Source organism: Agrobacterium sp. MCAB5 (assembly GCF_052114365.1).
Taxonomy (GTDB): Bacteria; Pseudomonadota; Alphaproteobacteria; order Rhizobiales; family Rhizobiaceae; genus Agrobacterium; species Agrobacterium tumefaciens.
In genome coordinates this window covers 1-56,223 of record NZ_JBFREP010000017.1, presented here as the reverse complement: position 1 = coordinate 56,223, position 56,223 = coordinate 1, and the positions used below count along the sequence as shown (strand labels likewise).

58 protein-coding genes, 1 tRNA gene, 1 rRNA gene and 2 pseudogenes (1 of these 62 only partly in view) are annotated in these 56,223 nt (G+C 56.5%); 27 read left to right on the top strand and 35 right to left on the bottom strand.

Going from position 1 to position 56,223, the window contains the following annotated elements; genetic code table 11:
- Together AB4Z23_RS25720 and AB4Z23_RS25715 are read right to left on the bottom strand one after the other, a co-directional pair.
- Positions 1-592 carry the 5' end (the start) of a type II toxin-antitoxin system HipA family toxin gene (locus tag AB4Z23_RS25720; protein WP_111810209.1) on the bottom strand. It extends 650 nt beyond the left edge of the window, so only the first 592 of its 1,242 coding nucleotides appear in the window; the start codon lies at positions 590-592; the stop codon falls past the left edge of the window.
- Positions 589-861, bottom strand: a complete 273-nt coding sequence (locus tag AB4Z23_RS25715; protein WP_035200508.1) for a helix-turn-helix domain-containing protein — start codon at positions 859-861, stop codon at positions 589-591. The genes AB4Z23_RS25720 and AB4Z23_RS25715 overlap by 4 nt, the downstream gene beginning before the upstream one ends.
- A gap of 421 nt (positions 862-1,282) precedes the next feature.
- Here AB4Z23_RS25715 and AB4Z23_RS25710 point away from each other — a divergent pair, with 421 nt between their 5' ends.
- The 6 genes and pseudogenes from AB4Z23_RS25710 (at position 1,283) to AB4Z23_RS25685 (ending at position 4,455) form a co-directional block, all read left to right on the top strand.
- Complete coding sequence (locus AB4Z23_RS25710; RefSeq protein ID WP_013762464.1) at positions 1,283-1,603, top strand: hypothetical protein; 321 nt, start codon at positions 1,283-1,285, stop codon at positions 1,601-1,603.
- 123 nt (positions 1,604-1,726) lie between these two features.
- Positions 1,727-1,855 carry a hypothetical protein gene (locus AB4Z23_RS25705; RefSeq protein WP_003518932.1) on the top strand — a complete coding sequence of 43 codons (129 nt, stop codon included), beginning with the start codon at positions 1,727-1,729 and terminating at the stop codon, positions 1,853-1,855.
- A 106-nt stretch (positions 1,856-1,961) separates the two neighbouring features.
- Positions 1,962-2,537, top strand: a complete 576-nt coding sequence (locus AB4Z23_RS25700) for an AAA family ATPase (RefSeq protein ID WP_035200504.1) — start codon at positions 1,962-1,964, stop codon at positions 2,535-2,537.
- Positions 2,515-3,135, top strand: a pseudogene (locus AB4Z23_RS25695) (histidine phosphatase family protein). The gene AB4Z23_RS25700 and the pseudogene AB4Z23_RS25695 overlap by 23 nt, the downstream one beginning before the upstream one ends.
- Positions 3,136-3,205: 70 nt before the next feature.
- Entirely contained in the window at positions 3,206-3,589 is a 384-nt protein-coding gene (locus AB4Z23_RS25690; RefSeq protein ID WP_060642207.1) for an ester cyclase, read from the top strand.
- Between the two features lie 206 nt (positions 3,590-3,795).
- Complete coding sequence (locus AB4Z23_RS25685) at positions 3,796-4,455, top strand: outer membrane protein (protein WP_013762458.1); 660 nt, start codon at positions 3,796-3,798, stop codon at positions 4,453-4,455.
- A gap of 199 nt (positions 4,456-4,654) precedes the next feature.
- Here the strand turns inward: AB4Z23_RS25685 and AB4Z23_RS25680 are convergent, their stop codons facing one another.
- Positions 4,655-4,840: a hypothetical protein gene (locus tag AB4Z23_RS25680; RefSeq protein WP_441360989.1), complete on the bottom strand. Its 186-nt coding sequence runs from the start codon at positions 4,838-4,840 to the stop codon at positions 4,655-4,657.
- A 277-nt stretch (positions 4,841-5,117) separates the two neighbouring features.
- On the opposite strand from AB4Z23_RS25680, the gene AB4Z23_RS25675 reads away from it, so the two are divergent.
- Positions 5,118-5,333 (top strand): hypothetical protein, encoded by a 216-nt coding sequence (locus AB4Z23_RS25675; RefSeq protein WP_065659437.1) that lies wholly within the window; start codon positions 5,118-5,120, stop codon positions 5,331-5,333.
- 260 nt (positions 5,334-5,593) lie between these two features.
- Complete coding sequence (locus tag AB4Z23_RS25670) at positions 5,594-5,773, top strand: helix-turn-helix domain-containing protein (RefSeq protein WP_421475844.1); 180 nt, start codon at positions 5,594-5,596, stop codon at positions 5,771-5,773.
- Here the strand turns inward: AB4Z23_RS25670 and AB4Z23_RS25665 are convergent.
- Positions 5,742-6,302 (bottom strand): SDR family oxidoreductase, encoded by a 561-nt coding sequence (locus tag AB4Z23_RS25665; protein ID WP_441360998.1) that lies wholly within the window; start codon positions 6,300-6,302, stop codon positions 5,742-5,744. The genes AB4Z23_RS25670 and AB4Z23_RS25665 overlap by 32 nt on opposite strands.
- Positions 6,303-6,434: 132 nt before the next feature.
- Positions 6,435-7,331 (bottom strand): LysR family transcriptional regulator, encoded by an 897-nt coding sequence (locus tag AB4Z23_RS25660; RefSeq protein ID WP_112522113.1) that lies wholly within the window; start codon positions 7,329-7,331, stop codon positions 6,435-6,437.
- 99 nt (positions 7,332-7,430) lie between these two features.
- Here AB4Z23_RS25660 and AB4Z23_RS25655 point away from each other — a divergent pair, with 99 nt between their 5' ends.
- Both AB4Z23_RS25655 and AB4Z23_RS25650 read left to right on the top strand, forming a co-directional pair.
- Entirely contained in the window at positions 7,431-8,630 is a 1,200-nt protein-coding gene (locus AB4Z23_RS25655) for an MFS transporter (protein WP_441360988.1), read from the top strand.
- Positions 8,631-8,646: 16 nt separating this feature from the next.
- Entirely contained in the window at positions 8,647-9,813 is a 1,167-nt protein-coding gene (locus AB4Z23_RS25650; protein ID WP_441360987.1) for a serine hydrolase domain-containing protein, read from the top strand.
- Positions 9,814-10,208: 395 nt separating this feature from the next.
- On the opposite strand, the gene AB4Z23_RS25645 is transcribed toward AB4Z23_RS25650, so the two are convergent.
- Together AB4Z23_RS25645 and AB4Z23_RS25640 are read right to left on the bottom strand one after the other, a co-directional pair.
- Positions 10,209-10,757: a GNAT family N-acetyltransferase gene (locus AB4Z23_RS25645; RefSeq protein WP_441360986.1), complete on the bottom strand. Its 549-nt coding sequence runs from the start codon at positions 10,755-10,757 to the stop codon at positions 10,209-10,211.
- Positions 10,758-11,223: 466 nt separating this feature from the next.
- Positions 11,224-12,036 (bottom strand): nickel-binding protein, encoded by an 813-nt coding sequence (locus AB4Z23_RS25640; RefSeq protein ID WP_441360985.1) that lies wholly within the window; start codon positions 12,034-12,036, stop codon positions 11,224-11,226.
- A gap of 238 nt (positions 12,037-12,274) precedes the next feature.
- Between AB4Z23_RS25640 and AB4Z23_RS25635 the strand changes: the two genes are divergently transcribed.
- Entirely contained in the window at positions 12,275-13,339 is a 1,065-nt protein-coding gene (locus AB4Z23_RS25635; protein ID WP_441360984.1) for a class I SAM-dependent methyltransferase, read from the top strand.
- Positions 13,340-13,500: 161 nt separating this feature from the next.
- On the opposite strand, the pseudogene AB4Z23_RS25630 reads toward AB4Z23_RS25635, so the two are convergent.
- The 3 genes and pseudogenes from AB4Z23_RS25630 to AB4Z23_RS25620 form a co-directional block, all read right to left on the bottom strand.
- Positions 13,501-13,623: pseudogene (locus AB4Z23_RS25630) on the bottom strand (type II toxin-antitoxin system Phd/YefM family antitoxin); the annotation flags it as partial.
- Positions 13,624-14,102: 479 nt separating this feature from the next.
- Positions 14,103-14,345, bottom strand: coding sequence for a hypothetical protein (locus AB4Z23_RS25625; protein WP_223568841.1), 243 nt, complete (start codon positions 14,343-14,345; stop codon positions 14,103-14,105).
- Complete coding sequence (locus tag AB4Z23_RS25620; protein ID WP_441360983.1) at positions 14,342-15,016, bottom strand: HAD family hydrolase; 675 nt, start codon at positions 15,014-15,016, stop codon at positions 14,342-14,344. Before AB4Z23_RS25620 ends, AB4Z23_RS25625 begins: the two co-directional genes overlap by 4 nt.
- Before the next feature lie 289 nt (positions 15,017-15,305).
- On the opposite strand from AB4Z23_RS25620, the gene cls reads away from it, so the two are divergent.
- Entirely contained in the window at positions 15,306-16,706 is a 1,401-nt protein-coding gene (gene cls / locus AB4Z23_RS25615) for a cardiolipin synthase (protein ID WP_441360982.1), read from the top strand.
- Positions 16,707-16,776: 70 nt separating this feature from the next.
- On the top strand, positions 16,777-16,965 hold the full coding sequence (locus AB4Z23_RS25610) for a hypothetical protein (RefSeq protein WP_441360981.1): 189 nt from the start codon (positions 16,777-16,779) through the stop codon (positions 16,963-16,965).
- Positions 16,966-17,210: 245 nt separating this feature from the next.
- On the opposite strand, the gene AB4Z23_RS25605 is transcribed toward AB4Z23_RS25610, so the two are convergent.
- Positions 17,211-17,417: a CsbD family protein gene (locus tag AB4Z23_RS25605; RefSeq protein WP_142781616.1), complete on the bottom strand. Its 207-nt coding sequence runs from the start codon at positions 17,415-17,417 to the stop codon at positions 17,211-17,213.
- A gap of 480 nt (positions 17,418-17,897) precedes the next feature.
- On the opposite strand from AB4Z23_RS25605, the gene AB4Z23_RS25600 reads away from it, so the two are divergent.
- Both AB4Z23_RS25600 and moaA read left to right on the top strand, forming a co-directional pair.
- The gene (locus AB4Z23_RS25600) at positions 17,898-18,188 is read left to right on the top strand and encodes a hypothetical protein (RefSeq protein ID WP_441360980.1); all 291 of its coding nucleotides are present in this window, start codon (positions 17,898-17,900) and stop codon (positions 18,186-18,188) included.
- 66 nt (positions 18,189-18,254) lie between these two features.
- Positions 18,255-19,244 carry a GTP 3',8-cyclase MoaA gene (moaA, locus tag AB4Z23_RS25595; RefSeq protein ID WP_441360997.1) on the top strand — a complete coding sequence of 330 codons (990 nt, stop codon included), beginning with the start codon at positions 18,255-18,257 and terminating at the stop codon, positions 19,242-19,244.
- Between the two features lie 392 nt (positions 19,245-19,636).
- Here the strand turns inward: moaA and AB4Z23_RS25590 are convergent, their stop codons facing one another.
- The 5 genes from AB4Z23_RS25590 to AB4Z23_RS25570 all read right to left on the bottom strand — a co-directional run bounded on the left by AB4Z23_RS25590 (position 19,637) and on the right by AB4Z23_RS25570 (position 25,739).
- Positions 19,637-20,803, bottom strand: coding sequence for a mechanosensitive ion channel family protein (locus tag AB4Z23_RS25590; RefSeq protein WP_441360979.1), 1,167 nt, complete (start codon positions 20,801-20,803; stop codon positions 19,637-19,639).
- Between the two features lie 65 nt (positions 20,804-20,868).
- Positions 20,869-20,988 (bottom strand): DUF2474 family protein, encoded by a 120-nt coding sequence (locus AB4Z23_RS25585; RefSeq protein WP_082710631.1) that lies wholly within the window; start codon positions 20,986-20,988, stop codon positions 20,869-20,871.
- Complete coding sequence (cydB, locus tag AB4Z23_RS25580) at positions 20,988-21,995, bottom strand: cytochrome d ubiquinol oxidase subunit II (RefSeq protein WP_441360978.1); 1,008 nt, start codon at positions 21,993-21,995, stop codon at positions 20,988-20,990. Before cydB ends, AB4Z23_RS25585 begins: the two co-directional genes overlap by 1 nt.
- Positions 21,992-23,410, bottom strand: a complete 1,419-nt coding sequence (locus tag AB4Z23_RS25575) for a cytochrome ubiquinol oxidase subunit I (RefSeq protein WP_441360977.1) — start codon at positions 23,408-23,410, stop codon at positions 21,992-21,994. Before AB4Z23_RS25575 ends, cydB begins: the two co-directional genes overlap by 4 nt.
- 61 nt (positions 23,411-23,471) lie before the next feature.
- Positions 23,472-25,739 (bottom strand): FdhF/YdeP family oxidoreductase, encoded by a 2,268-nt coding sequence (locus AB4Z23_RS25570; protein ID WP_441360976.1) that lies wholly within the window; start codon positions 25,737-25,739, stop codon positions 23,472-23,474.
- A 279-nt stretch (positions 25,740-26,018) separates the two neighbouring features.
- Here AB4Z23_RS25570 and AB4Z23_RS25565 point away from each other — a divergent pair, with 279 nt between their 5' ends.
- Positions 26,019-26,945 (top strand): bestrophin family protein, encoded by a 927-nt coding sequence (locus AB4Z23_RS25565; protein WP_441360975.1) that lies wholly within the window; start codon positions 26,019-26,021, stop codon positions 26,943-26,945.
- 167 nt (positions 26,946-27,112) lie between these two features.
- Here the strand turns inward: AB4Z23_RS25565 and AB4Z23_RS25560 are convergent, their stop codons facing one another.
- The 12 genes from AB4Z23_RS25560 to AB4Z23_RS25505 all read right to left on the bottom strand — a co-directional run bounded on the left by AB4Z23_RS25560 (position 27,113) and on the right by AB4Z23_RS25505 (position 40,261).
- Positions 27,113-27,751: a MarC family protein gene (locus AB4Z23_RS25560; protein ID WP_441360974.1), complete on the bottom strand. Its 639-nt coding sequence runs from the start codon at positions 27,749-27,751 to the stop codon at positions 27,113-27,115.
- Positions 27,752-27,782: 31 nt separating this feature from the next.
- The gene (locus tag AB4Z23_RS25555; RefSeq protein WP_441360973.1) at positions 27,783-29,438 is read right to left on the bottom strand and encodes an OFA family MFS transporter; all 1,656 of its coding nucleotides are present in this window, start codon (positions 29,436-29,438) and stop codon (positions 27,783-27,785) included.
- A gap of 211 nt (positions 29,439-29,649) precedes the next feature.
- Entirely contained in the window at positions 29,650-30,645 is a 996-nt protein-coding gene (locus AB4Z23_RS25550) for a zinc-binding dehydrogenase (protein ID WP_336513134.1), read from the bottom strand.
- Positions 30,620-31,177 carry an NADPH-dependent FMN reductase gene (locus tag AB4Z23_RS25545; RefSeq protein WP_441360972.1) on the bottom strand — a complete coding sequence of 186 codons (558 nt, stop codon included), beginning with the start codon at positions 31,175-31,177 and terminating at the stop codon, positions 30,620-30,622. Before AB4Z23_RS25545 ends, AB4Z23_RS25550 begins: the two co-directional genes overlap by 26 nt.
- Positions 31,174-32,502, bottom strand: a complete 1,329-nt coding sequence (locus AB4Z23_RS25540; RefSeq protein WP_441360996.1) for an NAD(P)/FAD-dependent oxidoreductase — start codon at positions 32,500-32,502, stop codon at positions 31,174-31,176. Before AB4Z23_RS25540 ends, AB4Z23_RS25545 begins: the two co-directional genes overlap by 4 nt.
- Positions 32,503-32,527: 25 nt before the next feature.
- Positions 32,528-33,352 (bottom strand): family 1 encapsulin nanocompartment shell protein, encoded by an 825-nt coding sequence (locus AB4Z23_RS25535; RefSeq protein WP_441360995.1) that lies wholly within the window; start codon positions 33,350-33,352, stop codon positions 32,528-32,530.
- 2 nt (positions 33,353-33,354) lie between these two features.
- Positions 33,355-34,422: a Dyp-type peroxidase gene (locus AB4Z23_RS25530; protein ID WP_441360971.1), complete on the bottom strand. Its 1,068-nt coding sequence runs from the start codon at positions 34,420-34,422 to the stop codon at positions 33,355-33,357.
- A 40-nt stretch (positions 34,423-34,462) separates the two neighbouring features.
- The gene (locus AB4Z23_RS25525) at positions 34,463-35,623 is read right to left on the bottom strand and encodes an NAD-dependent formate dehydrogenase (protein ID WP_441360970.1); all 1,161 of its coding nucleotides are present in this window, start codon (positions 35,621-35,623) and stop codon (positions 34,463-34,465) included.
- Positions 35,624-35,962: 339 nt separating this feature from the next.
- Positions 35,963-38,566: an ATP-dependent chaperone ClpB gene (gene clpB / locus AB4Z23_RS25520; protein ID WP_441360969.1), complete on the bottom strand. Its 2,604-nt coding sequence runs from the start codon at positions 38,564-38,566 to the stop codon at positions 35,963-35,965.
- 49 nt (positions 38,567-38,615) lie between these two features.
- Positions 38,616-39,146, bottom strand: a complete 531-nt coding sequence (locus AB4Z23_RS25515; protein ID WP_441360968.1) for a DUF1269 domain-containing protein — start codon at positions 39,144-39,146, stop codon at positions 38,616-38,618.
- Between the two features lie 167 nt (positions 39,147-39,313).
- On the bottom strand, positions 39,314-39,706 hold the full coding sequence (locus AB4Z23_RS25510; RefSeq protein WP_441360967.1) for a hypothetical protein: 393 nt from the start codon (positions 39,704-39,706) through the stop codon (positions 39,314-39,316).
- A 108-nt stretch (positions 39,707-39,814) separates the two neighbouring features.
- Complete coding sequence (locus tag AB4Z23_RS25505) at positions 39,815-40,261, bottom strand: hypothetical protein (RefSeq protein ID WP_441360966.1); 447 nt, start codon at positions 40,259-40,261, stop codon at positions 39,815-39,817.
- A 907-nt stretch (positions 40,262-41,168) separates the two neighbouring features.
- Here AB4Z23_RS25505 and AB4Z23_RS25500 point away from each other — a divergent pair.
- From AB4Z23_RS25500 to AB4Z23_RS25485, 4 genes are all read left to right on the top strand, one after another.
- Entirely contained in the window at positions 41,169-41,765 is a 597-nt protein-coding gene (locus AB4Z23_RS25500) for a superoxide dismutase (RefSeq protein ID WP_441360965.1), read from the top strand.
- Between the two features lie 162 nt (positions 41,766-41,927).
- The gene (locus tag AB4Z23_RS25495) at positions 41,928-42,182 is read left to right on the top strand and encodes a DUF2171 domain-containing protein (protein ID WP_059757602.1); all 255 of its coding nucleotides are present in this window, start codon (positions 41,928-41,930) and stop codon (positions 42,180-42,182) included.
- 22 nt (positions 42,183-42,204) lie between these two features.
- Positions 42,205-42,597: a DoxX family protein gene (locus AB4Z23_RS25490; protein ID WP_441360964.1), complete on the top strand. Its 393-nt coding sequence runs from the start codon at positions 42,205-42,207 to the stop codon at positions 42,595-42,597.
- A 157-nt stretch (positions 42,598-42,754) separates the two neighbouring features.
- Positions 42,755-43,312: a histidine phosphatase family protein gene (locus AB4Z23_RS25485; protein ID WP_441360963.1), complete on the top strand. Its 558-nt coding sequence runs from the start codon at positions 42,755-42,757 to the stop codon at positions 43,310-43,312.
- Between the two features lie 79 nt (positions 43,313-43,391).
- On the opposite strand, the gene AB4Z23_RS25480 is transcribed toward AB4Z23_RS25485, so the two are convergent.
- From AB4Z23_RS25480 to dnaK, 5 genes are all read right to left on the bottom strand, one after another.
- On the bottom strand, positions 43,392-45,416 hold the full coding sequence (locus AB4Z23_RS25480) for a sensor histidine kinase (RefSeq protein WP_441360962.1): 2,025 nt from the start codon (positions 45,414-45,416) through the stop codon (positions 43,392-43,394).
- Positions 45,409-46,797: a sigma-54-dependent transcriptional regulator gene (locus AB4Z23_RS25475; protein WP_441360961.1), complete on the bottom strand. Its 1,389-nt coding sequence runs from the start codon at positions 46,795-46,797 to the stop codon at positions 45,409-45,411. The genes AB4Z23_RS25480 and AB4Z23_RS25475 overlap by 8 nt, the downstream gene beginning before the upstream one ends.
- 67 nt (positions 46,798-46,864) lie before the next feature.
- Entirely contained in the window at positions 46,865-47,167 is a 303-nt protein-coding gene (locus AB4Z23_RS25470; protein ID WP_441360960.1) for a chaperone modulator CbpM, read from the bottom strand.
- A complete protein-coding gene (locus tag AB4Z23_RS25465; protein ID WP_441360959.1) occupies positions 47,164-48,066 on the bottom strand; it encodes a DnaJ C-terminal domain-containing protein in 903 nt (300 codons plus the stop codon). The genes AB4Z23_RS25470 and AB4Z23_RS25465 overlap by 4 nt, the downstream gene beginning before the upstream one ends.
- Before the next feature lie 164 nt (positions 48,067-48,230).
- On the bottom strand, positions 48,231-50,276 hold the full coding sequence (gene dnaK / locus AB4Z23_RS25460) for a molecular chaperone DnaK (protein ID WP_441360958.1): 2,046 nt from the start codon (positions 50,274-50,276) through the stop codon (positions 48,231-48,233).
- Between the two features lie 498 nt (positions 50,277-50,774).
- On the opposite strand from dnaK, the gene AB4Z23_RS25455 reads away from it, so the two are divergent.
- The 7 genes from AB4Z23_RS25455 (at position 50,775) to AB4Z23_RS25425 (ending at position 55,371) form a co-directional block, all read left to right on the top strand.
- A complete protein-coding gene (locus AB4Z23_RS25455) occupies positions 50,775-50,969 on the top strand; it encodes a hypothetical protein (RefSeq protein ID WP_441360957.1) in 195 nt (64 codons plus the stop codon).
- 231 nt (positions 50,970-51,200) lie between these two features.
- Positions 51,201-51,401 carry an AtpZ/AtpI family protein gene (locus AB4Z23_RS25450; protein WP_441360956.1) on the top strand — a complete coding sequence of 67 codons (201 nt, stop codon included), beginning with the start codon at positions 51,201-51,203 and terminating at the stop codon, positions 51,399-51,401.
- 97 nt (positions 51,402-51,498) lie between these two features.
- Positions 51,499-52,464: a cation diffusion facilitator family transporter gene (locus AB4Z23_RS25445; protein WP_059757691.1), complete on the top strand. Its 966-nt coding sequence runs from the start codon at positions 51,499-51,501 to the stop codon at positions 52,462-52,464.
- A gap of 262 nt (positions 52,465-52,726) precedes the next feature.
- On the top strand, positions 52,727-53,293 hold the full coding sequence (locus AB4Z23_RS25440) for an HdeD family acid-resistance protein (RefSeq protein ID WP_441360955.1): 567 nt from the start codon (positions 52,727-52,729) through the stop codon (positions 53,291-53,293).
- A 72-nt stretch (positions 53,294-53,365) separates the two neighbouring features.
- On the top strand, positions 53,366-53,992 hold the full coding sequence (grpE, locus tag AB4Z23_RS25435) for a nucleotide exchange factor GrpE (RefSeq protein WP_441360954.1): 627 nt from the start codon (positions 53,366-53,368) through the stop codon (positions 53,990-53,992).
- A 66-nt stretch (positions 53,993-54,058) separates the two neighbouring features.
- Positions 54,059-54,691, top strand: coding sequence for a DUF1345 domain-containing protein (locus AB4Z23_RS25430; protein WP_441360953.1), 633 nt, complete (start codon positions 54,059-54,061; stop codon positions 54,689-54,691).
- Positions 54,692-55,008: 317 nt separating this feature from the next.
- Complete coding sequence (locus AB4Z23_RS25425) at positions 55,009-55,371, top strand: hypothetical protein (protein ID WP_441360952.1); 363 nt, start codon at positions 55,009-55,011, stop codon at positions 55,369-55,371.
- Positions 55,372-55,749: 378 nt separating this feature from the next.
- On the opposite strand, the gene AB4Z23_RS25420 is transcribed toward AB4Z23_RS25425, so the two are convergent.
- Positions 55,750-55,826, bottom strand: a tRNA-Met gene (locus AB4Z23_RS25420).
- Between the two features lie 275 nt (positions 55,827-56,101).
- Positions 56,102-56,216, bottom strand: a 5S ribosomal RNA gene (gene rrf, locus AB4Z23_RS25415).
- Positions 56,217-56,223 lie beyond the last annotated feature (7 nt).

Below are 56,223 nucleotides of genomic sequence, written 5' to 3'. Positions count from 1 at the left end.
CGGCATCCAGGCCGCAGGCACGCGCAAGCGACAGGCAAAAAGCTTCGTTCTCCACGCTTCCCGCAAGGCGTTTCGTATCCGGCTTGAGAATATGCGTGGATGGCGTCCCGTCGACCGGAACTGAAATACGGCCACTCCCATCACCAAACACCGGCAGCTTTTCCTGAACGCCCGCCAGGGACATAGAAACACCGCGCTCTCCGACCAGAAAGGGTTTGGCAGGAAGTTCATTGAGAATACGCTCCAGCGCCTGCTCGTCCGGCACGGGCTGCAGGTTGACGCCAGCTTTCCGCGGCTCCCCGATCGACAGTGCCCCCGCCGTGTCACGTCCGATATGAGCAAGTAGACCGACAATATCTTGCGGGGAAACCTTGAGGCGCTGACCGATCTCGGCAAGATGGGTTTCCGGAAGCAGATTGGCAAGCCAGGGAAGCAGCTTCGCTGCACCCACGGATCCGGAACGTAGCGGCATGGTAAGCGACACCGGAAAGGCCGGGCGGCGTGCTTCCCAGCCCGGATCATAGTCCAACCTCCATTCGCCTTCAAAAGTCAGATGGGCGACAGGCAAGGTCTCGTAGTAGATGGTTGTCATTGATCAGCACCAAACATCGGCAGAAAGCCGAGGTCATCGTCCGGCGCGACTTGCGCAGTCTGAACCGTCTTGAGATCGCCAAGATCGATCCCAACTGCGCGTGCGACGATCAGGGCTTTTTCGAGCTGGCAACTCGGCTTGCCCGATTCAAGCTCGACGATGAAGCGTTCCCCCGTTCCGGAACGGGCAGCAAGCCCGGTTTGCGTCCAGCCAAGTGCTTTGCGTCTCTCCTTGATAGCAGCGCCGAAATCACGCGCGGACCTGAACATCGTCAACCTCCATAGTTTGACTTACCGTACAGGAAGTTTTCCAAAGAATCAAGGAATCGCTTCCCGATCGGTAAGTCTTACGCTTGATCGCGCCAAATCATCCTGATCGGGAATCTCTGTGGGATCGCACCTGGCAGGAGCCAGGGTATTTGCCTCATCTCACGGGCCTATTGTTTCATCATCATTGCCCGATAAATTGATACACCGGCCATTACTATCGTATTAATGTTTTACATCCGAATCACTACTTAATTATATGATATATAACCATAAGTATCACGATGATAAACGGCATAATCCATTTCGCCGCGCGTTGGGCCCTGATGCACGGGCATCACGCCAACACCTTAAAACCGCAGCCCGAAGCCCACGCTGCCGGTTCTCTGTTGACGCCGCCTGGTCGACCCGGCAACCTCATAACATGACCCTGACCAACAGTTTCATTGCCGAACTCGTCCGCGACGCCAACAGGCTCGAGAACCTCGACGACTATCAGAAGCGCCGCATGCTTGAACGGGCAGTAACGACAATCCGCGACATGCGTGAAACGATCGGAATCCCCTCCGGTCCCGGTCGCGACAGTGTCGTCGACATCCACACCGTCGCCCTGTCCATCGAACACGGATGGCGCAGCGATGACGACGTGCGAAACGCCCTGCTGCAGGCAGCCGGCATGATCCGGGACCTGCATATCGTCCTCGACAGCAAAACCGGAATCAGCTTTTCCGAACCCGCCGGTTGACGCCATGTGTCATCTTCCCGCCGTCAATGGCACTTCGTACCGGCGAAATTCAGTTTATTGATTTTAGGTTTTCGTTAACCATACGCGACCACCTTCCTCCCACAGCAACGATGGAGGTTGGCTTTGGCTTACGACTGGAATCGCAATGAACGCGAAGGCATGTTTGATGAACTGGCGGCGGCCCTGATATTCTTCACAATCGTCAGCCTGCTTCTGGCGTCCGCATACCTCGTGACAACCTTTGCCAGATAGGGCGGGTTCTTTCACCCGTCTACCGGCGAGGACGAGAAACACCAGCCTGGCAACTTTGGCCAGTGACCGTACAATCAGCCGCCGAATGCCTGCTTAGGGTGAGTGAATGACCATGACAGACGATCTTCGCGGCCATATCCTGCTTCTCTCCGGGCACCCAGGCTCCGGCAAGTCCACAATCGCCGAAACGCTTGCGCACTTGCGCGGCGTGCCAAAGGTTCATTTTCATAGCGATGATCTGTGGGGATACATCAAGCATGGCCGCATCGATCCCTGGCTTCCCGAATCCGATCAACAAAACCGCATGATCATGCAGATCGCCGCCGATGTCGCAGGTCGCTATGCCGAGGCGGGTTATTTCGTCATTGTCGATGGCGTCGTGCGACCGGACTGGCTCCCGGCCTTCCTCGCGCTTGCATGCCCGCTGCACTACATCGTGCTGCGCACGACAGTAACAGAAGCAATCGAACGCTGTCAGGCTCGCGGCGGCGACAGCCTCGGCGATCCGCTGGTCGTGGCCGATCTTCATGCCCAGTTCGCCAATCTCGGGGCTTTCGAGCACAATGTACTATCGTTGTCTGGCAAGGACAGGGATCAGGCCTTGCAGGCGGTCAGCAATGCGCTGCAATCGGCACGTTTCCGTATTGATGCCACGAGCGATGGCAATCGATTACGAACATAAAGGTGAAGCAAGCGTGGCTGTCCCGACAATCTATCTCCTGCGCCACGGCGAAACAGTCTGGAACTGTCTTGGCCGGTTTCAGGGGCAACAGGATTCGCCGCTGACCGCGCGCGGTATCGAACAGGCAGATCAAGTCGCACGCCTGCTCCGTGACGCTCTCTGCGACGATGAGCAGTCTTTCCGGATGCAAATCAGTCCGCTCGGGCGCGTGCGACAGACAGCAGAACGGGTCCTGGCCGAGGTTGCGCTCCCGTATCTCGAAGATGACAGGCTCGTTGAGGTCACCACCGGCTCCTGGGACGGGATGACGCGATTTGAGATTGATGCCGAATTTCCTGGGCGCCTTGAAGGATCCAACGCATTCGACTGATATTTCAGGGCACCGGATGGCGAAAGTTTTGATGACGCCTGCAAGCGCGCGACGTCATGGATCTCGGATCTCCGGCATCCGACGATCGCCATTTCCCATGGCCTGTTCGGGCGGATTCTTCGGGGTGTTTTTCTCGGACTTTCGAAGCTGGAGATGCTCGAACTGCCCGTTCCGCAGGATGGGTTGTACCGACTGGATGATGGCAGGTGCGATCTCATCACAGCTTGACCCGCACCGTCATGATCCAGAAAGCCACGGGCCAAGGACGTCATTCGCCACGTCGACAGGGGAGAAACACATGCATACACTTAACGTCATTTACCTGGCTTATCTCGACTGCCTCAACCGTCAGGCCCTCGATGAGCTCGGCACTTTCGTCGACGATACTGTTGAACACAACGGCCGGGCGTTAGGCCTGTCGGGCTATCGCGACATGCTGGTCAGGGACTTTGCTGATATTCCAGACCTTCGGTTTCAAGCAGAGATCCTTGTCAGCGACGTGCCCCGGATCGGCGCCCGGCTTTCGTTCGATTGCACTCCCAAATCCACCTTCATGGGCCTTCCGGTCAATGGCCGACGCGTTCAGTTCTGCGAGCATGTTTTCTACGACTTCGAACAGACAAAAATCCGCAGGGTCTGGTCGGTCATCGACAAGGCCGCAATTGAGCGCCAGCTCGGCTGACGGCCTTCACCGGACGAAGGTATCTGTGGCCCGCCAGCGCCAGAAAAATGAGCCGAAAGAGTGTGATTGCACGAGACGCTCGCTGAAGCCGGACAGCCTCAATTTATGCAGACAGCTGCTGAGGTCGCGGGCGTTGCACAAAGGTTACATCATATTTCAGGAAAAAAGCATATGAATGATCTCTCATATAAGGGAGTTCAGAGACTATGAAGAAAATCGTATCGACTATCGCATTCGTGCTTGCGGCATCGACTGCAATGGCGGCCGATGCCGTATCAGAAGTTCCTGCAGCCCCGGCAGCAGACGTTGCGCCGCTGTTCAGCTGGACCGGGTTTACCGCCGGTGTCCAGGCCGGCTACGGCTGGAACAACAATGACGCTTCGATCGTCGGCCTTCCCGGACAAACGTCCGCAGACTTCGACGGTGCTCTTGCCGGTGGTTTCGTCGGCTTCAACTACGACCTTGGCAACAGCTGGGTCGTTGGCCTCGAAGCAGACTTCGAAAAGAACTGGGGCGATGATTCAGCCACTATCCTTGGCACGGGCTTTGACTACGGGTTTGACTGGCAGGGTTCCGTTCGTGGCCGGGTCGGCTACGCATTTGACCGTGCCCTGGTCTATGGTACCGCAGGCTGGGCCTATGCTCGCGGCTACGCGGAAGTTCCGGGCATTGCCGACGTGAAGGAAACGTTCAACGGCTACACCGTCGGCGTTGGTCTCGACTACGCGTTTACCGACATGGTGTTCGGACGCGTTGAGTATCGTTACACCGACTTCGGCGACAAGGATTTCGATTTCGGCGGCGCTGCAATCAATGCAGATGTCGACCAGCATGCAATCCGCGTCGGCCTCGGCGTAAAGTTCTGATCCACCCGGACAGCAACAGCAAAAGCCCGGCCATTGTGCCGGGCTTTCTTCTTGTCCCTTTTCCGAAGGCGGGAAACGACAAACCAAGGGTGGCAAGTGCGGGCAACCTGTTGGCCAGGCGCAACGGCACCACAATGACTGAACACGCCGACCAGGACCGGACGCGGCTTGACACGCTCCTTCTCCCGCCTGTAAACGCTCAGCCAGTCTCATCCACGATTTTCCCTTTGAGCCAATCCTCAAGCAGCGCATGATCGGCATCACGCAGCGCCATCTGCGCCAGTTCACATCGCAGCAAGACCCGCAGCGCCTGCGCATCCGTTCCGTCCGCCGGTTTTTGCAGTTGGTTGAGCATCCATGTGCCAAGCAGCACTTTCAGCCGCACCTCAAGCTCTCGTTCCCGCGCGGCAAGGTTCCGCGGATGATGCGGGTGTTTCCTGGGTGGCATTGGATCGGTACACGACTGTTCCCTGCGTTCGACGACGACACTCTTCGTGACCAAGCGCGGTGGCTAGCTGACTGATCCCCTGGATTTGCTTAAGCACGCCAACCGCAGGTCGGAGCAACTTAAAATTTAGATAAAATTTACGCTAAATCTTATCGGTTTGAACCGATCCGCCCATGCTACGTTTCACGCAAGTCAAATCGGGAGGCCGGCTGCGATGATCTGGAATTTGGAGAAACTTGAACAAGAACGTCTCGACCTCATTGAGGTCATCGACAATCTCAAGAGGTGGGAACGTTTCTCTATAGACGACCGGCACATCATCTCATTACAGATCACCGCACATATGATGCGACTTAGCCAACTGGATGAAGACCTGGCGCACTTGCGCAGTCAAGAATTTCGCTCGGTTGAATATCTGGCTGCTGACTGAGGCCCGTCGTTGTGGCGAATTAGGGACCCGTTTGTTCCGTGCTGCCGCTGCGGGAAAGACCTGAGGACATATTGCCCTGTTTCCGCTTCTTCCTACGCCACGCCAGCGCCAATAACTGCGCGCCCTTACCTGAAATGAGCGCCGTCAGCCATGCAAGGCTCACCCATAACTGACCGGGCAACCTACGTGAATTACAGCGTTTTGCCCAGCTGCAACTGCTCGGCCCACAGCAGCTTCCCGCCGCCGGCGAATCCGCCGAGGTGACCGGCCTCGCCACAATGATGACGGCTTACGAGGCCCGCCTCATCGCCGAAACGCTGACGGCGACAGGTAGAAACGCCACACAGGCGATGAAGCACCTGAAGATTTCGAGAAAGACATTCTACGCCAAGGTGAATAAGCACAAGCTTATGGTCGGGAAATCCCGCATGAAGGGCTGAGGCGGGCGGCGGCGTCACAGGCTGCGGATAGCGCCACCATGGACCCGGTAATGTAACTCGCCTGCTGGCTGGCAAGAAAAATGGCGGCGGCGGCGAATTCCTCTGCGCAGCCGTAACGTCCGCCGGGGATGTCCCCGCGCGATGCTTCCTGCACGGCAGCTAGCTCAAGCGCGGTGTTTCTAGCCCTGATGTCATCCAGCACGCGCACGCGGTCGGTGCCACCCCGGCCGAGCAGGATCATGTTGACCGTGACCCCGTGAGGCGCGAGCTCCGTCGACAGCGTTTTCGACCACCCGGCGACCGCGGCGCGAACCGCTTTCGACAGGGCGAAACCGGAAATGGGTCGCTCGATGCCCGATGAACCGATGATGATGATGATGATGATGTGACCCCATTGACGTTCGATCATGCCGTATGCAAGCGCATCGGTGATCGAAAAGAACGAAACCCGCCTCGAATCGACCGCTGAACGCCATGCCTCAGGCGGCTGGCCGAGTGCTGGCGAGCGGCCTTCGGAATGGGCGGAAATGTCGTCGCGCCGCTTTGGCCTTTGCGCTGGCCACGTAGGCGCGGACGATCTCCTGATCCCTTCAAGCGAACGTCCGTTGCCGCCAGTGAGGCCTAAGGCCGCGAGGCGTGGTGCGAACGCGCGAATGACAAATCACCTATGTTGCTCACGCAGAAGGTTTTCAGCCATAAAGGAGACGAAGGCGGACACCTTCGGCGAGGGATGCCGGTTTGCCGGCCAAAGGATGTGGAAGGCACCGACCTCTTGCATATAGTCCTCAAGCACGCTGACCAGCGTACCTCGCCGGAGCTGCTCCCGGATCGCGAATTGCGGCAGGCATGCAAGCCCGAAGCCCCCCTCGGTCAGGCAGATCTGCGGCTCGAGCGTGCTTGCTACCGATGTCACGGGAAGAACAAGTTCAAGGGCCGCGCCGTCCGCCACCATCGGCCAGCGCTCCAGCTTGCCGGTGGACGGATATTTGTGATGATGGCAGGCGTGACCGAGCAGATCGTCGGGCGTCGAAGGCACGCCACGCGCCGCGAGATAATCGGGCGATCCGACGATCCGGTGCGAGAATGCCCCTGCCCGACGCATCATCAATCGCGAGTCCCGGGCTTCGCCGGTGCGGACCACGGCATCGAAACCTTCGTCGATCACATCCACCAGCCGGTCGGTGAAGTCGAGGTCAAGCTCGATCTCGGGATAGGCACGCATGAAGGCCATGACTGCGGGCATCATCAGCATGCCGATTAGTGGCAGGCTGACACGAAGACGTCCGCGCGGCGCCTGACGGATTTGCGACAGCTCCAGTTCAGCGGCCTCGATCTCGCTGAATATCCGGCGGCAGCGATCAAGGAACAGAGCTCCTTCCGCAGTCAGCGTCAACGAGCGCGTCGAGCGATGGAAGAGGCGAACGGCAAGCCGCTCTTCCAGCCGCGCGACCGCCTTGCCGATGGCCGAGCCAGAAACGCCAAGCCTCGCGGCTGCACCCGCAAAACTACCGCAATCTGCCGTTTGAACGAAGGCATTCAATGCGCCGAGATGTTCCATCCACTGGTCCCTATTGCGGACATCTATGTCCGATATGATGAGAACTCTAGCATAATTCTCCAATCGCGGCGACCGGCTTATGGTCAGGGCATGACAAACATGCACTTATTCGCCGCGTCCCCCGTCGACCCGCCCCAACCTCGTCGTCTGCCGCTCTCGGGCCTGCTCGCACTCGCCATGGCCGGCTTCATCACCATTCTGACCGAGGCGTTGCCCGCAGCTTTGCTGCCGCAGATCGGCGCGGGCCTTGCCGTGTCGGACGCACTGGTGGGCCAGATGGTGACGATCTACGCGATTGGATCGCTCATCGCCGCGATCCCGCTGACGGCGGCGACGCAAGGCATACGACGGCGGCGGTTACTCCTCGCTGCCATCGCTGGTTTCGCAATCGCCAATACAGTTACAGCCGTCTCCTCTAGCTATCTGCTGACGATGGTCGCACGATTTTGTGCCGGCGTTTCGGCCGGGTTGCTCTGGGCGTTGCTCGCAGGCTATGCGGCACGCATGGTGCCCGAGGCACTAAAGGGACGGGCTATCGCGGTGGCCATGGTGGGCACGCCGCTCGCGCTGTCGCTTGGCATTCCGGCCGGTACTTTTCTGGGCACCCTCCTCGGGTGGAGGGCGTGTTTTGGCCTCATCAGCGGCATGACTCTGGTACTGGTTGTTTGGGTTATCGCGAAGGTGCCGGACTTCGAAGGCCAGCCTATGGAGCGTCGCCGCGGGCTCGGCACGGTGTTTACTCTGCCCGGCGTGCGCCCGGTCCTGTTCGTCACCATTGCCTTCGTCCTCGCTCACAACATCCTGTACACCTATATCGCCCCGTTCTTGGTCGAGGCCGGCATGGCAGCGCGGACCGATCTTGTGCTTCTGGTCTTCGGCACGACAGCACTGGCAGCCATCTGGATCGTCGGTGTTCTGATTGACCGTCAACTGCGAAGCCTGTCGCTCGCCAGCATCGCTTTGTTCGGGCTTGCAGCGCTGGCGCTTGGGCTATGGGGTGAGAACCCAGCGGTTGTCTACGGTGCAATCGCGGTCTGGGGCCTCGCTTTTGGCGGAACCGCCACGCTGTTTCAGACCGCTCTTTCGAATACCGCAGGCGATGCTGCCGATGTTGCTCAATCCATGTTGGTCACCGCCTGGAACCTGGCCATCGCCGGTGGCGGTATCGTCGGCGGGTTGATCCTGCAGCAGAGTGGCGTTGGCGGCTTCGCCCCAGCCATTCTTATCCTCCTCGTCCCGGCATTCATCACAACACTTCTTGCACGCCATCATGCCTTCCCACCGGCTACCAATCCCTGATCCAAAGGAAATTCTCATGACATCCTCAAATTCTTCGATCGTATCGCGCCTGGACGCTGTGATAGACGGCGCGATTGCAGCCGAACGCATCGTAGGTGCTGTCGTCCTTGTCGCGCTCGACGGCAAAACAATATATTGCCGCGCAGCAGGGCTCGCCGACCGGGATGCCGGCACGGAGATGCGAACTGACGCTATCTTCCGACTGGCCTCCGTCTCGAAACTCTTCTCCGCTGCGGCTGCCCTAGCGCTGGTCAGTCGCGGGATACTGGATCTCGATCGACCAATCACGGAATGGCTACCGGCGTTCACGCCGACCTTCGAGGGACGACCGGCTCTTATCACCTTGCGTCATCTGCTCAGTCACAGCGCAGGGCTCAGCTACGGCTTTTTTGAGCCGGAAGGCGGGCCTCTCGCCCAAGCAGGCGTGTCGGACGGTATGGACCGCGCCGACCTGACGCTTGCCGACAACATCCGGCGCCTTGCCGGCGTCCCCCTCTCCTTCGCTCCGGGATCGGCATTCCGCTATTCGTTGGGGATAGATGTTGTGGGTGCGATGATTGAGGCGGCAACAGGGCTCGCCTTGCCGGAGTCCATCCGCAAGCTCGTCACCGAGCCGCTCGGTCTTAAGGATACCGGTTTCGCGCTTGCCGATCCATCCCGGGTTACGGCTGCATACGCGGACGCCACGCCACGTCCCCGCCGGATGCACGAACCGGACTGCTTGCCATTGCTCCCCGGTATGGCAAGCGTGATGATGGATCCATCACGGGTGTTTGATACCAAGGCTTTTCCTTCAGGCGGCGCCGGTATGGTCGGCACAGCGTTCGATGTGTTGCAGCTGATAGAAGCGTTACGGCAGGGCGGCGGTGATATGATGACTGCCGATCATGCCTCCGTGATGGCGCGCGACCAGATAGCCGGGATCGACATCGAGGGATCGCCGGGCTGGGGCTATGGCCTCGGTTTTTCGGTACTGCGCGACAGCCAGGCCGCAGGCGTGGCCGAGCCGGCAGGCACCTGGCGCTGGGGCGGGGCCTACGGGCATAGCTGGTTCACTGACCCAATTAACGGCCTGACAGTTGTGGCCCTGACCAATACCGCATTTGAAGGCATGTCCGGCGCCGGGCGGTTTTCTACCGATGTCAGTCGGGCCATCTACGCAGCGATGGCGGAGCCGTCATGAGCGAGAAGTGAAATTAGCGATGCTATCCAACAATTCTAATCGAAGACTACGCCTTGAGGCGGGTTCAAACAGTCGCCCTCTTTGCGAACATGCTATAACAACGATTTATCCGCCTCGCGCAGATAATCTCCCTTCACCGAAATATCATTCGTTCACACGATTAGCCAACAGCTTCACGAGATCCATTCATTGATGAAGAATCGCCACGATGAGGGCGGGCGCGTCCTGATGTTGACACCGTCCGGCGACTGAAGGCCGCCGGGAGATTAGAGCTGTATGCGTATCATCCTGAACATGATCCAGGTTTTACCTTGGATTTCGCATAGGAGTCGCTCGTGAGAGACCCAGTTGGTTTATGCGGGAAGCTACAGCCGGATTGGTAACCCGGCACGGTCTCAGCGAACTTTGGAATACAGGAAAGCGTCCCTTGGTTCGTTCGACAAATTTGGATGGAAAAGATACCGCCGAAGCAACGCTTCCTGGGTCATACCAGCCTTTTCCATCACACGTGCTGAGGCCACGTTCATGACATCACAAGCTGCCTCGGTGCGATAGATCATCGGATGCGTAAGGGCATGCTCGATTGCCCATTTTACCACTTCAGTCGCAACGCCCTGTCCCCAGTGATCCTTCCGGACAAGCCAACCGTAGGAAACTCGCGATCCCGCACGTCGCGCGTCAATCCTTCCAACAACTTCGCTCGGCACTTCACGTCGGCAAATGACCGCTGGAAACGTGGAGCCACCTTCCCACTCCAGATAGGAGCGTTCCGCAGCTTCCTGCGTCTGTGAAAGGTCTGTGTGCGGACGCCAAGTGAGATATTTCGTCACTTCACGATCAGTTGCCCAACCAGCAAAGATTGCGTCGCCATCAGATGGTTGAACCCGCCTGACTAGAAACCGCTCTGTGAAGAATTCCTCCGGGAGGCGATACGCCAAGTCCATTCCATCGATCCTTGATCGCGCTCTTGCCAGCGCCATTGCAGCGTACCGCTTGGCGGCGCAACGTACATTATTTGCGGCCGATGCCATGCAACGTTTATAGATTTCCCAAATTAGCCATGGAAATCAGTGCCTGAAATGGAATTCTGTGGTTTTTCTATCTAATGCCGCACTTTTCATCAATATGCTCCCAACCAAGGCGACATTGAATTGCAAAGTGACCGTGACCTGCCACTGAGAATTTCCTCCAGAATAAATTAGAGTCCGGCCCATTTTGAACCGCCCCAGGTTTCTGGACCAGCTGAGGCTAGAGTTTTCCGGCTTCGCAGAGCGGCCGCCCGGCGGTGGGGCAGGTGTCCACACCTCGCCAGACATCAGGGCGGTGTTGCCCGACCGAACAAACCGCACGGTGGCTCCGCGCAGATCACCATTTGATGGTCATTTCTACATCAGATTTCAAATCACGTCGCTAGTGCAGCCACTCGCAACGATAGGCGATGACCGGCTCTGCAAATCCTTTCAGTCTGTATTGATTGCCATGGACGAGGACATCGGCGCTGCCATATTCCTGGAAGGTCTTGTCCGATATCAGGATCTGGTCGCTCTCGGCCGCGGCACAGAGCCTGGCTGCCAGTTGCACTGTCGCACCGAAGAAATCATTTGTGTCCTCGATCGGCTCACCACAATCCAGTCCAATGCGGATGTGAATGGGCTCACCGTTGCCGCTGTTGTAGCGATGGAACTCGCGCTGGATATCAATGGCGCAATCCACGGCAAACGGTACGGACGAGAATACAGCCATTATGCCGTCGCCGGTGTGCTTGACCTCCCGCCCCGACCGTCGCCCGAGACAACCGCGAACCAGGGCATCGTGTGCGCGGACTAGTTCCGCCGCCATACGATCGCCAAGGCGGGCCGTCATCTCGGTTGAACCGACAATATCAGTGAACAGGATCGCACGGTGGCCGGCATCCATATCTTTCGAGATGGTAGCAAGCGACAAGGGATCCTGTATTCGCCCGAGAAACGCTTCCACAGCGGACAGAGCGACTTCCACAACTTCACTGGCGACAAATCCGTGGGCTTCCCGATGTACGCACTGCGCAGTTTCAGCGTCTGGAGCATCGATAAGGCAAAAGGCCGTACCACGCCTTTCATCAAACCAGTAGGTCAGGAACCTGACGCCGTACTGATCCTGAATGTTGAGATCTTTAAGGTGTGCCGCGGCGATATCCGCCGCTGAAACTCCGGCAAGCTCGTGCCTGTCCATGAAGATAGGCATTGCTTCCTCCCGGGAGTACATCGTTGCCTGGTCTTCAAGCCAGTTTACGACTTCCCCGCGCCATCGTCCATCACTCTTACCTGCAACGCTAGTCAGGAGCGGACCACCGATAGAGCGATATTGGTTTGCGTGACAAATTCAGGGTATTCGGCTATCTTACGTCGCCTACGAGCATTCACTGACGCGTAAATTTTCGGTCAGCCTTTGCCCGCCAACTCAATTAATTGGGGGGAATGAAATGACACAGCTCGACGAAACAAAACTGAATTCTTTTATTGGCAAAATGCTGGGCGATCTAGGGGGAGCCTTCAGTGTTCCAACTGTCAGGATTGGCTTGAGATTGGGCCTGTTCGATACGTTGCACCGCGCCGGACCGCTAACATCCACAGGCCTTGCGGCAGCCTCCGGTAACCTGTTGGAACGCTACGTCAGGGAGTGGGCGCTGGCACAGGCGGCAAACGGCTACATCGACTACGACAGCGGTTCGGGGATGTTCAGTCTCTCACCCGAGCAGGCCATGGTGTTCGTCAACAAGGACAGCCCCGTCTATCTCGAAGGAGCTTTCGATCTGGTCGCGGCGATGATCGAGGGAGAGCCCAAGGTTGAGCACAGCTTCCGGACCGGCGGCGGGGTGCGATGGGGTGACACTGCAGGTTGCCTATTCTGCGCAACGGGCGCGTTCTTTCGGCCGGGATATGTGAACAATATTGTCCAATCGTGGCTGCCCGCCCTTCATGGCGTTGAGGACAAACTGGAGAAAGGCGCCCGGGTCGCCGATGTCGGCTGTGGCGTCGGCTTCTCGACAATTCTTATGGCCGAGGCGTACCCCAACGCCAGCTTCACAGGCTATGACTTCCACGAGCCATCCATAGAAGAGGCCAACAAGCATGCCCGAAGCCATGGGGTGGACGACCGGGTGAAATTCGTGGCGGCGACGGCCAAAGACATCAAGGATACGGATTTCGATCTCATCACCAGTTTCGACTGTCTGCATGATATGGGTGATCCGCGTGGGTGTGCGGGGCACATGTCTCGTATCCTTAAAAAGGACGGCACCTGGATGATCGTCGAACCTATCGCGGGCGACCGCCCGGCGGACAATATGAATCCTGTCGGCCGCCTTTACTACAATGCATCAACCATGATTTGCGTGCCAACGTCACTTGACCAGGAGGTTGGTGAAGGATTGGGAGCTCAGGCTGGCGAAGCTAAGCTCTCAGAGGTCATTCGTTCGGGTGGCTTTTCCAGCGTCAGGCGAGCCTTCACCGGGCCTTTCAACATGGTTCTGGAAGCGCGGGTTTAGGAGTGTTTCGGGAGCGTTGCGTGCCAGCATTGTAGACCAGAGCATTTGCCAGTTCATAGTGCGGAACATGGCGACGAGATTTGGTGGCGATCAGCCGTTAGTGCTCTTGCGTCGTCGACGAGGTTGCGGCGCTTTCCGATGAGGCGCTCGAACTCGCGTTACGTCATCAACACATGAGATGGCCTGCCGCGATGGGTGATCGTCACGGATCCCGCTTGGGCGGCTTTCTTTGCCTTGCTAACGTCAAGATCGACTTCACTGCAGGAAAAACGTGTCATGGTCATCGGAAACCTCTATGTAATCCGAAATCCGCAAAGCGGAGGAGCCACCTCCCCTGCGGCATCCCAATCTGGCAAAATTTCATCATGAGGAGATCGCTGCTCTTCACGACCAGCTTTGCAACGAGGAGACGAGGGCACAGGCGGCCGATAAGCTTCTCACGCTGGTAAACCGCATTGATCTCGTGCCAGATGGTGCGGAACTGGTGATCGTACTGCGCGGCAATCTGGCCGCGATCCTGACGTTTGCTTCTGGCAAGAGGAAAACAGAGTTCCTCAACGAGAGGGCGATACTTGACAAACTGTTGAGCCGAGCCAGGACGATCGAAGGGCAAAAACGCAAAAAGCCACGTGATGGGGCTTTATTGGGATCGCAGGGATATTGGTTGCGGGGGCGTGAGTCCACGGAGACTTGTAATTTTAAGACGGATAGGATGCCGCTAAAATGACTTCCGCTTTGCGCGAATAACAAGGGCGGTGGGCCTCTATTCCTGCTGTCGAACTCGTTTCGATGCGATACCTATCCATTCATAAAGGATGCCCTGGTCCAGTTTCGAAAAGCGCGCTCGATGTTTTAACCACTCCAGCGAGTCACCAGGATTACAGCGGGCATAGTCCTCCCGAATAAGTGCCTCATAATCTTCGCGAAGCCCTAGGTCAGACGGTTCGATCTGGAGCATCAGGCCGTTCGCCGACAGATGCAGCGCCGGTTGCTCGGTCCCGCTCATCGCCGACCTCCGACTTCGTCGATATGAAGCAGGAGATCTGCCGGATCGTCATAGACACGTATTGCACCCGCGTCTCTCAGCTCTTCCTTGTCATAGCCGCCGCTTAGCAAGCCAACCCCGAGCGCGCGCGCACGAATCGCTGCAAGCATGTCCCAGATACTATCGCCTACAACCACCGCTTTACCGATATCGACGCCAAGCGCGTCTGCTGCGGCAAGAAATAAATCGGGATCAGGCTTGGCATACTTGACCATATCCCGAGTGATGACGGGAAACGACGACGTGTCCACTCCAAGCGCAGCAATGTTTACTGATGCCGTCTCCATCCGGCCACTGGTCGCAATTGCAAATGGAATTCCGGCGTCAGCCAGCCAGCGCAGAAGTTCGCTGGCGCCAGGAAGGGGATGAATTTTGGAGCCCAGTCGGCGATATGCCTCCGTATGGCGATGTCTCAGTCGCTCGTTTAGCGCGTCCGTAATCTCAATTCCGGTCTCACGAAGCAACTGATTGGTGAACAGTCCTCCGCTCATTCCGATCTTTCGATGGATCCGCCAGACGGAAAGATCGATCCCCTCCTCATCGAGAGCCTCCTTCCAGGCGAGAACGTGCTGATAGACGCTGTCGACCAACGTGCCATCCAAGTCAAAAAGAAAAGCATGATCTATCCGCATCGTAGTTCTCCCTACAGGTTTTCACGCCGTTAGGCCGCAAATTGTATGAAGCAATGCCTATGCCAATGTTCCGGGTCCGAAAAATCAGCTAGTTATAAATCCAGCCATGACGGCAACGGACAAAGTGTCCCAAATTTCGTGGCAAAATGTCCTGCCGGACCGTCCCCCCAATTTTGACGAAATATTTGATTTTACTGTTTTATTGTGCTGAGCTTCATTCATGAAGTCGTCGTTCTATATACTCCATACTTAAAATCGAGCGCCTCGATGCGATTGAAGCGGGGATTGAATGAAGCTCAGCTATGAACTGCTGCTTGCCAGTGCCGAATGGATCGTGCGCCTGGGCGCGCTTATTGTTATCCCGCAACGGCGCTCCCCCTCCTCTGCCCGGGCATGGCTGCTTCTGATTTTCTTTCTGCCGATCCCAGGGCTCATTCTGTTTCTGGCAATCGGAAACGACCGCTTCCCGAAATGGAGACGGGCACGGTTTCAGTCCCTGCGACCATTCTTCGAGGCGACGGCAGATAGCTTGAAGCCCTTTCAGGCATTTCTTGACGCAAGGCAGCCTGTTGCTGAACTCGCAACCGCTCTTGGGCGATTTCCCGCCACAGATGGAAACAGGATTGAGTTGATCGACGACTATGACGGCGTGATCGACAGGCTTGTTGAAGATATCGATACATCGACGTCAACGGTGCATCTACTGGTCTATATCTTTGCCGATGACGTCGTTGGCCAGAAAATCGCCGACGCGCTTGGTCGCGCGAGGGCACGTGGGGTCGATGTAAAGGTTATGTTCGATCCGGTCGGATCGCACCATTGGCGACACGGCACGCTGCGGATGCTTCATGCACAAGGCGTTTCGGTGCGTGAAGCCCTTCCGTTGCACTTCATCAGGTTCCGTTCTCGTGGCGACATGCGCAATCATCGCAAACTATTCGTCATCGATGGTCAAATCGGTTATGCGGGTTCACAGAATCTGGTTGCGAAAGATTTCCGCAAAGGGATTACCAATCATGAGTTGGTCGTACGGGTGCAGGGGCCGGTTGTCGCGGTGATGGATGCGGTCGTCAAAGGCGACTGGAGCATTGAGACAGGAGAGCCTGCAACGGCCGGGAGCGTTCGCCCCCAACAAGCCGGGTCTGCGCAGGCGCAACTCCTGCCGAGTGGAGAGGATTATCGGCTGGAGGGCTTTGAATCCTTGCTGGTCTGGCAAATCCATCAGGCGCGCGAGCGCATCGTTCTGGTGACACCGTACTTCATTCCGGATGAGGATATCCTTGGCGCCTTGCGGACAGCCGTCGTCCGTGGTGTGACTGTCGACATTGTCCTATCGAAGGTGATCGATCAGCGTTTAGTCAGGCTATCACAGTGCTCTTACTATGAGGATCTGCTGGGTGCCGGCGTGAAGATTCATCTTTATCGCGACTATTTATTGCACGCGAAGAACGTCGGTATCGACGACAATCTTGCAATCGTGGGATCGAGCAATGTCGATCTGCGCTCATTCCAGTTGAACGAAGAAGTCAGTCTGTTGCTATACGACGCCGATTCAATCCAGCGTGTCGACGCGATCCAGCGGAAGTATATGGAGAGCGCAGATACTCTCGATCTCAACACATGGAGAAAACGGCCACGATTGCGCAAAGTTCGCGAAAATGCAGCCCGGATGGTCAACTCGCTTTTTTAGTAACGGCCTGCGCCACCGGCCCTTGCCAAGACACGGCGTGCGGCCCCGCTGCGCAGGCTGAAACTTTGTAATGGCGAGCCAACTATCGATCCTGATCACGCGCCTCGGCTATGGTCTTGTCGATCAGGCCTTCATGGTGTCGAATGAAGTCGTCGCGGGTCATCCCGGAAGCCTTCCAGGCTTCCTGAAGGTTGGAATCCCTGTCCAGCCATTGATTACGGACCTGATGATCAAGTTTATGACGCCGGGCGTCCTGTGATCCATGTGATGCTCTGTCATGATCCTTGGACATTCTTTAGTCCTCCAAATTCGTTGAACGATTTTACCCACCGCTTCCGCGATGCCGTGTTCTGTCGAAAATCGTGGCTCGGTCGTGAAAACCGGTGATCGATCCCAAATAAATAAGTCCTAACTTCCGGATCGATCATCGGCCTGCCGATAGACGCCAACCGCCTGATATGGAATTGACACGCGGCCGGGCTCTCGTAGACAGGTCAGGATGCGTTAATCCCAGTTGGCCTCCTTCGCCCACTTGTCGACCTCTTTTCGAACCTCCTCCTTGTCGAGCCCGTAGAGATCCTGGAGCTTGCCTTCCAACCGCTCACGGTCACCATCGATGATATCGATGTCATTGTCGGTAAGCTTGCCCCAGGTTGCCTTGATTGCACCTTTTGCAGCCTTCCAATTTCCCTCAATACGATCCCAATTCATTTTCGACTCCTTGAGTTTCGCTTCGGTATCAAAGCCTCCGATACGGTCGATCCAAAGATCAAAAGCTTTGTAACGACACGGAAGCAACCGACGTGCCATTTCGGAAAATCTCATGAAATCAGACCGTTAATTCCATTTTCCATTCGATGAAGGACAAATTATCGAAGTCAGCCCGGCCAAGTTGTCCTAATGACCCGTTGAGAGGGTGAATGTCGTGAACTTGAGATAGCCGAAAGTCGCTTTCTTCGTCACAGAAACAGCCGTGCATCATCCCTGTTGTATTCGGTGCGTCCGAAAGGGTTGGACAAATAGTCCGAGCCACACGGCACCATTGCAACTTTTTCAGGCTATCTTATTGATTTCAATATTTTTATTTTATTGGCATGTTTTTTGCTTTGTTGTCTCAGTGAAGAATTGAGCGGGCTACGGAAGGCGCTCGCCCACATTCTGTCGAGTCACCAGGAGAAGGCAGGGATCAAAATGAGCGAAACTCTTACTCTCGATGACCATCAGGCAATTCGTGAATGGGCCGCCGCCCGAGCAGGTAACCCGGCCTTCATTTCAACGTCAGACGATAGCGCTCCTGTTCTGCGGATCGCATTCGAACCGGAGTATTTTGCCGATGTCGAACGTCCCCTGGATGCCGGAGGGCTGGAAGTTGTTGAATGGGACGACTGGTTCCGTGTCTTCGAGGAGGAGAAGCTCGTCATGCTGGTCTCAAAGGAGCGCCCGGGGAAACTGGACAATTACCATCAGATTCTCAAAGCCTGATCTTTATTAGTTAAGCGCATGTCAGACCTTGTACCACCACACGCCAGCAAGCGCAGAATGGAATCGATGATCGATCCTTTCGGGCGCACGATCACCTATCTCAGGGTATCGGTTACGGATCGCTGTGACTTTCGCTGCACGTATTGCATGGCGGAGCATATGACTTTCCTCCCCAAGAAGGACCTCTTGACGCTGGAGGAACTGGAGCGCCTATGTTCCGCTTTCGTAGACAAGGGGGTGCGCAAACTTCGACTGACCGGCGGAGAACCTCTGGTCCGGAAGAACATCATGCAACTGATCCAGCGACTATCGCGCCACCTGCAGTCTGGTGCGCTGGATGAATTGACACTGACAACCAACGGTTCGCAACTCGCGCGCTTTGCAGATGAGCTTGCCGATTGTGGCATCCGGCGGATCAATGTATCGCTCGACACCCTCAACCCGGAAAAGTTTCGGGCAATTACCCGTTGGGGCGAGCTCGCCCGAGTTCTCGAGGGACTTGATGCCGCAAGGCGGGCGGGTATCCGCGTCAAAATCAATACAGTTGCGTTGAAAGACTTCAACGAGGCGGAAATTCCCGATCTGGTCCGCTGGGCACATGGTCAGGGCATGGATCTCACCCTCATCGAGACCATGCCGCTAGGGGAAATCGAATTCGACCGTACCGATCAATATCTGTCGCTCTCGCAGGTGCGTGAAGACCTGTCGTCAAGGTTCACACTGACAGACGCGTCGTATCGAACGGGAGGTCCAGCTCGCTATGTAGCTGTCGCCGAAACCGGGGGAAGGCTTGGTTTCATTACACCACTGAGCCACAATTTCTGCGAAAGCTGTAACCGCGTCCGCCTGACCTGCACAGGCATGCTTTATATGTGCCTTGGGCAGAACGATGAGGCAGATTTGCGAAAGGCACTGCGCCAAAGCAATGGCGAACTGGATCTTGGCCGAGCCATCGACGAGGCGATTGCGCGTAAACCCAAAGGGCACGATTTCATCATCGATCGCGACCACAATCGCCCCGCTTTAGCGCGCCATATGAGCCTTACAGGTGGTTGAGAATTCCCGCACGCTTCACCTATCCGCCAGATTGGCGCGTCGTCATGATGACGTATGGGTTCAGAAGAAACGGAACTCAGGAATTCGTGGTCGGGGCCTCCCATCGCACGATTTCTCGGTGAGGAAACTTTCCCTTCATGGACGGAGCGGCCCATCCTTGGATCGCGCCCAACGCCCGTGGAATTACCTATCGCCATAGGTGTCGTGCCATCCCCTGATAGAGAGATATTCCTGTTTGGCCGTGTATCCGGTAACAAAGTGGAAATCCTTCCCACCCAATCCGCATCAGTTCATCTGGCGTTGGGCCAGCGCCGAGCTACTTGTGTCTCCCCAAGGCAAACAGCTCGGAAGAAAACATAATCGGTACGTGCTCGCGTCCTGAGGTGGATCGTTCACTGTGATTGCGCGGGTGGCTTGCTATTTTCGGATGCGCAGCGTCGTGCAGGAAATATCTCGACGCCCGAGGGGACGGTTTCCACATAAAGCGATTGGCTGGGAAAAGCGAAATCGGAGCCGGCCGCAGCGACAAGCCCCTTGATCTCGTAGGCAAGCGCTTCCTTGATTTCCAAATATTCGCCCCAGTTTGTCGTGTTGGTAAAGCAATAGACCATCATATCAATCGAAGAGTCCCCGAAGTTTGCAACTCGGACGAATGTCGGCACTGCGGGAGGGTCGACGAAATCGGGGGTTCGGGAGATATAGCTTTCGATACCATCGCGGATTTGCCTGAGTTGATCGACGCTGGTTTCGTATTCAAGGCCGATGGTCCAGGAAATGCGCCTGTAAGTCATTTTGGAGAAGTTCGTCAGGGCATTATCAGCCAGCTTGGAATTTGGCACATAGAGCGGCGCCATATCGAAGCGGCGAATTTTGGTCGTCCGCAGACCGATCAATTCCACCGTTCCCTCAGCAATGCCGTCGACCATTATCCAGTCGCCACTTTCGAGACGCTGTTCTCCGATGATGAAGACACCGGCGATGAGATTCTTGAAGAGATCCTGAGCTCCAAGCGCGACAGCCGCTCCGAGGAGACCAAAGCCCGCTAGAACCGGCCCTATATGGATTCCCCAGACTTCGAGGGCAATTGCCATTCCCAGAGAAAACACAACAATTTTGACGACGCGGACAGTCCAGCCGATCATGCCATGGCTGAAGGTTGGGAGATGCTCCTCCAGGCTCGTCAGAAGCGGCTTCACGATCTCAAAGACAAACCAGAACATATTGATGACCGCCAGCGTCCGATTGATACGCCCGAATAATTCCGCGATCTCGGAAGGGACGGTCAACATTGCGGCAATACCGAAAAATGCAATGAGGATCGGAACGAACTGCAGGGGTGGTAAAAGCGCCTCAATGATCGCATCATCTGTCTTGTTCGGCGTCCTTTGCGACCAGTAGCGTAGTTGGCGTAATACGACGGAGCCGAACAGGCGTCGCATCGTGGCGGCAATCACCAGTGCCAGAACCGCAAGCAGGAGCTGGCCAGCTGTGACGCCGGCGACATCATAACGCCAGATCTGAATTGCGGTTTCGAGATATGGAACCAGCGCGTCACGCATGTCGATTTCACGGCCTATAACGTGAAGGAGTGATCATTCTTATGGAAACGTCGATCATGAAGGCTTTATCCAACCAGCCAGTATCGGATGGCGACCGTCACCAGGCCGAGCGCCGCAACGCTCACGGCCCAGATCAAAAACATCCATCCGAGGCGTTTCCAGATCGATGAGGTTTCAGCCTGCATCAGTGATATCCATGCAAGCCGGCCTTGCCCCGGAAAACCCAATAGGCCCAGGCGGTGTAGATCAGGATTATCGGAATGATGATCATGGCTCCGACAAGCATGAACCATTGGCTTTCAGGCGGCGCGGCTGCGTCCCAGATGGTGACTGATCGCGGCACGATATAAGGGTAGATGCTGATCCCAAGGCCGGCCGCGCCGAGCAGGAACAGGGCGAGCGCCATGACGAAAGGTACTCGTTCCATTCCGCGTGCCAGGCTCCAGAAAAAGACTGCAGCCGAGATGATCACGAGCAGCGGCACCTGTGCCGTGATGAGCACGCCCGGGAACGCAAACCAGCGCCGCCAGTAGTCGTAGGTCAGAAAAGGCGTGGCAACGCTCACCGAGGCGAGAGCGACAAGTGTTGCGATACCCAGCCAGAACGCCAATCGCCGCGCATGACGCAGGCTGGTGTTTTCCGTCTTCCAGACCAGCCACGATGCTCCCAGCAGAGCGTATCCTATCACAAGGGCAATACCGGTAAGAAGGCTGAAGGGACTGAGCCAATCGAGCCAGCCTCCTGCATAGGCATTGTTCTCGACGTGAATACCCTGCAGGATCGCACCCAGCATGACCCCCTGAGAAAGAGCGGCGACCAACGAGCCAAGGGAAAAGGCCGCATCCCAGAACGCCCGGTGACGCGGGTGACGCCAACGGAATTCGAATGCCACTCCTCGGAACACCAAGCCAAGAAGCATTGCGATGATCAATGGATAGGTCGCCGGAAGGATGATTGCGTAAGCAAGTGGAAAGGCTGCAAACAATGCGCCACCACCAAGCACGAGCCATGTCTCGTTGCCATCCCAGACGGGCGCGATCGAATTCATGGCCTGGTCGCGTTCATCGCCGACGCCGAAGGTGGGAAACAAAATGCCGATACCAAGGTCGAAACCGTCCATCACCACATAGGCGAAGACCGCAAAGCCGATGATCACGGCCCAGACAACGGTGAGATCCAGCGAGGCAATCATGTTCGGTCCTCCAGTGGAAGCGATGCACCGAGGCCCGGAGCGGGCGTCAGACCGGCGGCGCGTTGTGGCACGTTGGCCGGCTCACTTTCATGCGGCTCAGGCGGTTTGGACATGAGCCTGAGCAGATAAAATATGCCGGATCCAAATGCGAAAAAGTACACGATCACAAAAGCCAGGAGCGAGACCGCGATGGCCGGGGCCGCAAGCGGTGAATGCGATTCCGCCGTCCGGAGCAATCCATAGACGGTGAAGGGCTGGCGCCCCACTTCCGTCGTGATCCATCCCGCGATAACAGCGACAAATCCTGCAGGCCCCATGCACACGGTGGCCCGATGCAACCACACCCACTCATAGAGCTTTCGCCTGTAGCGGGCGAGAAGGCTCCACAATCCGATGCCGAGCATCGCAAAGCCGAGTGCGACCATAATCCGGAACGACCAGAAGATGATCGGCGCGGGCGGCCACTGGTCTCGAGGAAAGTCCTTCAACCCCTGCATCGGCGCAAAGGGATCATGTTTGAGGATCAATGAACCGAGATGTGGTATGGCGACCTCGTACCGCACCCTTGCCTCTTCATTGCTCGGCAGACCGAAGAGGATCAGCGGCGCGCCCTCGGCATGCGCCTCATAATGCCCTTCCATCGCGAGAACCTTGGCAGGCTGGTGTTCCAAGGTGTTGAGCCCGTGAGCGTCGCCGGCGAAGATCTGGATCGGTGTGACAATCGCCGCCATCCACATCGCCATTGAGAACATCTTCCGCGCCCCGCGATTGGAACAATCCTTGAGCAGATGCCATGCTCCGACACCACCAACGACAAACGCAGTCGTGAGGTAGGCTGCGAGTACTGTATGAACGAGACGATAGGGGAAACTCGGATTGAAGATGATCGCCATCCACGAGCCCGCCGGTACGAATTGCCCATCGGCATTGATCGCAAATCCGGTCGGTGTATGCATCCAGCTGTTAACCGAGAGAATCCAAGTCGCCGAAATGAGCGTTCCAAGCGCCACCATGCAGGTGGCGAAAAAATGTAACCCTTTCCCGACCTTGCTGATGCCGAACAGCATCACCCCAAGAAATCCGGCTTCGAGGAAGAAGGCGGTAAGCACCTCATAGGCCATCAGCGGGCCGATGACAGGTCCCGCCTTGTGAGAAAACACCGACCAGTTGGTGCCAAACTGGTAGGACATGACGACGCCCGAAACAACACCCATGCCAAACACGACGGCGAAGATTTTCAGCCAGTACCGATAGAGGTTCGCATAGACGCCGTCACCTGTCCGCAACCACAATGCCTCGAGCACCATCAGAAAGCTGGCCAGACCGATCGAAAAGGCGGGAAAAATGAAATGAAATGAAACGGTGAAAGCGAACTGTGCTCTCGCCAGAATTACCGGATCCAGGTTCTCAAGCACCGTTCCGTCTCCTTTGCTGAGATCGGTTGAACTGACCTAATCTGATGTCTGCGATGTTGCCCTATGCCGCCAGAACCCTGACGGGGATCGATTTCGCTGCCGGCGTGCCGCTGATCTTGTCGTAATATTCAAGCGGAAGGAGCGGGTTCAGTTCGGGATAATATCCGGCGACGGAGCCGCGAGGCATCGGGTAGTCAAGTACCGTTAGGCCATCGACGCGGCGCTGCACGCCATCATCCGTGATCGTTTCGATGGATATGCGCCCGCCGGCTTCCAACTTGCGTTCCTTGCGGTCGTCCTCGTTCATGAAGAGCACCATGCGGTCATTGTAAACGCCGCGGTAGCGGTCGTTGTAGCTGTAGATCGTCGTGTTGAACTGATCGTGCGAGCGCACCGTAGCAAGCCTCAGCATCGCAGGATCGGCGACAGGCGCATTGACCTCCAGGCCGGGCAATAACAGGAAGTTTGCCTTGCCATTCGGTGTCAGCCAAACAAGTCGCCTTGGCGCAACATCGAGATGAAAACCCTTGGGATTTTTGATGCGCTCCGAAAAATCGGAGTAAAGTTCTGGATAGACGGCTGCGATCTTGTCACGGATCAAGTTATAGTCGTGGATATAGGTCTCCCAAGGCACCTTACTATCGGGGAGCGTCGCCATCGCCATGCGGCAAACAATCTCGGTCTCCGGCTTCAGATGTTCGCTGGCTGGCCTTAGTACGCCACGTGAGGCGCTCACGTTCGACATGGAGTCCTCGATGGTTACGAACTGCTCGCCGGCCGACGTGTGTATCCATTCCGATCTGGCAACCACGGGGAGGATTAGCGCTTCCTTGCCATGCACGAGGTGGCCACGGTTGAGCTTGGTGGTAATGCCGACAGTGAGTGCAAGCTTGCTCATTGCTGCATAGGATCGCTCCGTGTCCGGGATCGCACGGACGAAGTTACCACCCATGCCGATAAAGACTTTGGCGGTGCCGTTCTCCATCGCCTCGACGGATTCGACCGCATGATGCCCGTGCTCGCGGGGTGGCTCAAATCCGAACACATCCCGGACCTTATCGAGATAGCGCTGCGTTGGCTTTTCATCGATCCCCACGGTACGGTCGCCCTGAACGTTGGAGTGTCCTCTTATCGGCGAGATGCCGGCTCCAGGCTTGCCAAAGTTTCCCTTCAGCAAAAGCAGGTTTGAGACCTGCTGCACCAGGCGTGACCCATCCTGGTGTTGAGTGATACCCATTCCGTAGCAGATCATCGTCGCGTTCGAGCGAATGTAGATCTCGGCACAGCGGCGGATCTGGTCCTCCTCCAGGCCCGACGCCTTAACGAGTTCGGGCCAATCATGGGTCATGACCTCATCGCGAATATCATCGAGACCAACAGTATGTTTCGCAATGAAATCATGGTCGAGGATCGTTTCCCCCTTCGCCTCACGCTCGAACATCACCCGCATGATGCCTTTCAAGAAAGCGAGATCACCGCCGATCTTCATATGGACGAATTCGCTGGCGATCGGCGTGGAGCCGAATGTCGCCATCTGGATCATGTCCTGGGGTTCAGTGAAGCGTATCAGCGCGCGTTCGGGCATGGGATTGACGGCCACGATCGGAACACCGCGCTTGCGCGCCTCAACCAGGTTCGTCATCATGCGCGGTGAGTTGGTGCCGGTGTTCTGCCCGATCACGAAGATCGCCTCGGCATGCTCGAAGTCTTCGAGGACCACCGTACCCTTGCCGACACCGATTGCAGGCGGCAGACCGCGGCTCGTCGGTTCATGGCACATGTTGGAACAGTCCGGGAAATTGTTGGTGCCGAATTCCCGGATAAAAATGGCGTAGAGGAAGGCCGCCTCGTTCGGCGTCCGGCCAGACGTGTAGAATTCCGCCTGATGGGGGCTTTCCAACGCCCTCAAATGTTTGCCGATCAGCGCAAAGGCGCTGTCCCAGTCGCAGGGCACGTATTTGTCCGTGGCCGCATCGTAACGCATCGGCTCGGTCAAACGCCCCTGCATCTCCAGCCAATAGTCGGACTGCTCCATAAGTTCGGAGACGGTGTGCTTGGCGAAGAATTCCCGCGTGACCCTGAATTTGGTTGCTTCATGCGCCAGCGCCTTTGCGCCGTTTTCGCAAAATTCGAGCGTCTTCTTGCAGTCAGCGTCTGGGAACGCACAGCTTGGACACTTGAAGCCACCAGGCTGGTTCATCGCCAGCAACGCTCGCGATCCCTTCGTCACGACACTTTGCTCCAGCAGGACCTTGGCGGTTGCAGCAGCAGCGCCCCATCCTCCGGCCGGATGATTGTATGTTTTGTATTCCGCTCTTTTGTCAGCCATGGCCCACACTCCACAAGTGCTATTCCCGTAGTAATAAAGCACGTTATGTTATTGTTTTCCATGGACAATATGTCCATAATGAGCAGACAGTTTGTCTGTTTTTCAGAGTGCAAGTGCCGCTAACTCATTGACAACCATCAATATCCAAAGTGGTACGGCATTTGCAGAGAATATCTGGACCAGGTGGGAGAACCGCAGTCGTATCCGACAGCCCATCTGCTTCGCGTGAATTTCATTCCGCTGAGCGTTAATCCAGATTGAAGTTTGCCAGGAAAAAACATGATCGTCCGTGAAACACCGAACCTGTTGCGTCTCTTCCTCGAGGTTCGAGGATCGGTCATACGGCGGATTTATCCGCGTGTGCTGGTCGTGATGTTCATGTCAGCCGTCGTGGTCTGGGCCCACACTCGCCATCCAAATCTCATTCCGCTCGTGGATGGGGCACCATTCTATCTGATCGGCCTTACCCTCTCCATTTTTCTCGGGTTTCGCAACAACGCCTGCTATGACCGCTGGTGGGAAGGGCGAAAGCTATGGGGCCATCTTTTCGCCTATAGTCGTGATCTTGCGCGCCAGACTAAATTATTGCTGCAGAATGGCGATCAAGCTGTCAAAGACCGTGAGCGTCTGATCAAGTTGAATATCGTTCTCGTCGAAGATCTGGTACGCCACCTTCGCTATGGCGACAGGCTGGGAGACAACGTCGAGACTCTGCTGTCCAGGGATGAACGTCTGGCGCTTCTCAAATCCTTCAACGCACCAAACTATGTCATTCAATTAATGGGGGACTGTCTTGCCGGCATGTCGGCAAAGGGTTGCATCACCGATATCGAGTTCGGCATTCTTGACCGTACAATTTGTCAAATGAACGAGGTGATCGCTGGCTGCGAACGCCTGAGGAATACCCCAGTTCCTTATGGCTACACGCTTCTGCTTCACAGGACCGCTTATCTTTTCTGTTTTCTCCTGCCGTTCGGACTAGCCAACATGCTCGGCCCTATCACACCGTTTGCCGCAGGCGTCATCGCCTACACGTTTTTCGGCCTCGATGCGCTCGGTGACGAATTGGAGATGCCCTTTGGGACGAGGCCCAACGCGTTGCCAATCGCGGCAATATCCAAATCGATCGAGATCACGTTACGCGAAGCCCTCGGAGAGGAAAATCTCCCGGAGATGCCGGTGCCCGTAAAATCGATCCTTCTTTGAAGGTTTTCAGGATAGCGGACCGCGGAAGTGCGATGCTACTACGCACTCCGAGATCACAGCGGGTGAAAAATCGCTCTGAGCTGCGGCGGAACACGACGCGACGTATCAACCAGGAATGACGCATTTCTCTCTCTACTAGATGATCTGCGTTCAGAGGTTCCACTTCTCTATCCAGCCAGCCCTTTGAACGAGGCTCTCAGGCTCGTCACGATCATTTCCACGGCGATAGCCGCAAGGATCATGCCCATCAATCTCTTGGTCACCGCAGAAACGCTGGCCGAAAGATAATGGCCGATAAAGGGGGCGCTCCAGAGCGCAACCGCAAGAACGGCGATCATCGCGAATAGTCCGACACCCAGCCCGATTTGCGCGTCTTGAAGACTTGCCGCATGGCCGAACACAATCAGCGTCGATATCGTACCCGGGCCGACCAGCAGAGGAATGGTCAACGGGTAGACTGCAACGCTGTCACCGGCGATTTTTGATGTCTCGCCTGCATCAGGCTGATGCTGGGCGCTTGACGACCCATGCAGCATGGCAAGAGCGATCAGCAGGACAATCAGTCCACCGGCCAGGCGGAAATCATCAATCGTCAAGCCAAAGATCGTCAAGATGGCTTGCCCTGCAAAGACAGAAACAAGCGAAGCCACAACGACGCCCAGAATTGCGACCGAAGCGATCCGCCGCCTTTCGGCGTCGGATCGTCCTTCGGTAAGGGACAGAAAGATAGGAATGTTTGCAATCGGATTCATGATCGCGAACAATGCGGCGAATACCTTGATTGCGAACTGTATTTCAGGATGCATATGATGACCTTTGCGCGTTACCGTTGGGAGATTACCTGAACAGGGACGCGGTGCTCAGCAGAGTGTTCCACACTCCCCAAAGGATCGGAATGCCGATTGCGCACCATGCCAGTGCGACCTTGAGTTCGAGGCCCCCTCGCCCGATCCCGAACGCCCCCGAATGGTCGGAAAGGGACGAAACCGCCTTCGCCTGCAGCGCGGCAACCTCGCTGTCCGTCATGAACCATTTGTCACCGAGTGGTCGAACCAGCAGGTTGGCAACAAGGCCGAGCGCCAACATTCCGGCCAGGATGTACATCGTGAAGTCATAGACTTGAGCACGCGGCACGCCGGCGGAAATCTGGAACTCGCGCAGGTAGTTCACAACAACCGGTCCGAGAATCCCAGCCGTAGACCAGGCTGTGAGAAGTCTGCCGTGGATAGCGCCCACGAACTGAGTTCCGAAAATGTCTGCCAGGTAGGCAGGAACGCACGCGAAGCCGCCTCCATACATCGAAACAATGACGCAGCAGATCGCAACGAAGGCCACCTGGCTTCCCGCATGAGCGGCGGTTGGAGCCAGAACGTAGAGGACGATTCCAAGGGCGAAAAATATATAATAGGTCCTCTTGCGGCCAATCCTGTCGGAGAATGTCGCCCAGAAGAAGCGGCCGCCGATGTTGAACAATGACAGCAACCCCGCGAAGCCGGCGGCGATTCCGGCAATCACGGCTTTCTGTGCCGACGTGAGATCGGAAAAGCTGACATCCTGAAGCCCGAGCAGCCTGCCGCCGAAGATCTCCTGAAGCATGGGTGACGCCATACCGATTACCCCGATACCGGCGGACACGTTGAGGCACAGGACGAGCCAGATCAGCCAGAATTGCTTTGTTTTGTGCGCGTTGCGAAGATGAACATGCCGATGGGTGATCATCGATGCGCTGGCGGTCGGCGCAGGCGCCCAGCCGTCCGGGCGCCATCCGGCCGGCGGTATCCTGTATCCGAATGCTCCGGCCATCATAAATACGAAATAGATGGCTGCCATGGCCACGAAGGTTTGCCAGATGCCTGCGGAATCTGGACCGTGAAAGAACTGCATCAGGAAGTTGGCCAGCGGCGCGCCGATCATGGCGCCGCCTCCAAATCCCATGATCGCCATACCTGTCGCCATACCCCTTCGATCGGGAAACCATTTGATCAGAGTCGATACCGGGGAGATGTAACCAAGCCCCAGACCGATCCCGCCGATGATCCCGGACCCGAGCCACATGATCCACAACTGGTGAACATATATGCCAAATGCTGCAACGAGCATGCCGCCGCACCAGCATAGGGCCGCAACAAAAGCCGCCTTTCGCGGGCCGACCACCTCAAGCCAGCCACCCCAGATTGCAGCCGAGCATCCGAGCAGGACGAAGAAGAGCGTGTAGATCCAACCAAGGTCGGAGACACGCCAGTTGCAGGACGTGGTGAACAGTGCGCTGAAGAGGTTGAGATCGCTACATGTGGCGGCGGGCTCCCCCGGGAGCAGTTGCGACAGCGGCAACCAGAACACGCTGAAGCCATAAGCCATGCCGATGCAGAGATGAATTGCAAGCGCTGCCGGCGGAACGAGCCAGCGGTTGAAACCGGGCCGGCCGATGATCCTCTGCCGGTCCAGTAGATTGAAAGTATTTGTTCGAACGAGCGTGTCTGCATTGGCCGTCACAGCATTCCTCCTCTTTCCGCACCGGATCTCGATGGTGGCATGAGTGGCGAGCAAAAATTACGCCAGAACGGAATACTGATAAATATCAATTATATGGTTCTAACGAGCCAAGGTAGGTATGGACAGTTTGTCCTGGCCGGTAGGCCTGGTTGTCCGTTTTGATGCGGGTCGACCTTGCGGTAGACGAAAAACAGATTACCCCACCCACCCCCTATGGCTTCAGCAACACCTTGCCGGTTTTGCCTGGCGTCAGGGAGGTTGTGACCGCGTCTGCAATCTGACCCAGAGAGAACACGCCCTCGACTGGCAATTTCAGTTTGCCGGCTGCAACGAGTTGCAACAGCTCACCGATTAGTCGAGATTTATCTTTCGGCGACATGCTGGCACTGACTTTGGCGCCCCAGAAGCCTTTGACGACCGCCTGTTTGAAGATCAGGTCGCCGGACGATATCTGCATCGGTTCGCCCGTGGCCGAGCCGAAAGAAACCAGCAACCCATCTTCACCAAGCAGCGATAAAAGCTTGCCGCTTATCTCTCCACCAATCGAGTCCACGGCAGCGTTGAACGGCACGCCACCGGTGATTGCCCGGGCACGTTCTTCCCAGTCGTCGTGTTCGGTTGATACGACGTTGGAAATACCAAGTTCGTTGAGTTGTTCTATGGCGTCGTCGCGACGCACCAGATTGACCACTTCGATATCGCGCGTTGCCGCCAGCATTGCCACTGTCTTGCCAACCGCACCGTTGGCGGCGTTCTGGATTATCCGATCGCCTCCCTTCACATTCAGAAACTCAAGCAGAGCAATGGCGCTGAACGGCATTGCGATCAGTTGCGCCGCGGCGACGTCAGGGATCGCGTCAGGCACGGGGATGACTGCTTTTGCCGACGCAAGAAAATACTGCGCCCATGTGCCATGGACCGATGCAACAGCGACACGTTCACCAATCGACACACCATGGACGTCTTCACCTAGAGCGTCGACTATGCCGACAGCTTCCGATCCCCCGATGGCAGGCAGGGTCGGCTTGTAGCCATAACTGCCGCGAACCGTCCAGAGGTCGTGATTGTGAATTGGCGAGAGGATCGTTCTGAGACGGACCTGACCGAGACCGGGTTGAGGAATCGGACTATCCGTCAATGCCAGAACCTTGGCAGGATCACCAAATGTCGAATGACTCACACTACGCATTCCGGGCGATCCAGTCATCAAATGCCTCCATGAAGGTTGTCAGAAACTTTCGAGTGTCATGGTTGACGAGATTTCCCTGATCATCGAGAAGGGAAGTCACGTTACTGAGGTAAACCTCGGGATGAGACAGTGTGGGAACCCCAAGACCCGCAAGGATCTGACGTAGATGATGGTTGGCTCCGAAGCCACCGATCGCGCCGGGAGAAATGCTGATGATCGCAGCGGGCTTGCCAAGCCACACACTCTGCCCGCGGGGTCTCGATCCTACATCGAGTGCATTCTTGAGAAGCGCAGGCACCGAGCGATTATGCTCAGGAGTAACGAACAGGACGGCGTCAAAACTCTTCATCCTGTCACGAAATATGGCCCAGGGAATTGGCGTCTTGCCATCGTCGTCAAGGTCCTGATTATAAATCGGCAAATCCCCGAGACCGACAACTTCGAACTCAAGCCGTATGGGTGCGAGGGTGATCACCGCGTTTGCAATTTTACGACTGAGTCGTTCGCTTCCGACAAGAACTGCGACCGTTTTAGCCTCCTGGAGACTCATGAATTTTTCCCTTCCTGTTGCTTGTCTCGCAAAATACCTACCTTGGGCGGCATTATTTGAACTCGCGCGCGCTGCTCATCCACATTGGTCATGAGGCGCGAACTTCGTTGTCCGGTGAGACAAATCCAGAGCCAGCTCATCGCGACAGCGAGTCGGTTTCGAAGCCCGATCAGAAAATAGATGTGTGCAATCCCCCATAGCCACCAAGCCACGTACCCCTTGAGCTTCACGCGCCCGAAATCGACGATCGCTGCGCGCTTTCCGATGGTCGCCAGACTGCCGGCATCCTTGTAGGCAAAGGGGGCATCTGATTGTTGGCCGCGAATTCGTGCGCGGATAGTCGCCGCAACATAGCTTCCTTCCTGCTTTGCTGCCGGCGCAACTCCTGGCACCGGTCGACCATTCGTTTCCACATAGGCCGTGTCACCGATCACGAATATGTTCTCATCGCCTGGGACCGTCAGATCGCGTTTCACGAGTACCCGACCGGCACGATCCACGGGGGTTCTGAGCCATTCCCCGGCCGGAGACGCCGCAACGCCTGCAGCCCACAGGATTGTTTGCGCAGGCAGCAGTCCGCCGCCGATCTCGACGCCTCGCTCGTCACATCGGGACACCGGCTGCCCGAGCAGGACTTCCACACCGAGGCTGTTCAGGGCGCGCAGCGCATACTCCGACAGGGTTTTCATGAAACCCGGGAGTATCCGGGGGCCTGCCTCGATGAGCACCACCTTTGCCGTACGTGTATCGAAATTTCGAAAATCCGGGCGCAGCGTGTCATGCGCCAGCTCCGCGATCGTTCCGGCCAGTTCTACGCCTGTCGGCCCACCTCCGATGACGACGAATGTCAGGAGCTTTTGGCGCAGCGCCTCGTCGCTTGTCCATTCGGCCTCCTCGAAGGCTGCCAGAATCCGGCGGCGTATAGTGGTCGCATCATCGAGCGTCTTTAAAGCCGGCGCATGGGGCTCCCATTCGTCGTGGCCGAAATAGGAATGGCGGGCGCCGGTGGCCAGTACCAGGTAGTCGAACGGAAGCGGTTCTTCATCCTCGACCAGTACCTGACGCTTTTCGAGGTCGACGCCGACAACGTTTCCGAGAAGCGTCGTGACGTTTTTAAACCGGCTGAGCAGCGAGCGAATAGGCCAGGCGATCTCGGAGGGGGCAACGGAGGCTGCGGCGGCCTGATAGAGCAACGGCTGGAACAGGTGGTAGTTGCGCCGGTCGATCACGGTGATACGGACCGCCGTACCCGCGAGATTGCGGGCTGTTTCCAGCCCGCCAAAACCGGCACCGACGATGACGACATGAGACAAGCCACGGTCCATGATCATACCCGCCTTTCCCGCTTGATCAGGAAGCTTTGTCTACCGGTCCTTCAGGAGGCAGCAAGGCGATTGCCGCTTCTGCGGTCAGCATGCGGAACGTGAAGCTTTCCTGGAAGTAAAGTTCCACTGTACTTGCCGTGTGACTGAGATAGCCAATGGAGATGTCCTGGCCGAGATCAAACTCGAAATCGCCGCCTCGGGTCGTCAAGACATAACCGCCCTTGATCGCTGGTGCCCAGATGATCCCGCCATCGACCACCTTCTCGATATGGTGAAACACCGGATAGCCTTCATCGCTGCCACCACTCGCGGCGGTATATGTCTCCTCACCCAACACCAGGGCATAGGGTCCCTGAACGCCGGCGAGACGCAACTGGCTGACGGCCTTGGCCACGACGTCAGGATAGTTCTTGAGGCTTGGTGGAAGGGGCAGCCCCTGATTGCTGCTGCCTTCGCGGATCCCCTGAATGCCCGCAGCGGCAAAACCTTCGAACACGGCCCGGTCTTCGCTGAACGCCAGCGTGCGGGCAGCGTCTTTAACTGGTGACCAGTCGGAATCCTCCGATCCCCGTTCGACGTCATCAATCGCGGACCGCGCGAGCTCGAACGGAACGCGGAGCTCGACAACCGGTTTGACCTCCCGCAGCGAAGCTTGAACGCCCTCGCCCGGACTTTCGAGCTTTTTGAGATGACCTGTGCCGGCGGCAGCGAATTCGGCTCCCTTCGGCCCATCGACATCCACCACGCGGCGTGCTGCCAGGTGACGCTTCAGTGTCCTCTTCGCCTCTTCCTCGATTTGCTCCCAGGCTTTGTCTGAAATCGGAGCGAGTTCTCTGTGAAGGTTGTTCATGGTCAAACCTCATTTTTTTTCAAGGAACCGATCCCGAGGGAACCGTTCGTGGCTATTTTGTCTGGAGCAGCGTTTTCGTCGTCCAACGGATTTTCTGCAGAAGGTTCATCGACTGGTGCAGGGATAGGATCCGGCTCGACGCCTTCGAGAAAAGTCACCGACGGAACGAAGAAAAGGCTGCCGGTGATCGCCCGGCTGACGTCGAGCAGTCGGTCATAGTTGCCCGGCGGACGGCCGACGAACATGTTGACCAGCATTTGCTCCATGCGCCCCGGCGACTTGGCATAGCCGATGAAATAGGTACCGAACTCGCCCTTGCCGACGTCGCCGAACGGCATGTTGTCACGGACGATATCGAGTTCTTCGCCGTTTTCGACGATTGTCGTCAGTGCATTATGGGCAAAGCTCGGCTTGACGCTGTCATCGAGTTCAACATTGGTGAGCTTCTTGCGGCCGACAATGCCCTCCTGTACCTCGACGGGTATCGCATTCCATTTTTTCAAGTCGTGCAGATATTTTTGGACGATCACATAGCTACCGCCTGCAAAAGCCGCATCCTCATCCCCGATGATCGTGACATCAATGGCGGCCTGGTCGACCGGGTTCTCTGTCCCGTCGACGAAACCGATCAGATCGCGATCATCGAAATAGTTAAACCCCTGGACCTGGTCTGCGGTCGCGACGGCGTCACCGAGCCGCGACATGATCTCCATTGCCAACTCGAAACAGAGATCCATGCGGGTGGCGCGAATATGAAAGAGGAGGTCTCCGGGCGTCGAAACCGCGTGATGCACCCCGCGGATTTCCTTGAAGGGGTGTAGGTCCTTTGGCCTCGGTCCGCCAAACAGACGGTCCCAGGCATCCGATCCAAAGCCCATGACGCAGGACAATCCCCCGTCCAGAGCGCGAAAGCCAACTGCGCGAAGCAACCCGCCGAGATCACCACAGAGCGAGCGGACAGCCATTTCGCTTTCCCGACCGGGACTGATGGTGAGGACGAGAAAAATCGCAGCGCGTGTGAGCCGCGCCACAACAGGCTGTGCTAAGGGTTTCTGTTCAGGCGATGCCATGTCCAATCGTAAATCCTTTTAAATCATCGACCCGCCAGGATCAGGTCAGTTGGTAGGACCTTGCGCCGGTTCCGGCGAGGCCGCCGGCTTCGACGATCAGATAGTCCTCACGGATAGGTTTTTTCTCGAAATAGTCATGCAAAATTTCAAGCGTTCCGGCCGCGTAACGTGCCTGGGCCGAGAGTGAAGTGCCTGCGATATGCGGTGTCATCCCGTTGTAGAACATGGATCTCCACGGATGATCGGGCGGTGCGGGCTGTGGATACCACACGTCGCCCGCATAGCCCGCGATATGACCCGCCTCCACTGCGCGAACGATTGCGTCCCTGTCTACGAGCTTCGCACGCGCGGTATTGATGATGTAGACGCCGCGTTTCATCTCAGCCAGCATCGCTTCATCGATGAGGTGCTCGGTGGAGGGGTAGAGCGGGACCTGCAGGTTGACGATGTCGACGCTTTGCACGAGCGATTTGACATCAGGATGAAACGTCAGGTTCAACTCGGCCTCGATCTCCGTCGAAAGACGGTGTCTTTGCGTATAGTGGAGGCGCATATCGAAGGGCTTAAGTCTGCGAAGCACCGCAAGTCCGATACGACCCGCGCCGATCGTACCAAAGTCCATGCCTTCGACATCGTAGCTACGCGATACACAATCGGCGATGTTCCACCCACCGTCGACTGAAATTGCATGCGAGGGCAGATAATTGCGTACCAATGCCAATACCGTCATGACCACATGCTCTGCGACGCTGATGCAGTTTGAGCCGGTGACTTCGGCGACTGTTATACCGGCTTCGGACGCAGCCTTCAGATCGACATGGTCGGAACCGATGCCGGCAGTAATGGCAAGTTTCAGCTTTGACGCTTTCGCAATTCGTTCACGGGTGAGATAAGCTGGCCAGAACGGCTGGGAAATAACGATATCGGCCTTCGGAAGCATTCTTTCGAATTCTGATTCCGGTCCGTCCTTGTCAGACGTGACGATGAGCTGATGGCCAAGCCCCTCGAGATAGTTGCGGAGCCCAAGCTCTCCTGAGACCGACCCCAACAGTTCACCAGGCGTGAAGCTAAGCGGGCCGGTGGGAGCCGGCATGGATCGGTCCGTCGGATAACTCGTCAATAGCGGCAGGCCCGTTCGCGCGTATTCCGGTGGGTATCCCGTTACCGGGTCAGGATAAAGCACACAGAGAACAGTCGCCATCTCGTTGTCGCCTTTCATGAGTTCCAAACCAGTTCTTAGTCGGAAGCGGGCTGTGGGGCATGATTTCCCATACGCCGAAGATCAAGCAAACATCATGCCATGACAAATACTCTTTAATCACAACGGCCTATAGGAATCCCGACCATGCCGCCGGGACATCTGTTCATGGCTATTGGACACTATGTCCATGAATTTTATCAAGCCTCAGACGACATCATCCTAGAGCTTTCGTTCGGTAAGGCATCACGATGATTGCGAGGCCAACGCCCGTGTCGCCGAGCGCCGGGATCAACGATGTTTCAAATGCGGCGTGACTGAAGCGGTCCGGTGCTCCATCCCTCACTCGTCATCGTCATCCATGATCCTGACGCTCTTGCCATTGAAGGTGAGCCCGTCCTTTCCGACCGAGACTTTTACCGTCGAGTCGTCACGGACCTCTCCCCCCAAGAGCAGTTCGGCCAGAGGATCCTGTACGTAGCGTTGAATGGCCCGTTTCAGCGGACGAGCTCCGAAGGCCGGGTCCCAGCCCTTTTCTGCGAGCCAGTTCTGCGCTTTTGTATCAAGTGAGAGGCTTATTTTCCGGTCGCTGAGAAGTCTCTTGAGGCGAGCGAACTGGATCTCGACTATCCGGCCCATCTCGTTCTTCTGGAGGCGGTGAAACAGAATGATCGCATCGATGCGGTTGAGGAATTCCGGTCGGAAGTGGACGCGAACCATCGCCATGACCTCTTCGCGCACCACACTGGTCTTCTCGCCCTCCGGCTGATTGACCAGATATTCGGCGCCGATATTCGAGGTCATGATGATCAGCGTATTGCGGAAGTCCACGGTCCGGCCCTGACCGTCAGTGAGACGCCCGTCGTCGAGCACCTGAAGTAGCACGTTAAAAACATCAGGATGTGCCTTTTCGATCTCGTCGAACAGAACGACCTGATAGGGTCGCCTGCGCACGGCTTCGGTCAGTGCGCCACCCTCGTCATAACCCACATAGCCAGGAGGAGCCCCGATCAGCCGCGAGACCGAATGTTTCTCCATGAATTCGGACATATCGATGCGAACCATGGCGGTCTCGTCATCGAATAGAAACTCGGCAAGTGCCTTGGCAAGCTCTGTCTTGCCGACGCCTGTCGGACCGAGGAACATGAAGGAACCGATCGGCCGGTTGGGGTCCTGAAGGCCCGCCCGAGCGCGGCGTACGGCAGTGGATACCGCGCGCACGGCCTGAGCCTGGCCGATGACGCGCTCCCCGAGCTTATCCTCCATATGGAGCAGCTTGTCCTTTTCACCCTCGAGCATCTTGGTGACGGGCACGCCAGTCCATCGGGAGACAACCTGGGCAATGTTATCGGCAGTCACGGTCTCGCTGATCGAGGACGTTTCGGTTGCCTCGATGGCAGCGAGCTTCTTCTCCAGCTCAGGAATGGTGCTGTAGGAAAGCTCGCCTGCGCGCTGGAACTCCCCCTTGCGCTGTGCATTCGCAAGATCGGTTCGATACTGCTCCAACTCGCTCTTTATTTTTTGAGCGTCCGACAGCTTGCTCTTCTCGGCCTGCCAGGTCGAGGTCATGTCGGCCGACCGCTTTTCCAGATCGGCCAGTTCCTTCTCGAGCGCCTGGAGACGGGCCTTCGACCCCTTGTCGCTCTCCTTCTTCAACGCCTCCTGCTCGATCTTTAGCCGAATAACGTCGCGGTCGATGGAATCCAGTTCTTCCGGCTTGGAATCGACCTGCATCTTCAGCCGGGCTGCGGCTTCGTCGATCAGGTCTATCGCCTTGTCGGGAAGGAATCGGTCCGTGATGTAACGATTGGACAAGGTGGCGGCAGCCACCAGCGCCCCGTCCGAAATCCTGACCCCGTGGTGAAGCTCGTATTTTTCTTTGAGGCCACGCAGGATCGAGATCGTATCCTCGACACTGGGTTCCGGTACGAAAACCGGTTGAAAACGGCGGGCCAGCGCCGGGTCTTTTTCAACATGCTTGCGATATTCGTCGAGCGTGGTGGCACCGACGCAGTGCAATTCGCCGCGGGCCAGCGCCGGTTTCAGCAGGTTGGAAGCATCCATGGCGCCATCGGTCTTGCCGGCGCCGATCAGCGTGTGCATTTCGTCGATGAATAGGATGATGCCGCCTTCTGCAGAGGTAACCTCCTGCAGAACGGCTTTCAACCGCTCCTCGAATTCACCCCTGTACTTCGCTCCGGCGATCAGAGCGCCGAGATCGAGCGCCAGCAGTTTCTTGTTATGCAGGCTTTCCGGCACGTCGCCGTTGATAATCCGAAGCGCCAGCCCCTCAACGATCGCAGTCTTGCCGACGCCGGGTTCGCCTATAAGGACGGGATTGTTCTTGGTCCGGCGCGAGAGCACCTGAACCGTTCGACGGATCTCCTCATCGCGGCCAATGACTGGGTCAAGCTTTCCGTCCCGCGCTGCCTTTGTCAGATCGCGGGCGTATTTTTTCAAAGCGTCATAAGCGTTTTCGGCCGAGGCATTATCCGCAGTCCGCCCCTTGCGAAGCGCGCTGATCGCCGCCGTGATCGCCTGAAGGTTCACACCAGTATCGGAAAGAACCTTCCCCGCATCACTGCCACGGTCCTCGACCAATGCCTGGAACAGGCGTTCCACCGTCACGAAGCTGTCGCCGGCCTTTTCCGCGATCTTTTCCGCAGCGTCGAATATACGGGCAAGTTCGGACGCCATATAGACCTGCCCAGCACCCGAACCGGAGACTTTCGGCAATTTCTCAAGAGCGCCCTCGGTCGCGGCATGAACGGTCCGCGCGTTGCCGCCCGAACGGTCGATCAGGCCTGCTACAAGTCCCTCATTGTCGTCCAGCAACACCTTCAGAAGGTGCAGGCTGTTGAATTGTGGATTTCCGTCCCGCATGGCAAGCGATTGGGCCGACTGGATAAAGCCCTTCGCGCGGTCCGTGAATTTTTCGATATTCATGGTCTATCACCCCTTACAACGGCGATTTCAATGATCGGAACAGGTGACGTCAGGTTGCGGCCGGCCTATCGGCGTGAACCGAACCTGCCAGAGCCGGAGATGCTGCCAGCGCGTCGCGCAGTGCCTGTTCTTTCGAGTGATCCAGTGATGTTCTGAGGACCGTCCCACCGGTTCCCTTGAGCTCATCGAGAACCTTGTCTGCGGTCATCTTGCGGATCAGTAGAAACAGTGCGGCGTTTTCAGGCTTCAGACTGGTCGCAAGTTCCTTCATGAAACCATCATTGATGCCGTAGTCGCTCAATGCGCCGCTCAGAGCGCCGGAGGCTGCACCGATGGAAGCTCCCAGTAGAGGCATCAGGAAAATCGATCCGATCAGCAATCCCCAGAAGCCTCCGGACACGGCCGAGATCGCTGTCGTATTCATCAGTTGTACGAGCTTGACCCTACCATTACCCTGCTTGACCGCGATCACCGCGTCGGAAAGCTCGATCAGGTACTCCTTCTGAAGGTTCAGAAGTTTCTCCCGTATGGCTTCCGCCTTGTCTTCGGTCGGGTAAACAATCACGATCAGATCGGACATAAACGCGCTCCTTCGATGGGAAATACTCCGGGTTTGCGGAACGCTGTGCAACCTCTGTGCCAAACGAAATAAATGATCAAAATCAATATATTGCGCGAGGCACTCGGAGAAGTTTCGGACAATATGTCGGTACAAGGAAGACAAATAGTCCTGTCGGTTAAGCCGATTTAGCCAGTCGGCTGCCCGTACAGGATCTCAAGGGCCGTAATCGCGGTCAGGATATATCCGCCATTGGTGTCGATGTCCTCATCGGTCGAGAGATCGAACTTTTTCCAGGTGCCGTCGAGATAACCTGCCTGCCGTTCCGCGATGATCTTGTTCGCGGTCTGTTTTATCGCATCGAATTGCGTCAGGTCGAAATTGAGACCTCGATTGTCGAGAAACAAACCATGCTGATGCAGAAAATCCGCCATCGGCATGGAGGTTCCTGTCAGATAGAAGAGCAGATCATTGGCATTCAGGGGCTGATCCCGTGACTGCGGAACCAGGCCCGATTCTTCAAGATTTTGTATAGCGGCTTGCATGTCTTTAGAAAGCTGCTCGATCGTTACTGCGGTCATATAGCTATCTCCTGAGGCCGGTCGTGCAACGTTATTGAGGAGTAAGACGGCACTGCGGTCGGAGCGGGGTCCAGCATCCCGCACGCGCCAATATGCGGCGTTCGTTCGCTAGCATATCCCGAGAAGGCCACCTTCAAATCGCTGGTCAGGTTTGATATCGAGAAATTCCGTTCCGGTGGCTACGCCAAACTCATTGGGTTCGGTCGCCAGCCGGATATTGAAAACCAATGAGTTATTCGCGCGAGCAAGTATTGCATTCCAACCGCCATTTGCGATGCACTCATCGTAGTTCGTGTCGCAAGTCTTGCCGGTCACTGGGATCTTGAACCATTTACCGTAGACGTCTCTATTTTCCGCGACTGACGCATATACATATTTGATATCGGTGATGTTTACGACGCCCAGGGTCCAGATGTTCGCCGGATCGTGGACATTCCCCAAGGCATCGAAGGAAGAATCAATACTATTCTCATGAATTTCGAAATCGGAATAAGCATCCTTGGTTTGTAGCCGTTGCAGGTTCATCGCTATTTCCTCGTCCATCTGGTCGCTCATTCGGGCCGTTTGTATTTTTGCACAGCCCTTCGATTGTCGGGTCGATCGCCTCCCGGCCGGAACACCGCGCGGCGCGATACTCGCCGGTATTGATGTTCCGCATCGCTCGCGCCCCTGTTGACAGCCTTAACGAGCGCGCGTGAACTGCTTTTCGGCGGTACGACAGGCTTTGTTCGAAGCGGGCCGGTCTACGATGAAGTCTCCGAAGCAATGATCATGCCAATTAGAATATAAAATAATATCAATGTGTTGACTTTAACTTCAACGCCACCAAGTCAACTTGTCCGCGTTTGATTGGACAAGTTGTCGAGCGCGACCGAAAACCGATCCCCGATCGCGTAGCTGCAATTCAAACTCTTGAGTTCAATACGTTGAAGTCGTCGTCACAACGACACGCTGGGGCTGGTGCCCGATAATGTCCGGAAAGGATCTGTCATAACGGATAGAGCTTCCGAATAAATGGAAGAACTGGCCCAGCCGATGTGCCGGTGCCTGAAAGGTTTAATCGCCGGCATGGAGACGATCTTGACTTCCGAAATCAGACCCGGCTGGAAGATGTCGGTGCGCCAGCCAGCATAGGGCGCATAAAGACGGAATGCTCAAACTGCTTTCCTGTATTAAGCGTAGCCAGCGGATATGGTCCTCACCCAAAAGGTTCCCAGCAAGATGACAATCTGTCCGAAGGGTGTCCGCCAATTTGTCGCGACTCCCGATGAACAACGATGCAAATACCTGATATTTAATACGAATATACCTGGCATGCGTATTGCTTCCCCTTTTTCGATCACAGTGAGATGCGTTGATGTTGGCGCGGGCTTCCATTGTGATGGGTCGTTCCAGATTTGTCCCCGCACCGGTGACCTGACCGTCGTCGCCGCCGCCTTTCTTCAGTCGACAGGAGATTTCGATGGCATTCTCCCTTCCAGACCTGCCCTACCCCCGTGATGCCCTGGCGCCGCACATGTCCAGGGAGACACTCGAATATCATCATGACAAACATCACGCCGCCTATGTGAATGCGCTTAATTCACTGATCAAAGGGACGGAGTGGGAAGGTCTCGGCCTCGAAGAGGTGGTGACCGGATCGTTCGGTAAGAACGTGCCTCTTTTCAACAATGCCAGTCAGGACCTCAACCACACCTATTTCTGGAAGTTGATGACACCAAAGGGCGGCGGTCCGATTCCGGGGCGGCTGGAGAAGCAGATTATAAGTGATTTCGGCTCGGTCGAGAAATTGACGGCAGACTTTGTGGCGGCGGGCGTCGGCCAGTTTGGATCCGGCTGGTGCTGGCTTGCCGTTGAAAACGGGAAGCTCGCCGTTACCAAAACGCCGAATGGTGAGAGCCCGCTCGTGCATGGTGCCATGCCGATCCTCGGCTGCGATGTCTGGGAGCACTCCTATTACATCGATTACCGCAATCGTCGGCCTGATTATCTCAAAGCCTTCCTGGAGCATCTGGTGAACTGGGAATACGTCGATGCTCTATTCGATAAGGCACCGTGACGAATTAATGTCGGCCTGCCGAAAATGAACATCTGGAAACAGTCTTCGGCTTTCTGTGGCGGCGCACGACACTTGGAGGAATTGTCCTGAATATGCTCCGGCATACCGGAGATTCAGGGCACACTGAAGCATCTAACCTGTATTTAGCAAAGGAGAACTGAAATGAGCGACAAGATCAGAGAAGGCATGGAAGTCATCGGCGCCGACGGCGTGCATGTTGGCACAGTCGACCAAGTAGAAGGCAACCGTATCAAGCTGAGCAAAAGCGACAATTTTGGACATCACAAGGGACATCATCACTATATCGAACTCGGGTTCGTCGCCGGTGTCGAGGGTGACAAAGTTCGTCTTTCCGCGAATGCAGACATCGCCGTGACCCTGGAAGAAGAGCCCTCGGGCCGACCGGTCCCTCTGTGAACAACCAGCGTGGTGAAGCTTGATGTATGATGTAGGTCTTCTCATTGCTCGATTGTTTCTGGGCGTTCCTTTCATCGTGTGGGGTGTACTGAAGCTCCGCGGTGATGAAGCCAAACTGGTGCCAGGGCTCCGGGCGCTCGGATTACCCGACGCGTCGTTTTTCGCCTATCTGATTGCAGTGTGTGAACTTGTCGGCGGTGTTGCCGTCGTCATAGGCTATCCGGTGCATACTGCCGGCGTGTTGCTGGGCCTCTGGTGCCTCGCGACAGGCTATGACGCACACAGGGGGAATATGACCGAGCTTCTGAAAAACGGGGCCATGGCAGGAGGATTCTTTGCCTTGGCCACAACCGGTCCGGGCGGTTTTTCCGCTTTCGGCGGCGCCCCCACGGGCTTTTTCGCTTATCTGCCTTAGGCCGAAGTGAAAGCGTCTGGAGGGCGGCAATGGAAGAATATAACTGACACCAGTGGCGTGTTGATCGGCCCAACTGGGCCGGTCAACACGGAACGCATCATCCGGAAGCAACATTCACTGGACGGCCTCGCAAGAGGCAATGAACGGGATAAGCAGCATGGCAACAACCAAAATTCTCGTCGTGCGTCACGCGGAGAAACCGGATGGCCACGGAACCGGAGGCGTCGACCCGAGCGGGCAGCCGGACCCGAAATCATTGACGCCACGGGGCTGGCAGCGGGCCGGCGCACTGGTGCAACTCTTCGCACCACGCACTGCCGACCCGCAAGCACCGCTGATGCGCCCGGACCACCTGTTCGCCGCCCGTGCCGGTCATGAAGAAGACGAACACAGCAAACGACCATATCAGACGATCGAGCCTCTCGCAGCCTATCTCCAGATTTCCGGAGGGATCGACAGCTCATTTCGCAAAGACGAGCTCGACAAACTTGTCAACGCGGTCATCTCTTGCGATGGCACTGTGCTGATTGCATGGGAACACAAAAACATCCCGCCAATGGCGCGGTTTCTGGTTCCTCCAAGCGAGCAGGTTCCCGACTGGCCGGATGATCGTTACGATATGATCTGGGTCTTCGACCGAGTGGGTGATGTCTGGCATCTCACCCAGGTTCCCCAACGTCTTCTTGCTGGGGACATCGAGGCGGTATTCGCCTGAGTAGGTGCGAATAGCCCCTCTCCGGTCGTAACAGATCTAACCCACATCCGCACAGTGGTCGTCGGCCGGGTACGGCCGGTCATATGGCTTCAGGGAGCCAGACCGTAAACGTTGTCCCCTGGCCTGGCGCCGTTCGCACCGATATCGTACCGCCCTGCCTTGTCACCAGCATCTGACAGATCGAAAGGCCAAGGCCTGTGCCCTCGCGGCGTTTCGTCGTAAAGAAGGCATCGAATATTTTCTTCGCTACCTCGGGTTCAATGCCAATTCCGGTGTCAGAGACCTTAATTTCGACGCCCGGCGTTGCTTCAATTTCGGAATCAAGCGTCTCGATATGCAATTCGCCTCCTTGCGGCATAGCGTGGATCGCGTTGACAATCAGATTAATCAATACCTGTTGCAATTCTGTACGGCGCATCGCGATGAGCCTCGATGCGCGGTCGTCACGTTCAACCATGATCGTGGTTTTCTTCAGGAGATGATGAACAAGCGGCAGGGTGTCATCGACAACATCAGAAGGCAGATAGCGTTCAAGGACACCAGCATACTCCTGCGGCTTCGAAAACCTGAGCAGATTGGTGACCATCTCGCTGATACGCATAAGTTGCTGGTCTATCAGCTTGAACTCGTCTCTGGCTTTATCGGCATCGGATCCAATCATGCCTTGGATGACTTCGAGGTTGCCCTGTATCACGGCTATGGGATTGTTGATCTCATGGGCGACGCCAGCCGTAATCTCACCGATCGCCGCGAGCTTTTCTGACATAATCAACTGCTTGGTCGTTGCCTCAAGCTGTTCATTCGCCGTTTGCAATTCTCTGGCGCGCTCCTCGACACGCTGATTAAGCTCAGTATTCCATAACCTCAGCTCTGCATCCCGCTCCTGAACCTGGTCGAGCAGATGGTCCAGTTCCGACGCAACCTGGCCAATTTCGTCGGTCATTTCAGGGAGCCCCGTTCGTGCCGAGAGATCCCCCGTCTCTACCCGACCGATCGTCCGGGTCATCCTTTCAAGGGGCCGGAAGATATTACTTGCCCAAACAAGGAAAAGGGGCACTGTAGCTGCAACTGAAATCGCAAAGGCAATCACGATTGCCATCACGGCCTCGCGCTTGGCATCCGTAAAGGGCTTTTGAAGGAAACCGACATAGAGCATGCCGACGCGGCGGTTGTTGGTGTCCAGCAATGGCTGATAGGCCGAAATGTACCAGTCATTGACGACGAAAGCCTGCTCCTTCCATGTATGCCCGTATTTGAGGACCGCTTCCCCCACATCTTTCGATACACGCGTGCCTATCGCGCGCCGCCCGTCGAATAGATCCACATTGGTAGCAATCCTGACGTCGGACAGAAATACTGTCGCGGTTCCACGGCTTTCGGATGGCAGGCTGGCTTCGACGTAGATCAGTTGGTTAATGGCATCGATAAATGAGGTGTTGTTGTTCAGGAGCACCCCGCCAACCAATGCTCCGCGCTCGCCGCTTCCACGGGTTGCCATCGTAGCGGCGTGGAGAACGAGACCACGGGTGTCTTCCTGCCCGCTGGGCATCGCGTCCGAGCTTGAGGACATGAGAGCGATCCGAGCCCGCTCGGCAATGTCCGGTGCAAGCGCGGAAAGCTCTGTCTGGTCGAACACGTCGAAACCGGCAGAGCGTTTGCCATCGAGTGCTGCCTTAACAACAGGCCAGTCCCAACGGGGTGAAACAGTCGCAAGCGGCCGACTGCTTGCAAGAACATTGCCCGAGCTGTCGATTAGATAAAGAAAATCCAGGCCGCGATCACCGGCGACTTCCTTCAGGAAGAGATTGAGGTCTGCATTCGACGTGGAGCCACTCGCCGTAAGATCGCGAAACCGAGCGGACTGACTGACGGCGGAAAGTCTTTCCTCCGTCGCAGCCAGCATCCTGTCCACGTAAAAATGGGCGATGGTCAGGTCGTCGTTGACTTTCGAAATCGCGAGTGCGTCAAACCGCTCATTCCAACGATAAATCGCGATACCCAGTAGAATGGGCAGGATAACGAGCATCGGTACGAGCGCGGTGGCCAGAAGTCGATAGCGGACCGACGCCTTTTTCTTCGGGATGTTGTGTTGAACCTCATCCATTCCAGCTTACACATTTCCGGTCGATCGTCTTGCGGGAAATCCCGAGCCGTCGAGCAGCCTCCTCACGGTCGCCGCCCACCTCACGCAGCACGGAAAGAATGTGACGTTTTTCGATTTCCGCCAGGCTCAGCCCTCCCGCATCTTCATGTGTCAGGGGAGATCTCTCGGCCTCATCGGGAAAAGCCCCCAGGATCACGGCCCTTTCGATGAAGTTTCTAAGCTCTCGTATGTTGCCTGGCCAGTCATATCGCAGGAGATAGGAACGGATGCGGTCATCGATCTCGACCGCCGGCATGCCAACTTGCTGGACCGCCTCGCGCATGAACAGCGCGGCCAGTTCCAGGACGTCGTTACCGCGGTCCTTGAGCGGCGGCAACTGGATCTGAACCACGTTGATACGGAAATAGAGGTCGGCGCGAAACGCACCTTCTGCAACGCGCTTCTCCAGGTCGGCATTGGTTGCAAAGATGAATCTGGCGTCGAATGGAATTTCTCTCTCGGAACCGACGGGCCTTACGCGCCGATCCTCGAGCACGCGCAACAGCTTGCTTTGCAACTGATAGGGCAGATCGGCGATCTCGTCGAGAAAGACCGTGCCACCCTGGGCATGTAGAAACAATCCCTCGCGGGTTCTGTTCGCTCCAGTAAAGGCACCCTTCAAATGGCCGAACAGCTCGCTCTCGATCATGTCCGCAGGGATAGCGCCGCAGTTGATCGGCACGAACAGCTTGTCGGCCCGCCCGGAAAGTGAATGTAGCGAGCGGGCCGCGACCTCCTTGCCGGTCCCTGATGGTCCCGTCAGCAGCACCGATGTCGAGATCGGGGCAACGCGGGAAATCATCGAGCGCACCTTTTCGGTTGCAGGAGACTTTCCGACGAAATTGTTGCGAAGGTAGACCTGGTGGGCAGGAAAATTCAGTTGATGCCGCAGCACGTCGTTTTCGCGCTGTAGCCGGCTGCGGTCCAGACAGCGCGCAATCGAGTTCAACAACTGGTTCGATCGGAAAGGTTTCAGAACGAAATCAACAACACCGACACGGACGGCACTTATCGCCGTGTCCAGATCCGCATATGCGGTCATGAGGATCACATCGGCAAAGAAGCCGGTTGCTCGCTGCTCCGCCAACCAGTCGAGACCATTTTTATCGGGCATGATATTGTCGAGGATAACGACGTCAAAATGCGTCGCATCGATCTTGCGGGATGCTTCGGCCGTATTTTCCGCCTCCTCGATCAGTTTGCAGCGAGGACCGAGGGTCTTCAGCAGGAAGTTCCTCATGCCCGGCTCGTCATCGACGACCAGGATCGAAGCCTGCGCAAGCCACGGCCCAAACTCGGGGTCTTTCATACGTTCTGTATCGTTGAGTTCAGATTCCGGCATTACCACCCCTTAAAGACACTTGTATCGAACATCTCGGCAATGCCGGACTTTTTAAAGCTTTCTTTCCCTAAGAGGGGCGCTGGCCGTCTTCAGCATCCTTTTTTTTCAAATGCGATTGCAGGTGTTCGAAAGCGCGGCGCATACCGTGTAACTGATCGAGCAGGTGCAGAATAACATCAACACCTGCGTCATTCGCCCCCACATTTTCTGTAAGGTCGCGGATGAGATGGACCCGCGCGATATCCGCATCCGAAAAGCCCGGTCCCGATGACGTTTGTTCCGGCTTGACCCATTCCTGCTCGATCCAGAATTCCAGCGTCTGCACCTGCACACCCGAGCGAATAAGGAACTCCCTCTTCGTGATAATCATGACTTGTCCTCGCGTGGGTTGAAGTCTTTTCCAGCGCTCCAGTTCGACACAAAAGTCTCGAGCTCCGGGTCTACGTGCCTGGGCAGGACAATCCTGAGCCTGACGAACTCGTCCCCCTGCCCGCCCCCTCGCCTCGGTGCACCTTTGCCGCGCAGGCGCAGCGTCGTACCCGTGTTCGAACCTTTCGGTATTGACATCGACACGTCGCCGGTCGGTGTCGGCACCCGGATCTTGCCGCCAAGAACGGCCTCTGTAAGAGAAATCGGCAAATCGATGGAAATGTCGTCGCCATCACGCTGGAACCGAGGATCCGCCAGAACCTCTATCTGGATGAGGGCATCGCCGGGACCGCCTTTGCCTGCCCCCGGCGCTCCCTTGCCCTTGAGGCGAAGGGTCTTGCCGTCGACAAGGCCGGCCGGAATGGTGACGTCCAATGTGCCGCCGCCCGGTAGTGTCAAGCGCTTGCTGGCACCGATAATCGATTCAACGAAGGAGATCGCCAGAGTATAGTGCAGATCCTCGCCTCGCCGGTTGGCACGGCTGCGCTGTCCGCGTCTGAGCAAGTCGGCGAAGGCGTCGTCGTTATCCATGAAGTCGGCAAAACCAGACGTATCCATATAGGGATGACCGCCATCCGAATGGGCGTAGTTCCGGTAATATGAATGTTGCGGGCGCTCTGCTCCACTCTCGTCGATCTCCCCGGCATCAAAGCGTTTCCGCTTTTCTGCATCGCTGAGCAGGTCGTACGCTCCCGCAACCTCCTTGAATTTCTCTTCCGCGGCTTTGTCGCCGGGGTTCAGGTCGGGATGCAGCTTTTTCGCGAGCTTGCGATACGCGGACTGGATGTCCGCCGCAGACGCGGATTGGCTGACACCTAGCACCTCATATGGGTTTTTCACATCTTGCTCCGGCTAAAAATTTGAGTTGGGCCATTCCCGATCAAAAACCTTTCGGAGCATTTAAACTCCTGTCCACGAAACTGAACAAGTCATGATCAAGCGTTGCGAACCTGGCAACACCAGAGAAGGTGCGGAGAAGCTTGCGCCGCCCCGCACGCCTCCTGTTAATTGGCCTTCTTCTGTTCGTCGTCGATCTCGGTGTAATCCGCATCAACGACGTCCTCGCTCCCTGCAGATTGTGAACTCGAACCCGCCTGCTGCGATTGCGCATAGGCAGCTTCCGTCAGCTTCATGCTCACCTGCTGAAGCGCATTGGCCTTCGTCGTGATCGCCTCGCCGTCATTGCCAGTCAACGCTTCGCGCAGATCGGACAAGGCGTCCTCAATCGACTTGCGGTCGGCATCTCCAAGCTTTGCACCGTGTTCGGCCAACGCCTTTTCGGTCTCGTGAACGAGCGCGTCGCCAGCATTCTTGGCCTCAATGGTGGCTCTTCGTTTCTTGTCTTCCTCGGCATGGGCTTCAGCATCCTTCACCATCCGGTCAATGTCCGCTTCCGAAAGACCGCCCGACGCCTGAATCTGGATACGCTGTTCCTTGCCCGTTCCCTTGTCCTTGGCCGAGACGTTGACAATGCCGTTTGCGTCGATGTCGAATGTAACTTCGATCTGAGGGGTGCCGCGCGGCGCCGACGGGATGCCCATCAGATCGAACTGACCGAGCAGTTTGTTGTCGGCCGCCAGTTCACGCTCACCCTGGAAGACACGAATCGTAACCGCATTCTGATTGTCTTCGGCGGTGGAGAAGGTCTGGCTCTTCTTCGCCGGCACGGTGGTATTGCGTTCGATGAGGCGGGTGAAGACACCTCCGAGCGTTTCCAGTCCGAGAGACAGAGGCGTCACGTCGAGAAGCAGGACGTCCTTGACGTCTCCCTGCAATACGCCCGCCTGGATCGCAGCGCCGATTGCGACCACTTCGTCGGGGTTGACGCCTTTATGAGGTTCCTTGCCGAAAATCTTTTCGACCACTTCCTGGATTTTTGGCATTCTGGTCATGCCACCGACAAGGACTACTTCACTGACATCCTTTGCGGTCAGTCCTGCATCCTTCAAGGCGCTCAGGCAGGGCTCGATGGTTCGCTGGACGAGATCCTCGACAAGGGACTCGAACTTGGCGCGTGTAATCTTCACCTGCAGGTGCTTCGGCCCGGTGGCGTCTGCGGTGATGAAGGGAAGATTGACCTCGGTCTGCGTCGTCGTAGAGAGCTCGATCTTCGCTTTTTCCGCCGCCTCCTTGAGGCGCTGCAGGGCAAGCTTGTCGGTCTTCAGGTCGATACCCTGATCCTTCTTGAATTCGGACGAGATGTATTCGACGAGGCGCATATCGAAATCCTCGCCACCGAGGAAGGTATCGCCATTTGTCGACTTAACCTCGAAGACGCCATCGCCAATGTCGAGAATAGAAACGTCGAACGTGCCGCCACCAAGATCGTAGACCGCGATCTTCGACTGCTTCTTCTTGTCGAGTCCGTAGGCCAGCGCTGCGGCCGTCGGCTCGTTGATAATGCGCAGCACTTCCAGACCGGCGATCTTGCCTGCATCCTTGGTCGCCTGACGCTGCGCGTCGTTGAAATAGGCGGGCACGGTAATGACCGCCTGCGTTATTTTCTCGCCGAGATTGGCCTCTGCCGTTTCCTTCATCTTCTGAAGAATGAAGGCTGAAATCTGCGATGGCGAATAGGTCTTGCCTTCCGCCTCGACCCAGGCATCGCCGTTACCCGCCTTGACGATCGCGTAAGGAACAAGGCCCTTGTCCTTTTCTACCGTCGGATCGTCGTAACGGCGGCCGATCAGGCGCTTGACGGCGAAAATTGTGTTCGTGGGGTTCGTCACGGCCTGCCGACGAGCCGGCTGACCCACCAGTCGTTCGCCATCGGCTGTGAACGCGACGATCGAGGGCGTCGTTCGCGCACCCTCGGAATTTTCGATGATTTTCGTGTTCTTGCCGTCCATCACGGCAACGCAGGAGTTGGTCGTACCCAGATCTATTCCGATAACTTTACTCACCGTATGACTCCTCTGTTTGCTTCCGGTTTTGATGTTCGCCCCCGCACGGCCATGCGTCCGAAGGTCACCTCGCCTTGCCGCCAACTCACCCCCAGGTCGACGTCGCAGATCAGGATGCCGATCTGCGTTATCTATGCCTGTGCACATACGGCCATGCCGCCAGCCAGTTGGTACTGCCAGAATATCTCAGCAACACGCGTGCCAGTTTCCAACGCCTATAAATATCAATGATATACAGTCAATTTCGCATCAAAATCGGACAGGATGTCTCGATCATTTCGGACAAAATGTCCAAGGTCGAAGGGCGGATGATAACAGTCGGCAGTGAAGGGCGGCGAGTGCGCATGCTAGGACGATGCTCGCGAGCCGCCTTTCAATCGGCGCGATTATGCACCGGAAAGGAAGCAAGGTTCGCCAGAAATACCGGGCGCTCGCTGAGGGAACCCGGTCCTGGCGCCGATTTGCGATACGGACAATATGTCCTCCGGCGGCCCGACATATTGTCGATGGGTCAGAAAACGGAAAACGCCATACCTCTGTTTCGATTGAATATTATCCAGTTGGCACGCCTGTTGCACTTTGGGGCTGGGTGACGGTGAAGGTGACTGCCCGCCGCACATCGCCAAGATCAACGAGGAGGTTCCCATGCACGAATATGATCTCTACATTAACGAGAAAAAGCCGGCCATTGGTCTCTACGTCCGTTCCGGAGCCAGCCTTCCCGACTTTGCTGATCCCAAGGAATGGATTTTCGACGGAACTTCAGCGCAGGATCTGTTGCCACCCAGCGTACTCGAGGGCGTGGCTGCCGCGGGCCATGCATTTCGCGACATGGATTAACATGGGAGTAATGCGGATTTTTCCGCATGGTCACAGATGATAAGAAGAGTTCAAAACATGCACGATGAACCATCTCTGCGTGAGACTACCGCAAAAGCGACCGGGGGTAGCCCCTCATTGGAAGAGCAAAGGCGCCGACTCGATCACGATATAGACGCAGCGAGGCACCATCATGCCGAACATGCCTTGGAAGCCAACAACCTCGTGGCATCGGCCACGAGCGCATCGGCCATGGCATACGGTCTACGCTTGTCATCAGCCTTCGTTGGAGCAATCGTGGCGGGGGCAATGCTGGGATGGCTGATTGACTACGCCTTCTCCACCTCGCCATGGGGCCTGATCACATGCCTATGCATCGGCTTTATCGCGGGATTCTTCAATCTGATGAGAGTGGTGAACGAAAACAGGCCCAAGCAATCGGACCTCACCTAGACCGACGTGACGCCCCGGACAACTGCCGGAGAGCCTGTCCTCTCTTTGATCGAACATAGGAGTTCGTTTCGTGTCCGCATCCATTTCCGATCCGCGAATTCAGGGCCGGCACTCCTCAAGAGTTGCAGTTTACGCTGCACTGGCCGGCAACATCGCGGTCGCAATAACAAAGCTGTTTGCCGCGGCCATTACCGGCAGTGCGGCGATGTTCAGTGAAGCCGTGCATTCGGTTGTCGATTGCGGAAACGAGGCTCTCATTCTTTACGGCTACCGCCGCGCGGTTCGGCGACCGGATCTCGTCCATCCATTTGGATTTGGCCGCGAGCTCTACTTCTGGAGCTTCATCGTCGCTCTGATGCTGTTTGCTCTTGGAGCCGGCGTTTCAATCTACCAGGGCATTCACCATGCGATCGACCCTCACCCGGTCGAACATGCCCGGATCAGCTACATTGTTCTGGCACTCTCATTTGTTTTTGAAAGCGCGTCCTGGATGGTTGGCTGGCGGGCTTTCGCTAAGGCGCGTGGCAATCTCGGATTCTGGGCGGCATTCCGCCAAAGCAAGGATCCGCCAGCATTCATGGTGCTGTTCGAGGATACCGCCGCGCTGATCGGCATCATCATTGCCGCAATCGGTATCGCCGCAGCCGAAACACTCGACATGCCGGTGCTCGATGGAGCCGCTTCCATCCTTATCGGTTTTGTCCTTGCGATTACCGCTGTCCTGCTTGCGATCGAGAGCAAAAGCCTTCTGATCGGGGAGCGGGCGACGCCGGCCCTCGTCGAGGCAATCTGTCGGATAGCCCAGAAAGAGCCCGGAGTAATTCATGCAAACAGCGCCCTGACGGCGCAACTCGCCCCCGATCAGGCGATGGTTGCTCTCAGTATCGACTTCGATCCGACACTGTTCACGGAACAAATAGAAGCCTGCGTGGCCTCGATCGAAAAGAAGGTTCGCGCTGCTCATCCAGAGGTCGTGGCTCTGTTCGTCAAACCGCAGACGCTCGCCGAGTTCGAAAACGCCCGTTTGAAGAGATTTGGCAACTACAGGCTACCCGTGAAGTAACCTGAAGCTGCGGTGAAAAGACTGGCGCGCCGGGTATCCGATGCGTTCGCCATTTCTCGATGCGGCCGACATATTGTCCGGCTACAACCGACAATATGTCTTCGCAAGGGCAGAGGCCCCACCATCAAGGCTTTGCTTTCATTAAATTATTCAACTGGCACAGTCATTGCGTGGATATTTCCAGCCAGTTGCGGTTCGCGCTGGTAGGTTCAACCGCTTGCTCGCCGATACCCGACCTGACGACCTGACGAAGGAGGCGGAGATGACAACCATAACCAAGTTTCCCACTCGTGCGGAAAACTCTATCGTCTTGCGAAAGAAATGGGGGTGGTTTCTGCTCCTCGGTGTTTTGTTCATTGCGCTGGGCGCGATCGCGGCCGGCCACCTTTTCTATGCAACGATCGCGGCCGTTTTTTATGTTGGCGCTTTGATGTCCGCGGCAGGCGCACTGCAATTCTTTCACGCGTTCAGCGTCAGGAACTGGGGTGGTTTTCTCCTGTGGCTCGCCAGTGGCCTGCTTTATACCGCAGCCGGGATAGCCGCCTTCACCAATCCTGCATTCAGCTCGGTTGCCCTCACTCTGGTCGTCGCTCTTTTGATCATGACATCGGGCATCGTTCGCCTGATCCTAGGGTTGAGGGCCAAACCGGAAAAGGGATGGGGATGGGTCGTCGCATCGGGCACACTGACAATTCTGGCGGGACTGATGTTCCTGATCGGATGGCCATTCAATAGCACGTGGCTGCTCGGTCTGCTGCTGGCGATCGATCTCATGTTCCAGGGCGTGGCATTGATCGGCCTCGCCTACCAGCTCGGCACGATCACCTGACCCTTTCCCCACGCTCTGCATTCGCGGTGTCGCCGGGGCGGCCAAAATGAAAAACCACGACAGGATACTCAGATGAGCAACGAAAAAACCCACCCTCATGAAAAGCAGATAAAGGACAAAGACACGTCCATTCACCCCGTTGAAGGCGGCACCACTGCACAAAACGAAGTGTCCGACGATCGTCAGCCCGCACATGAAGTCGCCCCGTCAGAAAAAGTCACGATCCTTGAAGAGGAGATCAAGCGTCTTCAGGATCGCCTGCTTCGTGCGTTGGCAGAGACAGAAAATGTGCGCCGCCGGGCAGAGCGCGATATAAGCGATGCAAAGCAATATGCCGTCACCCAGTTCGCCCGCGACATGACGAGGGTAGCAGACAATCTCGATCGTGCGATTACCAGCATTCCGGAGAAACTGCACCGCGATGAAGGGCCGGTAAAGACGCTGATTGAAGGTGTCGAACTGACCGGGAAGGAATTGTTGCGCTCGCTGGAAAAGCATGGCGTCACCAAGCTCGACCCTGAGGGTAAAGCATTCGATCCGAATTTTCACGAAGCAATGTTCGAGGCGGAAGATCCAAGTGTCCCGCACGGCACGGTCACGATGGTGGCCGAACCGGGCTACGCCATCGGCGCTCGTCCCTTACGTCCCGCAAAGGTCGCCGTCTCCCGCGGTGGTCCGCCGCGTAAGCCTCAAAGTTGATTGTCGCCCCTCTTGAAAGAAACAAACAGACCACGAAACTTTATTCGGTTGAATCGGGGATACCAAATGACGATCGGCAACAGAATAGCTCCGATACGCTTCCTAGTCTTTGTTGCGGCCCTCGTGCTTTCGGTCATCGTTGCTACAGCGTTGCATGCCGAGTGGAATATCGCTCTCCTTGTCGGGTTCGATGTGGCGACATGCGTTTTCATCGTGAGCACGCTTCCACTGCTTGACGACAGCCCTGAAGAAATTCGGGCTGCGGCAAAGCGTAACGATGCAAACCGCGTAGGACTGCTCGCGATCACGGTGCTGCTTTGCCTTGTCGTTCTCATCGCAATCGGAACGCTGGTCGCCAGACCCACGACACCGGAATGGACGGATGTCGCTCTGATTGTTCTGACGCTGATATTGTCATGGCTCTTTGCAAATACGGTCTTTGCAATGCACTACATCCACCTCTTCTACTCCCAGGAACAGGGAAAAGATCTCGGTGGACTGGAGGTGCCCAATACTCCGAGCCCTGGATACTGGGACCTATTTTATTTCAGCTTCACACTGGGCATGACGTTCCAGACTTCGGATATCACGGTAACGGGTTGGCACATGCGTAAAGTCGTCCTGTTCCAATGCATGGCGGCATTCATTTTCAACATGGGCGTTCTGGCTTTTACAATCAACGCGCTGGGAAGCCTATGAATAAGCGGCCACGGCTCTTGTAAATTCCAGCCTGAATGCGACCGTCGGAGCGGAAATGGTGAGAACTGAATCCATTTCCGCCTTTCAACAGAACAACCGATTTGGGCCGGGCGTGGACTGTCCGCTTCGGGAGGCTAGCGATGTAATAGAAGCCATGGGCGCGGGCGACCATCTACGACTGCTTCCGCCCCCATTGAAGACGTTCACTGGCTTGATTGCGACGCTGCAAACCGGACATAGTACGACAGCAAAACGTGTCGCAGGTTTCGGGAATTATGCGATAGGTGTGGTATCTCACCAGGGAGACAATGAGAGATATGAACCGCAGCGTCACCTTCACTTTGACCGCCGACGACTATGTTGCTGCCAACAAGCTGTTCATACTGAAATATTCAACCTCAGGCTGGCCGCTCGTTTGCTGGCTGATCTTCGTTGCTTTGCTGCTTGCCTCGCTCTTCACGTTGGCGCTGCGATTCCCCGATGCGCCTTTCATGTCGCTCTTCTACATCTGCGTGGTGGTTGTGATCGCAATACCGCTCTACCAATATTTTTTCGGCGCTGCCGTGTTTGCCCGCAAGGCCTACGCAGACCAGAAAACCCTTCAGCACCCGATCACGGTTACATGGTCTGAGGAAGGCTTTAGCGGCCAGTTCGACATCACGGTCGAACACCTCGCCTGAAGGCGCAGTTCAATCCCGCCAATACCGAGATCAGCATCCGCAAGCTCATCTTCCTGGCACGCAACAACGCCGACGAACATGCCAAGCAGCGGCTGATGCCGATCGTGCGTGATCTCATCCAGACCGTAGTGATCGGCAAGACCCCGGGCCATCAACCGGCCAGTTTGCAGGTACACGGCTCGATCGCCAACATCATGGCCTCGATGGAGGTCCTGGACCTGATGGAGCAGCAGTTCATCACCGCCGCCCAGAATGATCTGATGGCCCGGATTGCATCCGGCGAGATCCACACGGAGCAGAAACAAAAAAAGCTCCTCGACGCTTACGCGGAGGAGCTCCGGTGCAAATATCCCGAGTGGGAGAATTTACAAGTTTCAGTGGTTGCGGGGGCAGGATTTGAACCTGCGGCCTTCAGGTTATGAGCCTGACGAGCTACCGGGCTGCTCCACCCCGCGTTACCAGCGTAAATCCCTATGGGATTTATCGCGACCAGCGTAAATCCCTATTGGATTTATCGCGACTGCATCACAGGGAAGCTGTGATGTATAGTTCCGGAGCAAATTGCCGAAGGCGATTTGTCTCCTTTAAGGGACGCACCGTAATTGGGTGACCGATTTGTTTCGGCACATTGTGCGCTGGATTATTATAGCATAAAGGCCGCTTCAGCGGCCTTTTGATTAGGGCTTGAAGCCCTTTTTGTGACTGAGAAGATATTTGTTGCGTTTTGCAGACCTGGCAGCGACCTACTCTCCCGCGTCTTGAGACGGAGTACCATTGGCGCTGGGGCGTTTCACGGCCGTGTTCGGAATGGGAACGGGTGCAGCCGCCCCGCGATAACCACCAGGTCGGCAA

Coding starts and splice junctions, on each gene's coding strand:
- AB4Z23_RS25635 (WP_441360984.1), top strand. CDS start 12,275: ATGACACAGCTCGACGAAACAAAACTGAATTCTTTTATTGGCAAAATG.
- AB4Z23_RS25650 (WP_441360987.1), top strand. CDS start 8,647: ATGACATCCTCAAATTCTTCGATCGTATCGCGCCTGGACGCTGTGATA.
- AB4Z23_RS25625 (WP_223568841.1), bottom strand. CDS start 14,345: ATGAGCGGGACCGAGCAACCGGCGCTGCATCTGTCGGCGAACGGCCTG.
- AB4Z23_RS25645 (WP_441360986.1), bottom strand. CDS start 10,757: ATGGACTTGGCGTATCGCCTCCCGGAGGAATTCTTCACAGAGCGGTTT.
- AB4Z23_RS25700 (WP_035200504.1), top strand. CDS start 1,962: ATGACCATGACAGACGATCTTCGCGGCCATATCCTGCTTCTCTCCGGG.
- AB4Z23_RS25565 (WP_441360975.1), top strand. CDS start 26,019: ATGATCGTCCGTGAAACACCGAACCTGTTGCGTCTCTTCCTCGAGGTT.
- AB4Z23_RS25600 (WP_441360980.1), top strand. CDS start 17,898: ATGAGCGAAACTCTTACTCTCGATGACCATCAGGCAATTCGTGAATGG.
- AB4Z23_RS25440 (WP_441360955.1), top strand. CDS start 52,727: ATGACAACCATAACCAAGTTTCCCACTCGTGCGGAAAACTCTATCGTC.
- clpB (WP_441360969.1), bottom strand. CDS start 38,566: ATGAATATCGAAAAATTCACGGACCGCGCGAAGGGCTTTATCCAGTCG.
- AB4Z23_RS25490 (WP_441360964.1), top strand. CDS start 42,205: ATGTATGATGTAGGTCTTCTCATTGCTCGATTGTTTCTGGGCGTTCCT.
- AB4Z23_RS25475 (WP_441360961.1), bottom strand. CDS start 46,797: ATGCCGGAATCTGAACTCAACGATACAGAACGTATGAAAGACCCCGAG.
- AB4Z23_RS25715 (WP_035200508.1), bottom strand. CDS start 861: ATGTTCAGGTCCGCGCGTGATTTCGGCGCTGCTATCAAGGAGAGACGC.
- AB4Z23_RS25620 (WP_441360983.1), bottom strand. CDS start 15,016: ATGCGGATAGATCATGCTTTTCTTTTTGACTTGGATGGCACGTTGGTC.
- AB4Z23_RS25455 (WP_441360957.1), top strand. CDS start 50,775: ATGCACGAATATGATCTCTACATTAACGAGAAAAAGCCGGCCATTGGT.
- AB4Z23_RS25450 (WP_441360956.1), top strand. CDS start 51,201: ATGGCATACGGTCTACGCTTGTCATCAGCCTTCGTTGGAGCAATCGTG.
- AB4Z23_RS25605 (WP_142781616.1), bottom strand. CDS start 17,417: ATGAATTGGGATCGTATTGAGGGAAATTGGAAGGCTGCAAAAGGTGCA.
- moaA (WP_441360997.1), top strand. CDS start 18,255: ATGATCGATCCTTTCGGGCGCACGATCACCTATCTCAGGGTATCGGTT.
- AB4Z23_RS25590 (WP_441360979.1), bottom strand. CDS start 20,803: ATGCGTGACGCGCTGGTTCCATATCTCGAAACCGCAATTCAGATCTGG.
- AB4Z23_RS25505 (WP_441360966.1), bottom strand. CDS start 40,261: ATGAGCGACCAGATGGACGAGGAAATAGCGATGAACCTGCAACGGCTA.
- AB4Z23_RS25585 (WP_082710631.1), bottom strand. CDS start 20,988: ATGCAGGCTGAAACCTCATCGATCTGGAAACGCCTCGGATGGATGTTT.
- AB4Z23_RS25710 (WP_013762464.1), top strand. CDS start 1,283: ATGACCCTGACCAACAGTTTCATTGCCGAACTCGTCCGCGACGCCAAC.
- AB4Z23_RS25655 (WP_441360988.1), top strand. CDS start 7,431: ATGCACTTATTCGCCGCGTCCCCCGTCGACCCGCCCCAACCTCGTCGT.
- AB4Z23_RS25610 (WP_441360981.1), top strand. CDS start 16,777: ATGGCGAGCCAACTATCGATCCTGATCACGCGCCTCGGCTATGGTCTT.
- AB4Z23_RS25560 (WP_441360974.1), bottom strand. CDS start 27,751: ATGCATCCTGAAATACAGTTCGCAATCAAGGTATTCGCCGCATTGTTC.
- cls (WP_441360982.1), top strand. CDS start 15,306: ATGAAGCTCAGCTATGAACTGCTGCTTGCCAGTGCCGAATGGATCGTG.
- AB4Z23_RS25430 (WP_441360953.1), top strand. CDS start 54,059: ATGACGATCGGCAACAGAATAGCTCCGATACGCTTCCTAGTCTTTGTT.
- AB4Z23_RS25660 (WP_112522113.1), bottom strand. CDS start 7,331: ATGGAACATCTCGGCGCATTGAATGCCTTCGTTCAAACGGCAGATTGC.
- AB4Z23_RS25640 (WP_441360985.1), bottom strand. CDS start 12,036: ATGCCTATCTTCATGGACAGGCACGAGCTTGCCGGAGTTTCAGCGGCG.
- AB4Z23_RS25550 (WP_336513134.1), bottom strand. CDS start 30,645: ATGACTGGATCGCCCGGAATGCGTAGTGTGAGTCATTCGACATTTGGT.
- AB4Z23_RS25480 (WP_441360962.1), bottom strand. CDS start 45,416: ATGGATGAGGTTCAACACAACATCCCGAAGAAAAAGGCGTCGGTCCGC.
- AB4Z23_RS25540 (WP_441360996.1), bottom strand. CDS start 32,502: ATGGACCGTGGCTTGTCTCATGTCGTCATCGTCGGTGCCGGTTTTGGC.
- AB4Z23_RS25525 (WP_441360970.1), bottom strand. CDS start 35,623: ATGGCGACTGTTCTCTGTGTGCTTTATCCTGACCCGGTAACGGGATAC.
- AB4Z23_RS25530 (WP_441360971.1), bottom strand. CDS start 34,422: ATGGCATCGCCTGAACAGAAACCCTTAGCACAGCCTGTTGTGGCGCGG.
- dnaK (WP_441360958.1), bottom strand. CDS start 50,276: ATGTGCACAGGCATAGATAACGCAGATCGGCATCCTGATCTGCGACGT.
- AB4Z23_RS25690 (WP_060642207.1), top strand. CDS start 3,206: ATGCATACACTTAACGTCATTTACCTGGCTTATCTCGACTGCCTCAAC.
- cydB (WP_441360978.1), bottom strand. CDS start 21,995: ATGATTGCCTCGCTGGATCTCACCGTTGTCTGGGCCGTGATCATCGGC.
- AB4Z23_RS25495 (WP_059757602.1), top strand. CDS start 41,928: ATGAGCGACAAGATCAGAGAAGGCATGGAAGTCATCGGCGCCGACGGC.
- AB4Z23_RS25685 (WP_013762458.1), top strand. CDS start 3,796: ATGAAGAAAATCGTATCGACTATCGCATTCGTGCTTGCGGCATCGACT.
- AB4Z23_RS25470 (WP_441360960.1), bottom strand. CDS start 47,167: ATGATTATCACGAAGAGGGAGTTCCTTATTCGCTCGGGTGTGCAGGTG.
- AB4Z23_RS25485 (WP_441360963.1), top strand. CDS start 42,755: ATGGCAACAACCAAAATTCTCGTCGTGCGTCACGCGGAGAAACCGGAT.
- AB4Z23_RS25425 (WP_441360952.1), top strand. CDS start 55,009: ATGAACCGCAGCGTCACCTTCACTTTGACCGCCGACGACTATGTTGCT.
- AB4Z23_RS25515 (WP_441360968.1), bottom strand. CDS start 39,146: ATGTCCGATCTGATCGTGATTGTTTACCCGACCGAAGACAAGGCGGAA.
- AB4Z23_RS25535 (WP_441360995.1), bottom strand. CDS start 33,352: ATGAACAACCTTCACAGAGAACTCGCTCCGATTTCAGACAAAGCCTGG.
- AB4Z23_RS25570 (WP_441360976.1), bottom strand. CDS start 25,739: ATGGCTGACAAAAGAGCGGAATACAAAACATACAATCATCCGGCCGGA.
- AB4Z23_RS25500 (WP_441360965.1), top strand. CDS start 41,169: ATGGCATTCTCCCTTCCAGACCTGCCCTACCCCCGTGATGCCCTGGCG.
- grpE (WP_441360954.1), top strand. CDS start 53,366: ATGAGCAACGAAAAAACCCACCCTCATGAAAAGCAGATAAAGGACAAA.
- AB4Z23_RS25510 (WP_441360967.1), bottom strand. CDS start 39,706: ATGACCGCAGTAACGATCGAGCAGCTTTCTAAAGACATGCAAGCCGCT.
- AB4Z23_RS25545 (WP_441360972.1), bottom strand. CDS start 31,177: ATGAGTCTCCAGGAGGCTAAAACGGTCGCAGTTCTTGTCGGAAGCGAA.
- AB4Z23_RS25675 (WP_065659437.1), top strand. CDS start 5,118: ATGATCTGGAATTTGGAGAAACTTGAACAAGAACGTCTCGACCTCATT.